At 31.6% G+C, this 57671-nt stretch carries 50 protein-coding genes (1 of these 50 running past the window's edge); 19 read left to right on the top strand and 31 right to left on the bottom strand.

Annotated elements, in window-relative coordinates:
- The 6 genes in view from HY951_03820 to HY951_03795 are tightly spaced (at most 58 nt apart) and all read right to left on the bottom strand, a layout consistent with a single transcriptional unit that may run on beyond the window.
- Positions 1 to 526 carry the 5' portion of a potassium channel protein gene (locus HY951_03820; GenBank protein ID MBI5539160.1) on the bottom strand. Its footprint begins 488 nt before the window's first position, so 526 of the gene's 1014 nt are visible here — the first part of the coding sequence; it begins with the start codon at positions 524 to 526; its stop codon lies off the left edge, out of view.
- Positions 523 to 1800 carry a DUF2851 family protein gene (locus HY951_03815; protein ID MBI5539159.1) on the bottom strand — a complete coding sequence of 426 codons (1278 nt, stop codon included), beginning with the start codon at positions 1798 to 1800 and terminating at the stop codon, positions 523 to 525. The genes HY951_03820 and HY951_03815 overlap by 4 nt, the downstream gene beginning before the upstream one ends.
- Position 1801: 1 nt before the next feature.
- Positions 1802 to 2632: an orotidine-5'-phosphate decarboxylase gene (gene pyrF / locus HY951_03810; protein MBI5539158.1), complete on the bottom strand. Its 831-nt coding sequence runs from the start codon at positions 2630 to 2632 to the stop codon at positions 1802 to 1804.
- A 33-nt stretch (positions 2633 to 2665) separates the two neighbouring features.
- Positions 2666 to 3751, bottom strand: a complete 1086-nt coding sequence (prfA, locus tag HY951_03805; GenBank protein ID MBI5539157.1) for a peptide chain release factor 1 — start codon at positions 3749 to 3751, stop codon at positions 2666 to 2668.
- A 6-nt stretch (positions 3752 to 3757) separates the two neighbouring features.
- Positions 3758 to 4933 carry a phosphoribosylformylglycinamidine cyclo-ligase gene (locus tag HY951_03800; protein MBI5539156.1) on the bottom strand — a complete coding sequence of 392 codons (1176 nt, stop codon included), beginning with the start codon at positions 4931 to 4933 and terminating at the stop codon, positions 3758 to 3760.
- 58 nt (positions 4934 to 4991) lie between these two features.
- A complete protein-coding gene (locus HY951_03795; protein ID MBI5539155.1) occupies positions 4992 to 7079 on the bottom strand; it encodes an OmpA family protein in 2088 nt (695 codons plus the stop codon).
- Between the two features lie 435 nt (positions 7080 to 7514).
- Between HY951_03795 and HY951_03790 the strand changes: the two genes are divergently transcribed.
- From HY951_03790 to HY951_03770, 5 genes are all read left to right on the top strand, one after another.
- Positions 7515 to 7748: a hypothetical protein gene (locus tag HY951_03790; protein ID MBI5539154.1), complete on the top strand. Its 234-nt coding sequence runs from the start codon at positions 7515 to 7517 to the stop codon at positions 7746 to 7748.
- A 62-nt stretch (positions 7749 to 7810) separates the two neighbouring features.
- Positions 7811 to 8734, top strand: a complete 924-nt coding sequence (locus HY951_03785; GenBank protein MBI5539153.1) for a DoxX family protein — start codon at positions 7811 to 7813, stop codon at positions 8732 to 8734.
- Between the two features lie 131 nt (positions 8735 to 8865).
- Positions 8866 to 9741, top strand: coding sequence for a GTPase Era (gene era / locus HY951_03780; GenBank protein MBI5539152.1), 876 nt, complete (start codon positions 8866 to 8868; stop codon positions 9739 to 9741).
- Between the two features lie 2 nt (positions 9742 to 9743).
- Positions 9744 to 11051 (top strand): ribosome biogenesis GTPase Der, encoded by a 1308-nt coding sequence (gene der, locus HY951_03775; GenBank protein MBI5539151.1) that lies wholly within the window; start codon positions 9744 to 9746, stop codon positions 11049 to 11051.
- 47 nt (positions 11052 to 11098) lie between these two features.
- Positions 11099 to 11599 (top strand): hypothetical protein, encoded by a 501-nt coding sequence (locus tag HY951_03770; protein ID MBI5539150.1) that lies wholly within the window; start codon positions 11099 to 11101, stop codon positions 11597 to 11599.
- A gap of 7 nt (positions 11600 to 11606) precedes the next feature.
- Here the strand turns inward: HY951_03770 and HY951_03765 are convergent, their stop codons facing one another.
- The 6 genes from HY951_03765 to HY951_03740 form a co-directional block, all read right to left on the bottom strand.
- On the bottom strand, positions 11607 to 12632 hold the full coding sequence (locus HY951_03765; GenBank protein MBI5539149.1) for a pyruvate carboxyltransferase: 1026 nt from the start codon (positions 12630 to 12632) through the stop codon (positions 11607 to 11609).
- A gap of 79 nt (positions 12633 to 12711) precedes the next feature.
- On the bottom strand, positions 12712 to 13578 hold the full coding sequence (locus HY951_03760) for a hypothetical protein (GenBank protein MBI5539148.1): 867 nt from the start codon (positions 13576 to 13578) through the stop codon (positions 12712 to 12714).
- Positions 13579 to 13668: 90 nt separating this feature from the next.
- Complete coding sequence (locus HY951_03755; protein ID MBI5539147.1) at positions 13669 to 14211, bottom strand: hypothetical protein; 543 nt, start codon at positions 14209 to 14211, stop codon at positions 13669 to 13671.
- On the bottom strand, positions 14208 to 15833 hold the full coding sequence (gene lnt, locus HY951_03750; protein MBI5539146.1) for an apolipoprotein N-acyltransferase: 1626 nt from the start codon (positions 15831 to 15833) through the stop codon (positions 14208 to 14210). The genes HY951_03755 and lnt overlap by 4 nt, the downstream gene beginning before the upstream one ends.
- A complete protein-coding gene (locus HY951_03745) occupies positions 15823 to 16719 on the bottom strand; it encodes a DMT family transporter (GenBank protein ID MBI5539145.1) in 897 nt (298 codons plus the stop codon). The genes lnt and HY951_03745 overlap by 11 nt, the downstream gene beginning before the upstream one ends.
- A 99-nt stretch (positions 16720 to 16818) precedes the next feature.
- Positions 16819 to 18318, bottom strand: coding sequence for a glutamine synthetase (locus HY951_03740; protein MBI5539144.1), 1500 nt, complete (start codon positions 18316 to 18318; stop codon positions 16819 to 16821).
- Between the two features lie 143 nt (positions 18319 to 18461).
- Between HY951_03740 and HY951_03735 the strand changes: the two genes are divergently transcribed.
- The 6 genes from HY951_03735 to HY951_03710 all read left to right on the top strand — a co-directional run bounded on the left by HY951_03735 (position 18462) and on the right by HY951_03710 (position 26448).
- Positions 18462 to 19232 carry a YdcF family protein gene (locus HY951_03735; GenBank protein ID MBI5539143.1) on the top strand — a complete coding sequence of 257 codons (771 nt, stop codon included), beginning with the start codon at positions 18462 to 18464 and terminating at the stop codon, positions 19230 to 19232.
- 9 nt (positions 19233 to 19241) lie between these two features.
- On the top strand, positions 19242 to 21218 hold the full coding sequence (locus HY951_03730; GenBank protein ID MBI5539142.1) for a glycosyltransferase family 39 protein: 1977 nt from the start codon (positions 19242 to 19244) through the stop codon (positions 21216 to 21218).
- A 55-nt stretch (positions 21219 to 21273) separates the two neighbouring features.
- Complete coding sequence (locus HY951_03725; protein MBI5539141.1) at positions 21274 to 23115, top strand: hypothetical protein; 1842 nt, start codon at positions 21274 to 21276, stop codon at positions 23113 to 23115.
- On the top strand, positions 23115 to 24104 hold the full coding sequence (locus tag HY951_03720) for a glycosyltransferase family 9 protein (protein MBI5539140.1): 990 nt from the start codon (positions 23115 to 23117) through the stop codon (positions 24102 to 24104). Before HY951_03725 ends, HY951_03720 begins: the two co-directional genes overlap by 1 nt.
- Before the next feature lies 1 nt (position 24105).
- Positions 24106 to 25347, top strand: coding sequence for a U32 family peptidase (locus HY951_03715; protein ID MBI5539139.1), 1242 nt, complete (start codon positions 24106 to 24108; stop codon positions 25345 to 25347).
- 234 nt (positions 25348 to 25581) lie between these two features.
- Positions 25582 to 26448: a hypothetical protein gene (locus HY951_03710; GenBank protein ID MBI5539138.1), complete on the top strand. Its 867-nt coding sequence runs from the start codon at positions 25582 to 25584 to the stop codon at positions 26446 to 26448.
- Here the strand turns inward: HY951_03710 and HY951_03705 are convergent.
- Positions 26416 to 27336, bottom strand: coding sequence for a CPBP family intramembrane metalloprotease (locus HY951_03705; protein MBI5539137.1), 921 nt, complete (start codon positions 27334 to 27336; stop codon positions 26416 to 26418). The two genes, HY951_03710 and HY951_03705, sit on opposite strands and share 33 nt — an antisense overlap.
- A gap of 103 nt (positions 27337 to 27439) precedes the next feature.
- Here HY951_03705 and HY951_03700 point away from each other — a divergent pair, with 103 nt between their 5' ends.
- Both HY951_03700 and ychF read left to right on the top strand, forming a co-directional pair.
- A complete protein-coding gene (locus HY951_03700) occupies positions 27440 to 28015 on the top strand; it encodes a hypothetical protein (protein ID MBI5539136.1) in 576 nt (191 codons plus the stop codon).
- Positions 28016 to 28095: 80 nt separating this feature from the next.
- A complete protein-coding gene (ychF, locus tag HY951_03695; GenBank protein MBI5539135.1) occupies positions 28096 to 29184 on the top strand; it encodes a redox-regulated ATPase YchF in 1089 nt (362 codons plus the stop codon).
- 79 nt (positions 29185 to 29263) lie between these two features.
- Here the strand turns inward: ychF and HY951_03690 are convergent, their stop codons facing one another.
- The 12 genes from HY951_03690 to HY951_03635 form a co-directional block, all read right to left on the bottom strand.
- Positions 29264 to 29560, bottom strand: a complete 297-nt coding sequence (locus tag HY951_03690) for a 4Fe-4S binding protein (GenBank protein ID MBI5539134.1) — start codon at positions 29558 to 29560, stop codon at positions 29264 to 29266.
- Position 29561: 1 nt separating this feature from the next.
- Complete coding sequence (locus HY951_03685; protein MBI5539133.1) at positions 29562 to 30572, bottom strand: acetyl-CoA synthase subunit gamma; 1011 nt, start codon at positions 30570 to 30572, stop codon at positions 29562 to 29564.
- Between the two features lie 13 nt (positions 30573 to 30585).
- Entirely contained in the window at positions 30586 to 31281 is a 696-nt protein-coding gene (locus tag HY951_03680; GenBank protein MBI5539132.1) for a sulfite exporter TauE/SafE family protein, read from the bottom strand.
- Positions 31282 to 31284: 3 nt separating this feature from the next.
- Complete coding sequence (locus tag HY951_03675; protein MBI5539131.1) at positions 31285 to 31605, bottom strand: hypothetical protein; 321 nt, start codon at positions 31603 to 31605, stop codon at positions 31285 to 31287.
- A 15-nt stretch (positions 31606 to 31620) separates the two neighbouring features.
- Entirely contained in the window at positions 31621 to 31959 is a 339-nt protein-coding gene (locus HY951_03670) for a winged helix-turn-helix transcriptional regulator (protein MBI5539130.1), read from the bottom strand.
- 94 nt (positions 31960 to 32053) lie between these two features.
- On the bottom strand, positions 32054 to 32509 hold the full coding sequence (locus HY951_03665; GenBank protein MBI5539129.1) for a hypothetical protein: 456 nt from the start codon (positions 32507 to 32509) through the stop codon (positions 32054 to 32056).
- Positions 32510 to 32707: 198 nt separating this feature from the next.
- On the bottom strand, positions 32708 to 33163 hold the full coding sequence (locus HY951_03660) for a ferritin family protein (GenBank protein ID MBI5539128.1): 456 nt from the start codon (positions 33161 to 33163) through the stop codon (positions 32708 to 32710).
- Positions 33150 to 36779: a molybdopterin-dependent oxidoreductase gene (locus tag HY951_03655; protein ID MBI5539127.1), complete on the bottom strand. Its 3630-nt coding sequence runs from the start codon at positions 36777 to 36779 to the stop codon at positions 33150 to 33152. The genes HY951_03660 and HY951_03655 overlap by 14 nt, the downstream gene beginning before the upstream one ends.
- Before the next feature lie 13 nt (positions 36780 to 36792).
- A complete protein-coding gene (locus HY951_03650; GenBank protein MBI5539126.1) occupies positions 36793 to 38571 on the bottom strand; it encodes an NADH-quinone oxidoreductase subunit NuoF in 1779 nt (592 codons plus the stop codon).
- A gap of 13 nt (positions 38572 to 38584) precedes the next feature.
- Entirely contained in the window at positions 38585 to 39106 is a 522-nt protein-coding gene (gene nuoE, locus HY951_03645) for an NADH-quinone oxidoreductase subunit NuoE (protein ID MBI5539125.1), read from the bottom strand.
- 145 nt (positions 39107 to 39251) lie between these two features.
- Entirely contained in the window at positions 39252 to 40556 is a 1305-nt protein-coding gene (locus tag HY951_03640) for a hypothetical protein (GenBank protein ID MBI5539124.1), read from the bottom strand.
- Between the two features lie 36 nt (positions 40557 to 40592).
- Positions 40593 to 41819: a PKD domain-containing protein gene (locus HY951_03635; GenBank protein MBI5539123.1), complete on the bottom strand. Its 1227-nt coding sequence runs from the start codon at positions 41817 to 41819 to the stop codon at positions 40593 to 40595.
- A 169-nt stretch (positions 41820 to 41988) separates the two neighbouring features.
- Between HY951_03635 and HY951_03630 the strand changes: the two genes are divergently transcribed.
- From HY951_03630 to HY951_03620, 3 genes are all read left to right on the top strand, one after another.
- Complete coding sequence (locus tag HY951_03630; GenBank protein ID MBI5539122.1) at positions 41989 to 44958, top strand: phosphoenolpyruvate synthase; 2970 nt, start codon at positions 41989 to 41991, stop codon at positions 44956 to 44958.
- A gap of 279 nt (positions 44959 to 45237) precedes the next feature.
- A complete protein-coding gene (gene gdhA, locus HY951_03625) occupies positions 45238 to 46572 on the top strand; it encodes an NADP-specific glutamate dehydrogenase (protein ID MBI5539121.1) in 1335 nt (444 codons plus the stop codon).
- A gap of 294 nt (positions 46573 to 46866) precedes the next feature.
- Positions 46867 to 48030: an ammonium transporter gene (locus tag HY951_03620; GenBank protein MBI5539120.1), complete on the top strand. Its 1164-nt coding sequence runs from the start codon at positions 46867 to 46869 to the stop codon at positions 48028 to 48030.
- 75 nt (positions 48031 to 48105) lie between these two features.
- On the opposite strand, the gene HY951_03615 is transcribed toward HY951_03620, so the two are convergent.
- The 6 genes from HY951_03615 to rsmI all read right to left on the bottom strand — a co-directional run bounded on the left by HY951_03615 (position 48106) and on the right by rsmI (position 52262).
- Entirely contained in the window at positions 48106 to 48879 is a 774-nt protein-coding gene (locus HY951_03615; protein ID MBI5539119.1) for a hypothetical protein, read from the bottom strand.
- Between the two features lie 74 nt (positions 48880 to 48953).
- Positions 48954 to 49250: a 30S ribosomal protein THX gene (locus tag HY951_03610; GenBank protein MBI5539118.1), complete on the bottom strand. Its 297-nt coding sequence runs from the start codon at positions 49248 to 49250 to the stop codon at positions 48954 to 48956.
- Between the two features lie 142 nt (positions 49251 to 49392).
- On the bottom strand, positions 49393 to 49836 hold the full coding sequence (locus HY951_03605) for a hypothetical protein (protein MBI5539117.1): 444 nt from the start codon (positions 49834 to 49836) through the stop codon (positions 49393 to 49395).
- Between the two features lie 160 nt (positions 49837 to 49996).
- Positions 49997 to 50515, bottom strand: coding sequence for a hypothetical protein (locus tag HY951_03600; protein MBI5539116.1), 519 nt, complete (start codon positions 50513 to 50515; stop codon positions 49997 to 49999).
- A 139-nt stretch (positions 50516 to 50654) separates the two neighbouring features.
- Positions 50655 to 51515, bottom strand: a complete 861-nt coding sequence (locus HY951_03595; protein ID MBI5539115.1) for a hypothetical protein — start codon at positions 51513 to 51515, stop codon at positions 50655 to 50657.
- A 39-nt stretch (positions 51516 to 51554) separates the two neighbouring features.
- Positions 51555 to 52262: a 16S rRNA (cytidine(1402)-2'-O)-methyltransferase gene (gene rsmI, locus HY951_03590; protein MBI5539114.1), complete on the bottom strand. Its 708-nt coding sequence runs from the start codon at positions 52260 to 52262 to the stop codon at positions 51555 to 51557.
- Between the two features lie 99 nt (positions 52263 to 52361).
- Between rsmI and HY951_03585 the strand changes: the two genes are divergently transcribed.
- The 3 genes from HY951_03585 to HY951_03575 form a co-directional block, all read left to right on the top strand.
- Complete coding sequence (locus tag HY951_03585; GenBank protein MBI5539113.1) at positions 52362 to 52859, top strand: ferritin family protein; 498 nt, start codon at positions 52362 to 52364, stop codon at positions 52857 to 52859.
- Positions 52860 to 53191: 332 nt separating this feature from the next.
- Positions 53192 to 53767 carry a hypothetical protein gene (locus HY951_03580; protein MBI5539112.1) on the top strand — a complete coding sequence of 192 codons (576 nt, stop codon included), beginning with the start codon at positions 53192 to 53194 and terminating at the stop codon, positions 53765 to 53767.
- 36 nt (positions 53768 to 53803) lie between these two features.
- On the top strand, positions 53804 to 57671 hold a 3868-nt coding region (locus HY951_03575), incomplete at its 3' end, for a SprB repeat-containing protein (GenBank protein ID MBI5539111.1).

The following is a 57671-nucleotide window of genomic DNA, read 5'->3' as shown; positions in this document are numbered from 1 at the left end:
CTGACTCAATATTTGTTTCTCGTAATACATCTTCATTTGTTGCATCACCTTCAATAAACAATATATCAGGATTAATTTTAAGTTGCTCTGTAATTTCAGTAGCTTTTTCAATAACTACTACTTTTTCATTGTGTTCTAACAATTCTCTTATTGTTTCGGTTCCGTTATTTCCGTACCCACAAACAATAATATGCCCGTTTAGTTTTGAGATTTTATTTTTCATTTTAGCAAATAGAAAATAGTTTCTAAAAAAACCTTCAACCATGAATTTGGTAAAGGTAGTAATTACATAACCGAAACAGCCAAAACTTAATATAATAAGTAATGAAGTAAATATTTTTCCACTATCGCTAAGTGGTTTTATTTCACGAAACCCTACAGTACCAACAGTTTCTATAGTCATGTAAAATGCATCAAGAAATCTGTAATTCTCGATAAACATATAACCAAAAATTCCTAAACTAATAATGCCCAGAATTAATCCTAACAAAACATAAATAGATCTGAAACTTATTTGTTTTTTCATATTAATTGCTTTGTTGATCTGATTATTGTTGTTCCAGTCTGGCATTTCAAACACTTACGATTCATACAATAATTATTGTAAAGTTGTATTAATGCCTGAGATTCCAAAGCATTTTTAGCTTTAATATTAAGACCATTCCATTGGTTAATAATTGTATTTTTTTCGGCTGGTAATTGTTCTAAAAATTTTAATGCTCTTTCAGAAATTTCCTCTTTTCCTTTTTCCTTACCATAAATGAAAAGAAAAGGAATAACAGTATTAATTATAAGTATTTGAATAGATTCTTTCCCTAAAGTTTTTTCTTCGTTAGGCGAATGTTTTTCAAATGCATAATGTGTATCCCAATATTCTGATGCTTTTAATGAAAATAAATCTATTAGGGAAGTCAAACTTTTTTGTTCAATAATTTTTGAAAACAATGACGAGGATTGATGAATAAGTGATGCGAATTGTGCAATTCTAATTGTTGGAAAGTTAACAGGTCTAACTCTTAAAAATTTCCATACCGAAGGCTGTAACGGTGTTAATGCAAACTTTGTTTTAAGAAAAGTGTATTCACTGTTTAATGTTCTGATGTAAGAATGTTCTGACTTTTTAGGGAGTAAACCCGACTGTCCAAATAAAATAGCCTCTATTTGAAGTAAATTATTTTTTTGTTTTGCTAAATCTTTTAAATTAACAGACTCTGCAAGCATTAAAAATGGTTGATTATTTACTCTGAATCCAAAGTTTTTTGCAATATTAATATAAAAAACTTCTTCCCAGTTATTTCCCCTTTTTAAAAGATCTTGTTTAATTAAGTCCGTTTTATTTTTTAGCCTTTCAACTGCAAGAGAGGTAAAATACAGACTAAAAAAATTTGTGTCAATATTTTTTATATGTCTTGAACAGGCAATTTTATTAGCCGAACCATAAAGTTTATGGTAATTCTCTAAAGCAATTTTATTATAATTTAATTTAATAGTAGGTAATGGTAAATTGTTTATTGAAATATCAGTATCGTATTCTTCAACAATGTGTAGAATAACATTGTTATATGCTAAATCATTTGAATGTTTATGCTTTTTCCAGTCTGAAGCTCTTAAATGTATTTCTACATTTCCTGCCCATTCAATTCCGTTAATTCTAATTCGTGCATTAAAAAAATCGGGTCCTGCATCTGTATTATATTGACCAGTCGAAATAATGTCAATTTCTTCACCTGTAAAGGCCTTTAGCTTCTCTCGTTCAAAAAGTCCGAATTGCCAAACAAAGTGAAGAAAATCTTCAGTCATATTATATAATCTTATGTTCCTTTAGCAATGTCTCCATTTCAATTTGAACTTTTTGTGCTTCTTCAGAAGCGCGTTCTGCAAATTTCTCAGTTGAATCGGCAAAAATAATTGCACGTGAGGAGTTTACTATTAAACCGCATTTTGAATTCATTCCATATTTTGCAACTTCACTTAAACTTCCGCCTTGTGCGCCAACACCCGGCACTAATAAAAAATGCTCAGGTACTAATTTTCTTACATCAGTTAGCATCTCAGCACGTGTAGCACCAACAACGTACATCATTTGATCAGCAGTAGCCCATTTCTGAGATATTTTAAGAACTTTTTCAAATAGTTTTTCCCCTTCTGGATTAGTCAGAAACTGAAAGTCATTTGCTCCTTTGTTTGATGTTAGCGCTAACAAAATAACAAATTTTCCGGGATATGATAAAAACGGACTCACGCTATCTTCTCCCATATAAGGAGCAACTGTAACAGCATCAAAAGGTAATTTTTCGAAGAATGCCTGTGCATACATTTTTGATGTGTTTCCAATATCTCCACGTTTTGCATCTGCAATAATAAATATCTCAGGATAAAAATCTTTAATGTATTTAACTGTTTTTTCAAGGCTTTGCCATCCGCTAATACCAAGGCTTTCATAAAAAGCAAGATTTGGTTTATAGGCAATGGTATATTTTGCAGTAGCATCAACAATTGCTTTGTTAAATGCATAAACAGGATCATTAGTTTGTTTTAAACAAGCCGGAATTTTATCAAATTCAGAATCAAGTCCAACACACAAAAAGCTTTTTTTATTTACAATTTGTTTAAATATATCTTGTGAAGTCATAAAATGTTTTTTATTATACAATAATCAATTATTCTAAATTTCTGATTCTTTCATTTTTTCAGCATTTTCTGCCATTTGAAGCTTGCTGATTAATTCATCAATATCACCATTAATTACAGCGTCTAAGTTATATAAGGTAAGATTTATTCTGTGATCTGTTACACGATTCTGAGGGTAATTGTATGTTCTGATTTTTGCAGATCTATCACCTGTTGAAACCATGGTTTTTCTTTTGGCAGCAATTTTATCCATGTGTTTTTGATACTCCATATTATAAATTCTGGTACGGAGTTCGCCCATTGCCTTTTCGTTATTTTTAATTTGCGATTTCTCGTCCTGACAGCTTACTACAATACCTGTTGGAATATGTGTAAGTCTAACCGCCGAATAGGTTGTATTTACTGATTGTCCGCCTGGGCCACTTGAGCAAAAAGTTTCTTTTTTAATGTCGTTTTGATTTACAACAATATCAAATTCTTCTGCTTCCGGAAGTACAGCAATTGTTGCAGCCGAAGTATGAACTCTTCCCTGAGTTTCAGTTTGAGGAACGCGTTGTACACGGTGTACACCCGATTCGTATTTTAGAATTCCATAAACACCATCTCCTGTTACTTTACAGATTAACTCTTTGTACCCGCCAACAGTTCCTTCAGAAAAACTTGTAACTTCAACTTTCCATTTTTTATTTTCGCAGTATTTGTTATACATTCTGTACAAATCACCTGCAAAAATTGAAGCCTCATCACCACCAGTTCCTGCTCTAATTTCAAGAATTGCATTTTTGAAATCTTCAGGATCTTTAGGTAGCATCAGTATTTTAATTTCTTCTTCAATTCCTGTAATTTTTAATGTTAATTCTTCAAGTTCGGCTTTTGCCATATCGCGCATCTCTTCATCCTTTTCATTAGCGATAATTTCTTTTGCACTCTGTATATTACTTAATGAGTCAATATATATTTTATATGACTGAATAAGTGGTTCGAGATTACGGTATTCTTTACTTAAAGAAATAAACCTTTTCATATCAGAAATAACTTCAGGATTTGTAAGTTGCTCTCCGATTTCGTTGAATTTTATATTTATTGAAGCTAGTTTATCTAGAATTACATTGTCGTTCATCTTAATTTATTTTAAATAAGTATACTCACCATATTGGCTTGAAATAGTTAGTTTTTTTCCTTCAAATTGTTCACAGTGCCCAATTATTTTTGCATCAATGTTAAATGAGTTTGAAATTGAAATTATGTCGTTTGCAAATTCTTTTTTAGTGTATATTTCTAATCTATGCCCCATGTTAAATACTTTGTACATCTCTTCCCATGGTGTTTCTGATGCAGATTGAATTACAGAAAAGAGTTTTGGTGTGGGGAAAAGATTATTTTTAACTATGTGCAGATTATTAACAAAGTGGAGAACTTTTGTTTGTGCTCCTCCTGTACAATGAACCATTCCATGGATATTACCCTTATGCATCTTAAATATTTCATTTATTAAAGGTGCATATGTTCTAGTTGGAGATAGAACCATTTTGCCCGCGTTTAATGGGTAATCAGGTATTGTTTCTGTAAGGGTATGTTTTCCTGTATAAACTAAATTGCCCGATATTGCTGGGTTATAGCTTTCAGGGTATTTTGATGCAATGTAATTTGAAAAAACATCATGTCTGGCAGAAGTCAAACCATTACTACCCATTCCGCTGTTATACTCAGTTTCGTATGTCGATTTTCCATCAGAAGCAAAACCAATAATTACGTCATCGGGTAAAATGTTATGATTTGAAATGATGTCTGATTTTTTCATTCTGCAAACTACTGTAGAGTCTAATATAATTGTTCTGACCAAATCCCCTACATCTGCTGTTTCACCCCCAGCTGAATAAGCCTCAATGCCTAAGTCGCGAAGATCTGAAAGAACTTCTTCGAAACCATTTATTAAGGCAGAGATAACTTCTCCTGGTATAATGTTTTTATTTCTACCTATTGTTGAAGAAACAATAAATGGCCCTGTAGAACCAATGCATAGCAAATCATCAATATTCATAATAATTGCATCTTGTGCAATGCCTTTCCATACAGATAAATCGCCTGTTTCTTTCCAATAAAGGTATGCTAAAGAAGTTTTTGTGCCGGCACCATCAGCATGCATTGCTATGCAATAATTATTGTCATTTGTTAAATAATCTGGTAGAATTTTACAAAAGGCATTTGGGAAAAGCCCTTTGTCAATATTCTTTATTGCATTATGGACATCTTCCTTGGCTGCTGAAACACCTCGCTCACTATATCTTTCGTTCTGGCTCATTTTATTGTAAAAAAAACGTTCCGGCAGTACCGGAACGTTTCATTTTTATGTAAAGAAGTTATTGATTATTATTTTCTGGTGTATTCTCAGGTGTAGTATTATTTTCAGGTGTCTCGTTTGGTAAGTTTGTTGGAGCAATTACATTTTGTTTTTTTGAAACATAATCTTCACGAAGTACACGGAATTCGGTACGACGATTTGCCTGGTGACAAACTTCCTGTTCCTCAACCGTAGAAAGTTTTTTAATGAATGGCTCAGTTAGAATATCATCGGCTTTTAGAAAACCGGAATAACGTTCAGCTAATTTTTTGTCAACCTTTTTAGGAGTTGTTTCACCATATCCTTTTGCTACTAGTCTGTCAGATTCAATACCTTTTTCAATTAGATAATTAACAACAGATTGAGCGCGTTTTTGTGATAAGTCAAGATTGTATTTATCATCAGATCTAAAGTCGGTATGAGAACCTAACTCTATAACAATATTTGCATTATTGTTTAATGTTTTTACTAATTCATCAAGAGAAACCATCGACTCTGGTCTTAAATCCCATTTTCCTAAATCGTACTCAATATTTTGAAGAACAATAGGTTCTCTGATTGCATCCATACAGATATCAAGTTTGAAATCTTTATTTTCTTCCAAACCTTTGGTTGATTCACCGCCATTACCACTAAGAAATTTTTCTTTAGATGTGAAAATTTGATAATCGGTATTGGGATTTAGTTTAAATTTATATGAGCCATCTGCTTCGCTAACCATTTCTACAGAAGTTCCATCACTACCTTTTAATAATACTTTTGCTCCAATTACTAATTCATCGGTTTTACAATCTTTTATTAAACCTGAAATATTAAATTGAAGTGGAGGAAGATAAAATTGGTAAATATCGTTACCACCTTTTCCACCTTTACGGCTTGAACTAAAAAAACCTCTTTCTGTTTCACCTTCGTATATAATTCCAAAATCATCTGAATTTGAGTTAATGGGTGATTTTAGATTGGAAATTTTATATTTTGAAGTTTTAGCATCCGGATTTGCCTCAAAAATATCAAGTCCTCCCATTCCAATATGGTAATCGCTTGAGAAATACAGTTTTCCGTTATTTCTTATGTATGGAAAAACTTCATTCCCAGGAGTGTTTATTTCTGGTCCAGCATTAATAGCATCACCATTCCAAGGTCCGTTCTTTTTGTCGCGTTTAATCATCCAAATATCACGGGCACCGTATCCGCCAGGTAGATTTGCTGCAAAGTAAAGTGTCATTTCGTCATCAGAAATAGAAGGATGCCCAATAGAAGTACTGTCAACAGCACCATTAATTAAAATTTCAGTTGACTCACCCCATGCAGTTCCCTTACGTGCTGACTGATATAATTTACAACCCAGTATTAATTTTTTATCAACTCTACAACGTGTAAAGTATAATGTATTTCCTTTTAAATTAAGAGAAGAAGCGCCTTCGTCATCAGGAGTATTTATGGTTGTTCCTTCAGCAACTTTTGGCTCACTCCATTTTCCTTTGCGATCTAATGCAGTTTCCCATAAATCCATAAAACCAGCTCCAGTTACAGCATGAATTTGATCTCCGGCTGAACCTGAACGATTGGATGTAAAGTAAAGAATTTTATAGTCTTTTTTAGCATATACGGGACTGAAATCCTGGTCTTTAGAGTTGAAAAAAGCCATGTTTTCTACTGCATATCTGGTTGGTTTTTCAATCCATTTTGAAGCAAGTTCGCATGATTTCACCCCAATTTCTGCACGTTTATCACCTGGAACAAGTTTTCCGAAATTATTGTATTCTACAATTGCTTCTTCAAAAGCACCATTCATTTTTAGTGCATCTGCATAGTATAGTACTGCTAACGGATCTGGATATTTAACTTTAATAGCTTTTTTAAACCAAAGTTCAGCTTCTTTTGATTCGTAAAGTGAACGGTAGCTCAAAGCAATTTTAAAAATTAATTCGGCTTTTTTTACAGGATCAGTATATTTTGAATAAGCAACTTTAAAATGTTCTATTGCAGTCCAAAACTCCTGAAATTCGAAAGCTTCTTCGCCTTTCTGGTAATCTTTGCTTTGTCCAAAAGCAACAGAAACAGAAAAAAGCAAAAAAAGTAAAATCGCTGATCGTTTAAGATTCATAGCTTATAACCGGTTTTTATGTTGATGGCGGTAAAAATAAGTATTTTAGTCGAAATAAAAAAAAACAGACTTAAAAAAGAAGAAAACCAACGTAATTTATTTGTTTTTATAAATTGAAACATAAATATTTTTTTAAATGGTTTTTTTTAATTATTCGTTAAGTAGAATAAATACAGGTACATACAAAAATTTTACATTTTAATGCAATCATTTTAACTTATATTATAGTTTTCAAAAATTTTACCACGTTATTTAAACTTTTAAAAAAAACTTTTAAAAAAGGTTAATAATAGCATAAACATTTGATTACATAAACAAAGCTATATTCATGTGCTTGTGTTTCAATTATTTTTTTTAATATTAGTTTATTATATTAATTTGCAAATAAAAAATATTTCCATATTTTTGCAAATATTAACTTAAAACCTATTTAATATGAAAAAAGTATTTTTATTAGTTGCAGTTGTGGCTGCTTTTTCTTTTGTTTCTTGTAAAAAAGATCGTACATGTACATGTACAAGAACTGTTGCTACCTCTGCTGGTTCAACATCTTCAACTTCAATTATTACTTATAACAAAACTTTGAAAAAAGATGCTAGATTATTCTGTTTAAGTACTACAGAAACTGACAATGGAGTTACAACTACAGAAGATTGCGAATTAAAATAATTAATTTTTAAATTATTTAAGCGTTTCTCATTTGAGGAACGCTTTTTTTTTACCTAAATTTTATGATTAAAAAGGTATTTCTAATTGTTTTATGTTCTGTATTAGGAGTAATATTTGTGTTTTCCGGAATAAGTAAATTATATCCGATAGAACCTTTTGAATATACTTTTGTAGATATAGGGTTATTTAACTGGCAGATAGCACCTTTTATTGCTCGTATATTTATTGGTTTTGAGTTATTTGTTGGCATATTGTTATTTATTAACTTCAAAAAATTTTCATTTAAGTTAGGTGTTTTGACTTTGCTGTTTTTCTGTATTTATCTTGTTTTATTATTATTATTTAGTGGTAATAAAGGCAATTGTGGCTGTTTTGGTACCTACATTTACATGACACCGTTACAGGCATTAATTAAAAATGTAATTATGATTATTGCTTTTATTATTTTGATGAAATTTTATTCAGGATGGAGTTTAAGCAAGAAAGTAAACATTATTATAACATTAGTTATTGCATCATCATTTATAATGCCCTTTATATTAAATCCAGTAGAGCTTAATTATTCTGAAGCATATCTTAACAAAAAAGAAAATAATTTTAAATTAGAGTTAGATTCTTTATATAAGTATGCAACATTAAGCAAACCACCACAAACTCTTTCACAGGATAAACACATAATAATTTTTTTAAGTTTACGGTGTAAATATTGTAAAATTGCAGCAAATAAAATTAGAATTATTCATGAGAGGAATCCCAAAATTCCATTTTATTTTGTGCTAAATGGAGATATTGAAGATCTTGAACCTTTTTTCGAAAAAACCAGCTCTCAGAATATTCCACATTGTTTACTGTTAGGAAAAAGTTTTGTATATCTTGCAGGAACAAATATGCCTGTTATATATTTGGTAAATAATAGTATAGTAGAGAATGAGGTAAATTATATCGATTTGGATCAAGGCGAAATAGAAAAATGGTTAACTCAATAAAATTTGTTATTGGCTGAATAGCATAAACATAACATAGTTTTCTGTTCTTATTTTTTTTTATATCGTTTCAAACTATTAATCTCAATCTTAAATAACTAAGTTAATAACTATCTTTGCAAAAATTTTCTTAAATGCATAAAGCAGGTTTTGTAAATATTATTGGTAAACCCAATGCAGGTAAATCAACTTTAATGAATGCATTGGTTGGCGAGAAACTTAGTATTGTTACTCCAAAAGCACAAACTACCAGACATAGAATCATCTCTATTTTAAACGGTGAAGATTATCAAATTGTATTTTCAGATACGCCTGGTATTATTGATCCGGGATATAAAATGCAGGAATGCATGATGACCTTTGTTGAAGAAGCTTTTAAAGATGCCGATGTTTTAATTTATTTGGTTGATGCCTCAGAAAGACCGGAGAAAGAGCATTTGCCGGTAGATTTATTCACTACTAAAATTCCAATAATACTTGTTATAAATAAAATTGATCAAAGCACACAAGAAAAGATAGAAGAGAATCTGATAAAATGGAAAGCAATATTACCTAATGCAGATCAGCTTGTAATTAGTGCATTAAGAGGGTTTAACATAGAATCTCTAAAAACTTTAATTGTAAATTTATTGCCCGAAAGTCCTCCATATTACGATAAAGATACTTTGACAGATAGAAGTCAGAGGTTTTTTGTAAGTGAGATTATAAGAGAAAAAGCACTTTTAATTTACCATAAAGAAATTCCTTATTGTATAGAGATAGATATTGATGAATTTAAAGAAGAAGAAAATATTTTTAGAATTTCTGCATTAATATATGTTGTTAGAGATTCGCAAAAAGTAATAGTAATTGGTGAGGGTGGAAAAGCAATAAAAAGACTTGGCACTGATGCAAGAAAAGACATTGAGGAATTTTTGGGTAAAAAAGTTTTTTTACAGTTATTTGTTAAAGTTCAGAAGAATTGGAGAGATAATGTTCTTCTCCTCAAAAAATTTGGTTATATAAATTAATTATGTCGGGAATAGTTGCAATAGTAGGGCGTCCAAATGTTGGCAAGTCAACTTTTTTTAATAGATTAGTTGGATACAGACAGGCAATAGTAGATGAAACAAGCGGTGTTACTCGCGATCGTCATTATGGAAAAAGCGAATGGTGTGGAAAACAATTCTCAGTAATTGATACCGGTGGTTATGTAATAAATTCCGACGATGTGTTTGAAGCTGAAATAAGAAAGCAGGTGTTACTTGCAATGAATGAGGCTGATGTAATTCTTTTTTTAGTTGATGTATATGGCGATATTACAGATTTAGATATTGCTGTAACTGATATCTTAAGAAGAAATAAAAAGAGAGTAATGTTAGTTGCCAATAAGGTAGATAATATTGAAAGGATTGCTGATGCTCAGGTTTTTTATAAATTAGGACTAGGAGAAGTTTTTTGTATTTCGGCAATATCCGGAAGTGGAACTGGTGAGTTGTTAGATGAAGTAGTAAAGTATTTACCTGCTAATGAAATTGAACAGGAAGATGTTGAATTACCAAAAATTGCAATTGTTGGTAGACCAAATGCAGGAAAATCATCGTTACTAAACTCGTTAATTGGAGAAGATAGGCACATTGTTACACCAATTGCAGGAACAACCAGAGATTCAATCTACACACGATACAATAAGTTTGGAATGGACTTTCTACTTATTGATACAGCAGGATTAAGAAAAAAAGGTAAGGTATCTGAAGATTTAGAGTTTTATTCGGTAATGAGAGCTGTTAAAACTATTGAGAGTTCAGATATTTGTTTAATAATGATTGATGCAACAAGAGGGATTGAAGCGCAAGATCTTAATATTTTAAGATTAGCTGAAACTAATAATAAAGGAATAGTAATTTTAGTAAATAAGTGGGATTTAGTTGAAAAGGACAATAAAACTACAGATGAATTTACAAAAATTATTAAAGACCGAATTGCTCCTTTTGTTGATATACCAATTATTTTTATTTCTGCAATTACAAAGCAAAGAATTCATAAAGTATTAGAAACAGCAATTGAAGTTTATAATAATAGAAAACTACGAATTACTACACATAAATTAAATGAGATAATGTTAGAAATAATTGCTGCTTATCCTCCTCCAGCAGTTAAAGGTAAATTCGTTAAAATAAAATATGTAACTCAACTCCCAACACCTTTCCCTTGTTTTGCCTTTTATTGTAATTTACCCCAATATGTTAAGGATTCATATAAAAGATATTTAGAAAATAAAATCAGGTCGCTTTATAATTTTTCGGGTGTACCTGTTACCATTTATTTTAGGAAGAAGTAATTGTAAAATTTATTTTTTATTTAATTTTGATGTAGATTTAAATCTGAATGAAAATATTTCTTTACATAATAATAGTATCTTCAGTTGTTTGGGTTTCTTGTAGAAAACCAACTAAATATTCAGAAATCCCTGAAATTAATTTTGTAGGTATTCCGGTTATTGTAACACATGATACACTTAATAATCCTATAAAAAGAGCAGAATTAGCCTTTTATTTGGTTGATGGTGATGGAGATATTGGGTTAAATGAAGGCGACACTTTTCCACCATACGAAATAACCGGGAATTATTATAATAATTTGTTTATTGAAATGTATGAGTTAAAAAACGGGCAATATTCTTTAGTTGATTTAGCTTCCCCTTTTAATTTCAGAACAAAATATTTAGAACCAATAGGAAAAAATAAAACTTTAAAATGTACTATATATGTAGATTTAGATTTTAATATCCCAGTTACCTGGGATTCTGTAAAATTTGACTTTCACATATATGATAGAGCATTACATAAAAGTAATATTTCTTCTACCGGTTTGGTAATTTTGAATTAAAAAATATTTAGTTCAAATGTGGCTTTTTCTTTTCCTTTAACATTTTAGGAATTCTGCCAGTTCTGATACATTCTGAGCGAAGTTTTCTTCCAACAATTCTTTCAACCAATTTGCCTGTTTCAATAATTTTATCAATATCAAGATTGGTTTCAATTCCCATTTCGTCGCACATAACAACTAAATCTTCAGTTGGAACAAGTCCTGTTAACGAAGGATCGGCATAATAATATGCACCGGTACCTGCAACTGGAACTCCATCAACAAAGTTTGCTGGTTGACCGCCAATACCACCCATTGAGCTTTCGTAGTTTGTCATTCCAGCTTGTAGGGCTGCAAGTATATTTGCCAATCCCCATCCACGTGTTGTGTGAAAATGAACAATGTGTTTATCAGGTTTCTGAAATTTATCAAGCAACATCGAGAAATATTTGTAAATTCTATCGGGAGAAGCGCTTCCATCGTGATCTGCATGTTCAACATCGCTTGCTCCAATATCTAACCATCTTTTAGTAAAATCAATTGCTTTTGACATTTCGGTTGGTCCTTCAATAGGGCAACCCCATATAGTACTAACTGTTCCATTTACTTTAATTCCAGCGTCTCTTGCCATTGGAATATATTTCTCGGCCATTTTCCAATAATCTGTAAGTGGCAATCCACTGTTTTTATAATGATGAGATTCACTTGTAGAAACCATTAATAAAATTCTGTCTGGCCCGAAACCATCTTTTTTAGCCTGTATAGCACGCTCTATAGCTTTTTCTCTTATTGTAACACAAGTTAAAGAAACGTCATTTATAAGATGAGATATTTTTTTGCTGGACCTTATTCCTTTCATAAGTTCGTCAGCATCTTTAAATTGCGGCATTCCTGATGGGTTGCCGAAATTTGTAACTTCAATGTGTTTAAACCCAGAAATAATAAGTTGTTCAGCAAGCCATAATTTAGCTTCTGTAGGTATAAATTTTTCTTCGTGTTGAAATCCATCTCTTACAGTTATATCTCCTATTGTAACTTTCTTTGGGTAATTCATAATTTTATTTTTTTTATTTTGGGAGCTAATATACAAAAAAAACGAAAAAAATTAAATCCAAAAATCATTGATTTTGATATTATTCTCTTTCTGGTTCTTTAATCTCCATTTTTTTATCATAAAAAACTTCTCCGTCAACAATCATTTTTATCGAATATTTACCATACTCGAAAGCAGATCCGTCAAACTCGAATTTTATTTTATGAAAACCCGGTGTTACATTTATTTGATTATATAATTCTCTTACAACAATACCTCTGTCATTAAACATTGCTACTTTTACATTTGATTTTTTACTAAATTCAAATTCAAAATATCCACCGATTGTTCTTTTAAATTTTGTGTAATTATAGTTATGTAAATAATCATCGGGAGCAGGAGGGGGTGGCATTTTTTGCCCGGTAACAGAACAAACATATTTTTGCAGTTCAAGAACTTCCTCGTTGTTAAATCCAGCAATATTTTCTACAGGCTTATTATTTGCAATACACCAAACCGCCTCTTGTCCGGTTTGATCGTGATATCCTTTTTTTTCAATGATCATTGTTAAACCTTTTAATGAGGGTCCTGCCATTTTTCCTTCTTTATATATAACATTATTCACTGGTGCGTTGTCACTATGCTCTATACACATTGCAAAAAGTTCAATAGTTTTATCACCTTTTGCTGGAATGGTAACTATCATTTCTTTTGTAACAACTAGATTCTGGTATGAAGAGTCATCTGCAATAAATGTTTGACCATTTTCAATTTTTATTGTTTTTGAAATATTTAAAAGGTTTTTGATTTTTAAAACTAAAGGTTTAAGATAGTGTGTGCTTGAAGAGTTACCGTTTCCAATATATGAAATCATTTTTTGTTTTACTGCATTGTCAAATGGTTCGTTTTGTGCAGTTGCAACATTATATGCCAATACAATAGCTGCAATTAATAAAATAATTTTCATAAGATTGGGATTTGAATAAAATAACGACTAATAAATTGAGAAATTGTACAAAAAATATATAATGAGTTAAAATGGAGTAAATAAATGTGTTCAGTTGACAGAAATAAATCCGTTAAGAAAAATATTCTTTATATTAATATTTGGGTATTCTTCTTTACCTTTTAAATACAGAAACCCAATAAAATTATTGTCAATCCAACCTTTTACACTAATTGTACTTTTTGCATTATCTTCCCATGTGTCAATAATTCCTGTAGAATTAGGATTAAAGTTACTAGTGTGACCTTTTCCATATCCTAATGAGTTTGTAACATTAAACACTGTTTTTAAATAATCCATGTGAGAAATTAAAAGATCTTCGTGTTCAGAAAGTGAACCATCAAAAGTGTTTTTAAATTTTACCGCAATAATACCATATGTAAAATTATCAAATTCTACTGATGCTGTATAAACTAATGAGGAATCATCGGATATGTTTAATTCAAAATTAGCAGGAGTTTCAGGAAAATATGCAAAACAGCCGCTATTCATTATTTCGGTCTTTTTAAAACGGGGTACTACAGTCTGACTATATGATGAAAATGAAAGAAAAAACAATAAAAGAATTCCCAAAATCGAAATAATTATTTTCATGACTTTATCTTGTTAAATTTCCTTCTCAGGCTGCTAAACAGATAAAAAACAAATAACAAGATTGTTAAAATAGCGGCAATACGTCCAATAAAGTCGCCCATTTTCACATAAAAAGTAATAGTATTGTTTTTATATAAAGTATCTTTTATTGCCGCAGGTTCCCACCAGTTTGTTTCCTGTCTTATCTCGCCAAGCTGATTTATAAAACAAGAAATACCAGTGTTTGCAGAACGTGCTATATCTCTACGAGTCTCAATTGCTCTTACACTGCTATATGTTAAATGTTGGCGGTACCCTGGCGAATCACCCCACCATCCGTCATTTGTTATTACAAAAATAAGGTCGGCACCTTTTTTAATGTATTCTGTTACATATTTGCCATAAATGGATTCATAACAAATTATAGGAGCAATTATTGCAATGTTATTATTAGAGTTAAATACGCTTGGTTCTTCCTGTGAGCCAAGTCCACCAGCGGTTCCGCCTAGCTTTATTGATAAATCTTTAATAAAACTAAAAGTACCTGCAAAAGGCATTTTTTCAACACCTAAAACTAATTTAGATTTATGATAAATCTGCATGTTGTTAGTGGTATCGAATTGAAGAGCTGAATTATAAGAATCGTAATACTCGTTTGAGTCTGAAAATTTCCGGGCAGAAACTGAAAGCTTCTCATCGGGTTTAAACATTCTGAATGTTGATGCACCAATTATTATTTTAGAATTTTTGAATTTGTAATTTAGTTTCTTTAATAGTAAAATGTCAGGGTGACTATTTAAATCTTCTTCCCATATTCCTTCGGGAATAGCTGTTTCTGGACCAACTATATAGTCAGTTTTCTCATCTGCAACAGATTCTGCAAGCGAAACAATTTTATCTAGTTGTTGTTTTACAGGCATTCCTCCAAATTTGTCGTTATAAGGATCTATGTTTGGTTGAACAACAACAACATTAACAGGCGTGCCTTTTTCTTTATAATTATTAAATATAACTAAGGAAGCAATTATCGGTAAAATAATAATAGAGGACAACCATATTAGATATTTTATATTCAATTTATTTTTTGGATTTGCCATATATTGAATAATAATTTCGGCAAATAAAACATTAATTAACAATATCCACAACGAACCTCCAAGTGTACCAGTGTATTCATACCACTGTATTATTGAAATGTTTTCAGAAAGACCATTGCCTAATGTTAGCCAGCTCCATGATAATTCCCAGTTAATGTGAAGATATTCAAAACCAATCCAGTAAACAATAAATGCAATATTCCCTAATTTGCGACCTAAAACTCGTTTTGTTGCGTGAAAAACCCAAAAAACTGTAGCCATGAACAATGAATTAAAAATTATTGCCATTAAGACTCCTTCAGGTGAAGCATTCCAAATCCACCATGTAGAAAGGGTATTCCAAATTAAAAAAGTGAGTAATGCTTTTGGGAAAATTCTAAAACTTCTGTATCTTTTAGTTTGTTGAAAGTAATTATCTTCAACAATTAGCAAAGGAATAAAGCCTATAAAAAGTAATAATTGAAATGCTCCCTGCATCCAGCCTGTACTTAATAATAAGCTGCTTAATATTGATAATATCCAGAGCTGGTAATTTTTAAGTTTCATATTGTTTTATTGTTGAAGTTTTATTTACAAGATAAATTCCTGTAAAAATTAGTACTATTGATAACCCTTGGTGCCATGAAAAAGATTCGCCATCAAAAATGCCCCAGCCAATTGCAAAAACAGGAATTATATACGTAACAGATGAAGACAGAATAACTGTGAGCCTTTTTATTAAGGAGTTCATTATTATAAGTGCAAATGCTGTCCCTATTATGCCGAGAATTGCAATATAACCAAATGCAGCCCATGCGCCAGGTTTTGCAAATGCTGATGGTAGATCACAAAATAAGAGATAAACTCCGGTAAATGGACCTACTGTAAAAAAAGATAGTGCTGTAATGCTGATTCCATCAAGGTCTTTCAAATTGTTTTTTATGTGATTGGTGTTAAATCCATAAAAAAGTGTTGCAATAACAATTAGCAGACCATATATATTTTCTCCGTCAATAATGCCTGAAAAGTCTTTTATTACTAATGCTGCTGCTCCAATAAATCCAAGCAATATTCCAATTACATTATACCAAAATACTTTTGTTTTGAAAAATAATACAGCAATTAATAATGCAAAAAGTGGAGTTAATGAATTAAGTATTCCTGCCATTGTGCTGTTAATGTGCATTTGAGCATATGTAAACAGGAATGCAGGAATAGTACTTCCTAATAAACCTGTTATTGTAACAAATAACAAAGTGCGTGGAGTCAATTTATGTAATCTGGTAATTGCAAATGGTAATAAAACTAAAAAAGACAAGAAAATTCTAATTGCGGCAACCTGATTAGCGTTAAATACTTCAAGTCCTCGCTTCATTAAAATAAATGACGATCCCCAGATAAATGCAAGAAATATAAGAGTAAGAATTGAGCTATTATTTTGCCGATCTTTCATATAAGAAATTTAACAAAGATATATAACTCAATTGAAAATTGACAATTGAAATTTGATGAAGCAAAAATAATGAAGTGTACTAAAAGCTACAAAATACAATTATTTCCAATGCAGGTATTTTTCTACAAGTTTTCCAATTTCTTCATTTTTGCCATAAAGCTTTTCGCTTAAACCTAAGTCATTAAATGACTTTAAAGATTTAATTATGCTGTCAATAGTTCCCGAAGGGAATACCCCGAATTTTTCGAAAAATTCTCTTTTCTCATTAAGTTTGTCAGCTGATTGCCAGCAAGAAGCAGGAAGGTTTTTTAAACATTTTGCACGTTCTTTAGCTTCTTCTTTAAAAATATTTACATCTACATAAAGATTTTTTGCAAGGTCTAATGCATTTGGCATTTCAAAACCGTGTCGTGCAGCTGTAACAATACCAGCCAATAAAAGATAAATATCTGCAGATCCGTCAGGTGAACGTAATTCAACAGTTTGTTTTGATGTGAAATTTTTTGTAGTTTTTTCTTCCATTGGATTAGAGTCGGCAACCATATTTGATGCACCTATCCAGCCAAGCGGAACACGAACTAAAACAGATCGGTTTCTGTCGCCCCAGCAAATACATGTAGGAGCTTCCTGATGAGGAACAAGTCTTAAATAAGATGTTGGAACAGAATTTCCGAAAGCAGTTAATGCTTCGGCTAAATCAAGAATACCGGCAATAATTTTATGTGCAGATTCGCTAAGTTTATCGTTTTCAATTAAAACATTTTTTCCTTCTTTTTCTGCAAGCATATGTACGTGCATTCCGCTTCCTGCCTTACCTACAGTAATTTTAGGAGAAAAACTGATTTGTACACCATATTCAAATGCAAGCATTCTTATTATCCATTTTGCAATAATAAGTTGCTCGGCAGTTTCCTCAATATCTACCGGAAGAAACTCAATTTCATGCTGTTCATATGTTAATGTATCAGAAGAAAAATTACCTACTTCTGAATGACCATATTTAATTTTACCACCTGTTTCGGCAATTAATTTCATTGCATGATTGCGGAAATCGTTCCATTTAATAAATGGAGCCGAAGAATGATAACCCTTTTGATCATCAACAGGAAATTCGCTGTTTTTTTCACTTATAATATAAAACTCAAGCTCTCCAAGTGCTTTAAAGTTTAAGCCGGTTTCATTTTTAAAGGTATCGTGTGCTTTTTTCAGAATATATTCTGGTGCACTTTCTAGTGGCTGACCTTGAGCATTATAAAAAGAGCAAAGAATATCAATTGCAGGTATTTCTGAAAAGGGATTTACAAAAGCTGTTCTAAAACGTGGAATAGCATATAAATCACTAGAACCAGCTTCAATAAACGAAAATAAACTCGAACCATCTACTCTTTCACCTGAAGAGAAAATAGTTTCGAGATGTTCATGACTATTAATAATGAAATTAAGTGTTTTTAGTTTACCATCCTCAGATACATATCTGAAATTCACCATTTCAACTTCATTTTCTTCGATATACTTAATAATGTCATTGCGGGTAAATTCGCATTTAGGTTTTTTTAAGTATTTCTCAATTAAGTGTGAATGTAACTCGTATGCTGCCATAACCCAAATATTTTTAAATAGTTACTTAAAAGCTCATTTTTGTTCAATTCTTCGTAAATGTAACCGAAATTATCTTTTTTACAAATGACATTAATTTCTACTTCTTATTATTCTATTTTTGTGTTGAATATTTTAAAAGATTTATGTTTTTTATTTTATCAAAAGTTTTACTTTTTTTGTTTTCACCTGTAGTGTGGGTGCTGATTCTTTTAATATGGGCATTGCTTACCAAAAGGCCTAAGCGACGCAGAAACCTTATTTTAACTTCTTTTTTTGCATTATTTATTTTTTCAAATTCATTTGTTTTGGATGAAGTAATGCGAGTCTGGGAAATGCCACCTTCCAAAATTGAAAAATCCGGAAAAGTTTACGACTATGCAGTTGTTTTGGGTGGAATAATGTCTTATTATGATGTCAAGAATGAGCAGATTGGTTTTAACAGAAGTGTTGACAGACTTATGCAAGCTGTTAAATTATATAGAAAAGGGATAGTAAAAAAGATAGTTTTTACAGGAGGTGATGCCAGTGTATTAAAGGATGGTGGTAATGAGGGAGATATTATTCTTAAATTTATTAAGGAAACTAATATTGTTTCTGAATATGATTTTATTGTTGAAAATGCTTCAAGAAATACACATGAGAATGCAGAATCTATTTCAAAGCTTTTTAAAAATGATAGTTTAAAAGGAAATGTTGTTATTATTACGTCTGCTTTTCATATGAAAAGATCATTAGGCTGTTTTAAAAAAGCAGGAATGAATCCTGATTATTATTTAGCTGATCGGTTTTCTGGTAAAAGAAAATATACATTAGATCATTTAATTGTACCTCATACACAATCATTAGACAGATGGGGAATGATTTTACATGAGATTTGGGGTTATTATATTTATAAAATTATGGGTTATCTTTAAAGAATTAAAATGAAACAATTTTTTAAAAATAATGCGGATAATATTATTCTTGGATTTATTCTTGTAATAGCTTTATTTCTAAGAACATTTAAGCTTACCGAAATCCCATTTATGCACGATGAATTTAGTGCATTGTTTCGCACCCAATTTAATAGCTTTAGCGAACTTATTGAGAAAGGTGTTTTAATTGATACACATCCTCCGTTAATACAGATTGTGCTTTTTTATTTTGTTAAGATTTTTGGTTTTTCTGAAGCATGGCTAAAATTACCATTTATTATTGCAGGAGTTTTTTCGGTATTTCTTGCTTATAAAATTGCAGAAGATTGGTTTGGTAAAACTTCAGCAGTAGCAATAGCTTCATTAATTGCATACTTACAGTATCCTATTTTTTACAGTCAGATTATTCGTCCATATTCAAGTGGTTTGTTTTTTATATTGTTATTTGTTTATTTCTGGAATAAAATAATCTTTTATTCTGATAAAAAAAGATATCCGAATCTGATTGGTTTTGTTGTTGCCGGAGCATTATGTGCATATAATCATCATTTTACTTTTTTGCAGGCAGCAATAATCGGAATTACCGGTATATTCTTTTTAAATCGAAAGAATATTATTTATTATTTTGCAGCTGGTCTTGCTATTGCATTATTGTATATACCGAATATTGGTATATTTAAAGCACAGTTGGAAATGGGTGGGATTGAAGATTGGCTTGCAAAACCTGGATATGATTTTTTAATAAACTATTTCAGTTATATTGTCCATTATTCGTGGATTACAGCTTTAATTATTATTGCAGTTTTTATTTCAGGATTATTTGTTAAACCATTTTTAAATAATAAAAGAAAAAGCTTATTATTTATTTCACTTTTGTGGTTTATTATACCTTTTCTTATCGGCTTTATTTATTCGAGGTATGTAAATGCAGTATTACAGTATTCGGTACTTATTTTTGCTTTTCCTTTTATTTTATTTGGAATTTTTGGCTGGATGAAATCAAATAGCATCAAGCTCAGAGCAATTATTGCTTTTGTTTTGGCAATAGGTTGTATCTCATCACTTGTACATAAACGTAAACATTTTCAAATTTTTTATAATTCACCTTATGAGCAAATTGTTAAACAGGCAAAAATCGAAAGTGATAGCATAGGGCTTAAAAACTGTTTAATAGTGTTTAGTATGACAGCAAAAGACTCTACCCGAACTCCATCAAAAATATTAAAACATTATTCAGAGAAATATATTGATCAGGAAAAAATAAATTATTTAAAAGTTGAAGATGCCGGTGATTATAAAATGTTAGTGCATCAATTAGAAAGCTTTAAAGGTGATTATATTTACTATGGTTATCTTGCCGGAGCTCCTGTTGAAGCATATCCTTTAATTAAGCAATTTTTCCCTTATGTTTATAAAACTTCAAATTTTTATGGCGGAAGCTATGTTATATTTTCTAAAAAGAGAACAAATGAATTAACAAATGATTTATATAAATCTGAAAACTCATTTGAAGGTGCAAATACAAATTGGGGTAATATTAATTCGGCATTATTAGATAGCGTTGCATTAAGTGGAAAGTTTTCTTATAGGTTTGATAGTATTTCAGAATGGGGACCTGGTTTTTCTGATACTTTATTTAAGATAGCAAATAAGCAAATGGATTATATAGATGTAAGTATAAATGTAATGCCATTAAATGATTTTTCAGATGCACAATTGGTGTCATCTATTCAGCAGGATACTATTATTGTAGATTGGCGTTCGTCACAGTTTAGCAATTTTGTTATGACTCCATTAAAGTGGAATACTGTTACACTTTCTATTAAGCTTCCTGATCTGGATTTCAAAAATACTAACCCAGTAATTAATATTTATGTGTGGAATAATAAAAAACAGAACTTTTTAATTGATGATTTTAAAATTAATGTTAGAAAAGGAAATCCGATTTTATATTGGATTGTAAGTGAAGAAGTAAAAACTAAGTAAATATAATTTAAAAACTTAGATTTATATTTTATCTATATTTGTTGCGAAATTTGTAATGAAAATATTTTATAGCATATTATTCTTTTTCTTAATCTGGGTAAACATAAAAGCCCAGAAAGTTGATAGTACATCAAATGTTATAAAAATGTGGTCTATCGAAAATTCATGGAAAGGAATAGAAAAAACTGATCTGGATACTTTTTCTACAAATTTTCAGAATTATTTACCATATCATTCAAATTTTGTTGGAATGCTTGGTAATAGCGGATCTGCTACTTTTCCATTAACATTTAATTTGCCAATAGAAGAAACACCTTTCTTTTATATCCCATATAAAATTTATTATAATTCAGACAGGAATATTTTTTATAACACAAGAAAGCCTTATACCAGAATTAATTTTGCCGCAGGAACTTCAAAAGAAAAAGGAGAACAATATATTACAGCATTTCATACTCAAAATGTTACTCCAAATTTAAATTTTAGCTTCAGGGCTAATGGACATAATTCTAAAGGGTATTATTTGCATCAGGAAAACCGGAACAATAGTTTCAGAATTTCAACAAACTATATTAAAAACAAATATAAACTGCATGCTTATTATAATTTTGAAAAATTTAAATTAACAGAAAATGGTGGAATTTTGCACGATGATTATATAATTGATTCAATATACAAACCAGAAAATTTAAATGTGAATCTGAATAATGCTAAAAATACTATTGCATTTCGTGAGGCATTTGTACATCAGGAAATCTCATTAATAGGTAAGACAGATTCTATTGACTCCGTAAATGTTAAGCATACCAGTTATCTGGAACTTCATCATACCGGACGCTATCAGTGGTTTAAAAAACATTATACAGATATTCCGGATTCAAGTTTCTATAACAATATTTATATAGATAGTACAGCAACAAATGATTCTTCTCAAACAGAAACTTTATACCAGAATTTATCATTGGTTATTACAGAAAACAACCCACTTAAAACAGCTTTTTTGCTTGGTGTTAATTATGATCAAAGAAGTTATTATTTTTATTATTCTGATACACTTTTAAACAGTTTTGGAATACAAGCAAGTGTATTTAAGCATAGTGATTCTTTGTTTTCAGGCTATTTTAATGTCGAACAGTGGTTGTCGGGATATTTAAAAGGTAATTCTAAATACGATGGCATATTATCTTACAAGTTGCGGAATTTAAGAGATGTAATAAAAATATCTTTAAGTGCTGAATATTGGACAAGACATCCCGATTATTATGAAAACAGATATTATTCGAATAATTATTCATGGAATAATAATTTTGCAAATTCTTATTATTCCCAATCAGCCTTAAAATTTGATGACAGTTTGTATAATACAGGTTTTTCTTTAAATTTTAACACTGTTAAAAATTATATTTATTTTGATAGTCTGGCTTTACCAAAGCAACAAAATCATACAATTAAAATAATGTCTGCCGATATCTATAAGAATTTTACAATTGGAAAGCATATTCATTTTAATAATCGTGCAGTTATTCAGCAATCTTCTAACGATAGTATTCTTAGGTTACCAATGTATGTAGGTGTACATTCATTGTTTTATGAATTTTTAATATTTAAAAAGGTATTAAAAGTTCAACTAGGTGCCGAGGTGTACTTTTTTACTAAATATTTTGCTCCAAAATATATTCCTGCTACAAGTCAGTTTGCTATTCAGAATGAAAGACAAACCGGTAATTACCCATTTGTTGATGCATTCGTAAATTTGAATTGGAAACGTGCCAGAATATTCGTAAAGCTTGAGCATGCAAATTATACTTTAGTTAGTTTAGATTATTTTATGACGCCTCATTATCCTGTGCCCGTGAGGAATTTAAAGTTTGGCATCTCTTGGAATTTTTATGACTAATGGTTAAATTTTTAATAATAAGGTTTAGTTCAATTGGGGATATTGTATTAACAACTCCTGTTGTTCGTTGTTTAAAAAAACAAGTTGCAGAATCTGAGATTCATTTCTTAACAAAATCTGCTTTTTCTGGTATCTTATTGTCGAACCCAAATGTTGATAAGGTCTTAACTCTTAAAGAGAAATTTTCTGATACAATTAACGAGATTAAAGAAGAACGTTACGATTATATAATTGATCTTCATAATAATATTCGTACAAAAAGAATTAAAAGTCAGATTGGTATTTTAAGCCTTACTTTTCCAAAATTAAATATAGAAAAATGGCTACTTGTAAATTTTAAAATTAACAAAATGCCTAATAAGCATATTGTTGATCGGTATTTTGAGCCGGTAAAGCTTTTTGAAGTTGAAAATGATGGAAATGGACTTGATTATTTTATCCCAAAACAGGATGAGGTAGAAATAAACATGTTACCGGATTTTGTTCAAAATGGTTATGTGGGATTTGTTATAGGCGCAAAACATTTTACCAAGAAAATGCCAGCAGAAAAAATTTCTGAAATAATTTCGAAACTAAATTACCCTATAGTTATTTTAGGTGGCAAAGAAGATAGTACTGATGCTGATAAAATAATGTCAATTTGCAAAAATAGAAAAGTTTATAATAGTTGCGGAAAATATAATTTAAATCAATCGGCATCTATTGTTAAGCAGGCAAGAGTTATTGTAAGTCATGATACTGGATTAATGCATATTGCTGCAGCATTTCAAAAACCAATTATCTCGATATGGGGAAATACAGTTCCTGAGTTTGGAATGTATCCTTATGTAAAAAAGGAGTTATCAGATATTGTTGAATTAAAAAACATAAAATGTCGTCCTTGTACAAAAATTGGTTTTAAACAATGTCCAAAGAAACATTTTCGCTGTATGAATGAAATTGACAATAATGAAATTGTGAGACTAGTAGAAAAACATTGGAATTCTTAAAATGAGAGAACATTCAAATATAGAGGTAATGTCGCCAGTCGGTTCATATGAAAACCTTATGGCTGCAATTCAGGGAGGAGCAAGTTCGGTATATTTTGGAGTAGGTAATTTGAATATGCGCTCAAAATCTACATTTAACTTTACTGTTGATGATTTGAATAAAATTGTTGCAATTTGTAACGAACATAATGTAAAAAGCTACTTAACAGTTAATACTGTTATTTATGATAACGAAATATCAGAAATGCAGATTTTAATTGATGCAGCAAAACATGCAGGAGTAACAGCCGTTATAGCAAGCGACATGGCTGCCTTAGAATGTGCTAAACAAGCAGGAATCGAAATTCATGCATCAACACAATTAAATATTTCAAATTATCAGGCAGTAAAGTTTTTTTCAAAATACTGCGATGTTATGGTGCTTGCAAGAGAGCTTACTGTTTTGCAAACTGCAGAAATATGTAAAAAAATAGATGAAGAAAATTTATTAGGTCCTTCAGGAAATAAAGTTAGAATTGAAATATTTGTACATGGTGCTTTATGCATGTCTGTTAGTGGTAAATGTTATATTAGCTTGCACGAAAATAATCATTCCGCAAATCGTGGAAGTTGTTTGCAAAATTGTCGGAGAGGATATACTGTTACAGAAAAGGGAAGTGACTATCAACTAGAAATTGATAATGAGTATATAATGTCACCAAAAGATTTGTGTACTATTCATATTCTGGATAAAATATTGGATGCAGGAGTTACGGTTCTTAAAATAGAAGGTCGTGCAAGAGCTCCCGAGTATGTAAAAGTTGTAACAGAATGTTATAACGAAGCAGTTTTATCATGGAAAAATAACGATTTCAATGAAGATAAAATTGAGATATGGACAACCAGGTTAAAATCCGTTTATAACAGAGGGTTTTGGGAAGGTTATTATTTAGGTGCTAAAATAGGAGAGTGGACAAGAAATTATGGATCATCAGCAACAAAGAGAAAAGTGTATATTGGAAAAGTTACAAATTACTTTAAAAATATTAACGTTGTTGAATTACTAATAGAAACAGGGGAAATTACTATTGGTGATAATATTTTGGTAATAGGCCCTTCGTCTGGTGTTGTTGAAATTAAGTTATCTGAAATAAGATTAGAAGATAAATCTTCTGGAACTGCTGCTAAGGGCTCGGTTTGCAGTATTCCTTCATCTGTTGTGTTAAGAAGAAATGATAAAGTCTATAAATGGATGGAAGAATAATATTCTAAAAAAAAGATTAAAAAAAACATCGTATCTAGTTTTATCAATATTAAATAATTTTCATGTAATTACTTGTTATTATTTTTTTTAGTCTTTATAATTGCCTTTATTATAACAATCTAAGTGTGTAATGATATTAACAGTTAAATGTTTATATTTTAGTTGAGAATATACATTACATTGAAATACGATACCCTATCTTCGCATTAACCAAAAATAAATTTTTTTGACTAAATGCCATATAGAAGATTACCAAATACCGATATTGCAAGATTAAAAGCTTTAAAAATGGCTTTAGCTGCAGGTGTTGAGATTCCTCCTTTTAAGCTAGCATTTTCACAGTCAACATTACAAAAGATGCGTAATTTTTACACTTCTTTTGAGCAAATGATGCAGCAACAAAAATCTTCATTTTCTTCACAATCTTCAAAAAGTAAAGAATTAGGTGTTATTACAAGAAAAGCAAAATTATATATTTCTCATTTTTATCAAGTGTTAAATTTTGCTATAATGAGAGGCGAAATAATGCCGGCAGCACGAAAATTTTATGGGTTAAGAGAAAACGATTCAAAATTACCTAATTTAAATAACGAAAAAGATATAGCTTTCTGGGGTGATAAACTAATAAAGGGCGAAGCAGAGCGTATTTCAAATGGAGGCAACCCTATAACAAATCCCACAGCTGCTGTTGTAAGAGTAAGATATGAGCATTTTCTTGAGGCAGTTCGTTATCAGAAAGTATTGCAAAAAACCACAGCATATGCTACTGATAAGATAGCATCAATGCGTTCAGAAGCAGATTTACTGATTTTAACTTGTTGGAATGAGGTTGAAGCAACTTTTGATCTTTTGCCAGAAGATGTACGACGTGATAAAGCTTCAAAATATGGTGTTGTATATGTTTACAGACCTTACGAAAGAGATGAAAAACAATCTGTAGAAGTTACAAATGAAATAGAAACTGATGAGTTTGTTAGCGAAGCTGAAATAATGGCCGAAACTACATTACAGCAGGAAAGAAGAGATTTGTTAGAAACTGATGTTATAGAAGAAGAAAATAAAGAACAGCTACAATACTCTATTTTCTTTACGAATAACTAGCCAAAGCATTAGGCATCCAAGTATTCCTCCTAAAATTCCGTATATCCATGTTCCCGATGTCATACCAAAATCATTAGATTTTTCAGGTATTGTATGATTTGCTATAAAATATGATAACAATACACCAGTAAAGTTATTAATAAAATGTGCTAAAATAGGAATCCATAGGCTGCCTGTTATTTCTAATAAATATCCGAAGAATACTCCAAGAAAAAATCTAGGTAAAAATCCGAAAAACTGTAAGTGTATTGCTGAAAAAATAAATGCAGAAATCCAGATTCCCCAATGCGAACTTTTTGACCACTGTGTGAAAATTCTTTGTAACAATCCTCTGAATAATAACTCTTCACCAATTGCAGGTAATACAGCAATTAAAACAATATTATATAATAGTCCGGTGGTGTCATTTACATTTAAAAAGGCCTCGGTTAGCTTTGCTGCAGATGCCTCAGAACTCCTCATCCATTGTTCTACCCAGCTCATAAATGCAGGTAATTCAAGATAAGAATTTATATAAGCAAGCCAGTTAGAAAATGGAAGAAAGAATATTCCTGCTAATAAAGTTAATGCAAATGTTATTAATGAAGGTTTGCGTTTTAAACGCAAAAATTCAGTTAATGATGGATAACAGAGATAACCTATAATTAATGGGGGGAGTAAAAATATTCCTATACTCTGAATTAGCTGCAAAAATTTTAGTACCTGAATAGTTTGAGGATTAGAAAAATCAGATAAAAGAGCAGGGTTTTGTAGTATATTCCATTTAAAAACAGTTATTGAAATTACTATTCCAATAAAATACAGTAAAAAGAAGCAGGTAACAATTATTAATAATGAAACTGCAAATTTTGCTCCCGGTGATAGACGATATAATATTCCTTTTATCATTTAAAAACTATTTAAAATCAAAGATAAATATTCTTTTTAGTCATTCCATTTAATTAAGTATTTTTACATAATATAATATATCAATTTTAAAAATAATAAAATTATGAATCAGGCCTTTAACCAATCGACTTACATTTTCAGAAAAAAAGTATTTAAACTTTTTGGTGGCTCATTTAAAGTTTTAGACAAAGAAATGAATTTGTTGTTGTATTCTGAACAAAAGGCATTTAAGTTAAAAGAGGATTTTAGAATATATTCCGATCAGACAAAATCAGAAGAGCTAATTAATATTAAAACGCCTAGATTTATTGATTTTTCTGCTACTTATAATGTAAACGATACAAAAACAGGAGAACATGTTGGTTCCTTAAAACGAAAAGGACTTAAGTCATTGCTAAGTGATGAGTGGCTTTATTTATCTCCTGAAGGAACTGAAATTGGAAAACTTAAAGAAACCAGTTTGGGAGGTGCTTTGCTAAGTAGGTTTATTAATTTGGTTCCTCAGAACTATATAATTACAGATATTACTGGTGTTGAGATTGCAAAAATTCAACAGCATTTTAATCCTTTTGTATTAAAATATACTTTGTCTATTACACATCCAAAACCTCCAATAGACAGAAGATTAATTCTTGCAGCAGGAATTATGCTTTGTAGTATTGAAGGAAGACAGCAGTAGAGATTTATAATTGATTTTTTTATTATAGTCTTTTTTCCATTAGCTTTTTCTAAATTTGCATATAATTTAAAACTGTATTTATGGCTTTACAATGTGGAATTATCGGAATAACTGGTTCTGGAAAAACAACTATTTTTAATTGTATCTCAAATAATAAAGCTTCAACTGAATCATTCTCAAATAAACCAAATGTTGGTGTTATTCAGGTTCCCGATAATAGATTGTATGAGTTAGATAAATTAGAACATTCAGAAAAGATTGTTCATGCAACAGTTGCTATTGTTGATATTCCCGGTTTAGTTAGAGGTGCGGGAAATAACGAAAGTTCAGGTAATAGGTTATTGACAGAAATAAGAAATACAGATGCGTTATTACACGTTGTTAGATGTTTTGACGATCCTACAATTCCGCATCCTGACATTACAGTAAATCCTATTAGAGATATAGAAAATATTGAGCTTGAACTTCAGGCTCGTGATTTGGAATCAGTAGAAAAAAAGATTTTACGACTTGAGAAAAATTTAAAAGCCGGGGATAAAGATGCAAAACGAGGAATTGAAATAATGCAGCTTTATAAAGAGCATCTGGAATCTTTTAAACCAGCACGAACAATAGATTTGCCAGAGCATGATAAACGACATGCTGATGATGTTTTTCTTTTATCGGCAAAGAAAGTTATTTATGTTGCTAATGTTGACTCTGCATCAGCTGTAAATGGTAATAGTTTTTCAAAAGCAATGGCTGAATATCTTTCAGAACAAAGTGCCGAAGTATTAATAATTGCAGGTAAGTTAGAATCTGAAATTGCTGAATTGGAAAGTGATGATGATCGTAAAATGTTTTTGGAAGATGCCGGATTATTAGAGCCCGGTGTTAACAAGCTGGTTCGTGCAGCTTACGAGTCATTAAATTTACTTACATTTTTTACAGTAGGAGTAAAAGAAATTCGTGCGTGGACTATTAAAAAGGGTATGACTGCACCAAATGCAGCAGGAGTAATTCATAGCGATTTAGAGCGTGGATTTATTCGTGCCGAGGTAATGAAATATATAGATTATACAACACTTAAAACCGAACAGGCTTGTAAAGAAAAAGGTAAATTATTTATAGAAGGCAAAAATTATATTGTTGAAGATGGTGATATTTTGAATATCAGATTTAACGTATAAATTGTTAAAATAATTTATCACACTGAGGTTCTCGAAGGGTGACGGTCAGTCTTCGAGAGCCTCAGACTGACAGCGTATATTAGCAGCATGAAGAACCTTCTCCGCAACTACAGTCAGGTTCGGTTCCTTTAATAAAACCAATTATAATGCCTGCGGCACATCCTACACCTGTTTGAACTTTAATGGCATTTTCTGGGCAATTTTTCTGACAAGCTCCACATTCCATACATAAATCTTTATCAAGAATTTTTGATTTTTTGTTCTTAATCTCAAAAACATTATGAGGGCAAACAATAGCACACATCGAGCAACCAGTGCATTTTTCCGCATCAAGCTCAAGTGTTGTGACGTTTTTTATATATGTTAGTCCTGTCATGCTATATAAATCTAAGAATTATCCATGTAATTAATCCTATAACAAATAACCCTATTTGTATTGGGATTGCAATTCTCATTTCCTTTTTAACTCCTGAAAGTGAGGTGAAGGTTGATGATCCGGTGAAGTTCATTGCTGTAAATGAAGAAATAGCCATATTCATAAATAGCCAGGAAACTATTTCAGGGATATTGTTACCATTAATTTTAAAAACTGAAATTATTGTAGTGAATATAAGACCTAATGTTAACCCTTTAAACGAGAAATTTCTAATAGGAATGTATGGCAAAAGTATTGGTGTAATTAATGTGCCAATTAAATATGCTCCTCCTAGATTTATTAAAATAATGTGAAGATAATTCCATCCATCATCAACAGAGAAGCCATTCTTGGTCAAACAACTTAAAATAAAAAGAGATGAGAAAAGTACAATCCAGTATTTAAGATGAGCAACTATTTCTACAGGAGTTAGGACTAATCTGTCTTTAAAATTAAAAAAGACAGTTCTCATTTTTATGTCTGCTTTATAATTATTGTTTACAAAAGTTTTAATATCTGAAGCTTTTACAGGTCCGTATTTTATGTTAAAACCTGTTTCTTTTTTTACTTCATGGGCAGAAACCCCAACAGCACCAAGTTGTGGAACAATAATTCTTTTATGTGAAACAATATTCACTAAATTAAATTCATTTATTTTTGAAACAAGTTCATTTGTTCCGAAAGTGCCTTTTCCTGCCGCACACCATACATTTATTCCGTTAGTGTTTAAAACAAGTATCCATGAGTTCAGACCGTCAAGATTTTTTCTTAAGTGGTCAAAGCTTAGTTTATAATTTGAGGTAACAAAAATTTCTGAGTTTTTATCAGGTTTTCCGACTGCATATAAACCTGGAACAATTTTAAAATTATGTCTGTTAAACGACCATCTGGCTTTTATTGCTCCAATATAATCTTTTATCTCAAGCTTTGTTGAAACAACCGGGATACTCTTTTCGAGTTCTATATGCGAAATAATAAAGTGCAAACTAGAAAGTATAAATCAAATAAAATCCAGATAAAATCATAATTACCCCAGCAATATATGTGATAATTTTACTGGCATTTTTCATTTTGTTTGAAATCTTGCCAAAACCCATTTGTATTCCTGCAATTGCAATTGTAAAAGGCAGGCTGTATCCAATCGCATAGGCAATTAAAATCAAAGTTCCCCATAATATGCTTGCTTTAACAAATGATGCTCCTAAAACAATCGGTAAAATAGGATTGCAACATACGTTGCATACTAAAGATAATCCACCTGTGAAAATTCCTAATACTAATCCTGGGAGAAATCCTTTTTTTGTGCTTTTAATATTGAGTTGAGGTATTTTTATCGGAACTAATCCTAAAGATAAAAGACCAAAAAGAATTAAAAGAATCGCAACAGCTATTTTCCAGAAAGCACCTACTGCTTCAACAACAGCAGAACCAATATAACCCATTATTGCGCCAATAATTGCAAGTGAAATTACACTTCCTAACAAAAAAGCAATGCTAAATAATATTTGACTTTTCTTGCTTGAGTTTATTGAATAACTTGCAGAATAGCCCGTAACTGAGCCAATTATTGCATAGTTGCAGCAAGAAGTAAAAGTGCTTATAATCCCCAATAAAAAAACTGCAAAAAGCATTGAGAAAGAACCAGCACCCGAATTGAGTGCTGTGTTAATCCACTCAGTCATTATTTATTTTTTTGCACAACATGGAGATACTGAAGTTGTATCTATTGTTGCTGTTTTACCTGCACAACATGCAGGAACTGATGATGTGTCCTGTACATTTTTACTTGGACAACATGAAGCAGTACTATCTTTTGAACAAGCAGCATCACTTTTGCATGCATGAGGACAGAACATTTTATAAGAAATTAGCAATCCTGCAGCAAGAATAACAACGATGAAAATAATAGTTGTCCACATGCGTTTTTTTGAACTTTTAGGTTGGCAACAATCGTTATTATTTCCTGTGCCACATCCACAATCTTTTTGATCTTTATTTTCTTCCATGATTATTTTATTTATTTAACAACATTTATTGAATTTCTTATTATTTGTTATTTCGGTAAGTACTTTATTTAATAAACCGAAATGTTTTTTAATGGTAGATGAATTCAGGCAATAACAAATTTTTACTCCGTCAATTTCGCCCTGAATTAAATTTGCTTTTTTTAATTCCTGCAAATGTTGAGAAACTGTTGTTCTGCTTAAAGGTATTTCTTTTGTAATATCACCCGAAATACAACTTGTGCAGGTTGAAAGATGTTGAAGAATTGCTAACCTTGCCGGATGAGAAAGTGCTTTGCATATTACAGCAATTTCCTGCAATTCAGAACTAAAAGCATGATTTTTTGAATAAGTCATCTAACAAAAATATATGTTGTAAACATACGACATATATTTTGAATAAAAAAGCCTCAAATTTTATCTTTGAGACTTTAAAAAATTATTATAAAAACTAAGCTTTAGCTTTAAATGCCTGAATAGTTCCAACAATCATAAATGCTAACATTACAACCTGATATAAAATCCAGCCAGGTGCAACTTCATCAAAGGAAATACCTGAAGGAGATGAAATCATTAATCCGTCCCACAAAATCATAATTCCTGTTAATGAAAGTCCGATAATTGAAAAAACTTTCATAGTAGTTTTTTTAATTTTAATTAAGGATAAAACAAATAGCACTGTATAAATAAGGAAGAAACCCATTGTTACAAATCCAGCTTCCATGGTTTTTTCATCATCTTCATTACTGTACTGATAAGAATCGTAGCTTGAGGATCCATATGGGTCGTAACTATTGTAATCATAGCTACTCCATCTTGCAGTTTGAACCTCCTCTGCATAATATATTTCAACTCCTGCAAAGGCTATAGTAAGAACTAATAACGTTAGGTAAAATGCTCGCATCATAGTAATTAAGTTTTAGGTTAATAATTTAAAAATTAGTTTATTTTTTTACGGTAAGTTGTAAAAAAGGTTTTAAGAATTAGTTTGTTTTGTAATTCTGTTCTCTGCCGCGGCGGAGAAGTGAAACGTAATGAAGATTCTAACCTAGAATTTAGATTCTTCGTCCGCCGCGGCGGATGCTCAGAATGACAAAATGAGAAACTAGTTTTCCCTTAAAATTACTTCGTCGTATTCAATCTCAAACATCATTTTATGTTTGGATTCTTCTTGTGCTAATTGAAGAAATAATTCCTGTAAATCTTTGTTTGTAGTTCTGGCTGCAAGGTTAGTATAAAGTTTGAATGCAGATTTTTCACGTTTCATTGCTAAAATTAAAGCATCCTGATAACTCATATTTTCAGATGGCTTTACATGGTCAACGTAATCTGCTAGCTTAAGGTCAATAATTACCTCTTTATTAATAGTAAATATTTTGTCTTCTTTTACTTTAGTAAGTTTTGCTTTATGTCCAATTTCTTCGATAGCAAACTTTTCAAAAGTTTCTCGCATATCTGCATTTTGAGATTTTGCAGCCAATTCACGATAAAAATCTACAGCTTGTTGTTCGTTTTTTATTGCAAAATCAAGAATATCGTCAACGTTGTTAAACTCCCTCATAAACTTCTTTTTTAATGGTGAATGAATTTTCAAAATAAGTTTCAAATTTCATAACTAAATTGTCACAACCATAATCGAATAAACGATTTTGATTATCTGCTGAAGTATGTTGAAATTCAAATGAACTTATATTATTTGTTTTTGCGATTGTTTTCAGCATTTCTGTATTTACATCTTCACCACACTGAACATCAGAAATGTTAAGCCTTTTAGCAAGTTCCAACAACTGAGTTAAGTTGCACTCTGTTATCTGGTTTGAATAAGTGCCGCCAAATTGCTGAATTACTTTTTGAGTATTGGTATAGCTTCCACCTGTTTCAAACTGGAATGATGACGGTAAAATTAGCGAAGCTTGTTTTGCAGTTTCTGTCATGAAATAATCCTGAACTACTACAAAATCAGCATTGTTAAACCAGTTGTTTGTGGTGTTTTTGTCTACTGTGCAACCTATAGGATCTTCACCAAAAATGAAAAGATTTTTAATTTTACCGGAATTTAATTTATCTAACAGGTCATTTGTTAGGGAAGCAGTTTCGAAATTCAATATGCCTTCAGAATTATTCTTTTCTTTTAGTGAAATAATACCCATTGAAGTTTTTCCTAGTTTGCCTGTAATCATTGCAAAATTTCTGATTTCAACAGAAGTATTTGCAGAAACTTCTTTTTCTGAGAAAACAAGAATTGCATTTGCGGTCATGTTATAATCATCAGCAAAAGTTTTTATTATACTTGCTGAAACACCTGATTTTGACACTAACTCATCAAAACTTTCAGCTAAAGCAGTTTTTTTGTAATCTTCGAAACCGTTTGTTTGTGAGGAAATAAATAAATTATTCTGTTTGCCTTCTGTTAATAAATAATGGTTTACAGCTTTTATGAAATGATAATATGAAGCAATGTGCATTGTTTTGTCAACTTTATGCTCCATTGATGAATGTTGTTTTGTAGTTATTGCATCAATTTTAATTTTACTCAGGAATTTTTTATTCTGAATCATAAAACCAGCAACAGCATTATCAGTATTTATTTCTGAACCAAATAAGAAAACCTTTTCTGCACCAGTAATTTGTTCAAAAGGTGTATTTGCAAGGCTATTATTTATATATCCATCTCCTCTTCCTAAATAATGGAATGATCCAATATTCTCGGTTTTTAAACCATCTGTTGCAAATTTATTAACAAGAAAAATTTCTTCATTTGAAAGTCTTGCTCCGGCAAAAACTGCAGTTTCTTGTGCTTTTATTGATTTAGCGTTATTTGTTATAATATTATATGCTTCTTCAAAAGAAATTTCTTTGAAAGTTCCATTTTCTTTTAATAAAGGCTTAGTTATTCTTGTTTTATTGTTAATAGAGTTATAACCAAATTTTGGGAAACGGCATAAATTCCCATCTTTATTTACCATTCCGTTACTACCAGTTACGCGCCAAATGAAATCACCTTTTTGATGATATTCTATTTCGCATCCTACAGAACAATAGTTACAAATTGATTGTATTGAAGATGTTTGAACAGGACCTGGTTTAAATAAAACATTTTCTGTAATTGCTGCAGTAGGACAAGTAGAGATACACATCCCGCATGATTCACAATTTGTATCGCCTAAGCGTTTTTGCATACTAGGAGCAACGTATGTGTCAAATCCGCGATTAATTAAACCTAGTGCATTTGCTCCAACAACTTCACGACAAATTCTTACACAACGTGCACATAAAATGCATTTATTATTGTCAATTTCAATAAAAGGATGATCGAATTTAACTTCGTAATCCTTGAATGAACCTTTATATTTTTCTTGTGTTGCGTTATAATCAGTTGCGTATTTTTTTAGATCGCAATCGTAGTATTCAACACAACCACATTCAAGACAGCGATTGGCTTCCTGATGCGCAACATCTTCGTTTTCGTATCCTAATTCAACTTCTTTAAAATTAATTCTGTCAGTTGAATCTATTGTTGGCATTTCGTGTCTTAATTGTTTTTCAAAATGACCTTTGTAATTTTCTTTCTGTTGTTTCTTGAAATTGTCTTTTTTACTAATGAATTCGTAGTTCTCCGGAGTAAGTTCCTGACCTTTTAAATATTGGTCGCAACTACGTGCAGCTTTTCTTGCCTGTGCAATTGCCTCAATTACTGTTGCCGGACCGGTTACCCCATCGCCAGCTGCGAAAACTGAACTAATACCGGTTTGTAAAGTTTTAGGATTTGCGTCTAAATCCCCCCATTTATTTATTTTTAACTGACCATCAGTAGCAAATTCGTTAATGTCATTAATAAAATTCACTATTGTTTTTTGTCCGATTGCAGCTAAGATATAATCAATTTCAACTTCAAAATCAGAGTTCTCTACAACAACAGGGCGGCGTCTTCCAGATGCATCAGGTTCACCTAATTCCATTTTCAGGCAAGTAATAGATTTTACTTTTCCATCTGCTGTTTTATTTACTTTTTTAGGAGCAGTTAAAAATAAATATTCAACACCTTCCAGTTTTGATTCGTGAATTTCTATTGGATTTGCAGGCATTTCCTTTTCGGTACGACGATAAATAACATAAACTTTATCGGCATTACAACGAAGTGAAGTACGACAACAATCCATTGCAGTATTTCCACCACCAATAACTGCTATAGTTTTTCCTTTAAAATTATATTGCTGACCGGTAATTTCCATGTTGCGCAAAAACTCGATTCCGCTAAAAACATTTTCAGCATCGTCGCCTTCGCAACCAATAGGAGTTCCACCTTGCGAGCCTATTGTTAGGATAGTTGCCTGATATTTTTCTTTAATTTCTTTATATGAAAAATTACCACCAAGATTTTTATTGTAATAAATGTTAGCACCTAATTCAGTGATAGCAGCGACTTCTTTATCAATAATTTCATTTGGAAGTCTGTACTCAGGAATACCATAACGAAGCCATCCGCCGGATTTTGGATTAGCTTCAAAAATATCACATGAATGTCCCTGTAATTGTAAAAACCATGCAGCAGATAAACCACCAGGACCTGCACCAATAATCGCAACTTTTTTTCCGGTTGCTGGTTTTATTTCAGGAATATATCTGTTTGGTGATTCTAAATCAATATCAGAAGCAAAACGTTTTAAATAATCTATTCCTACAGCAGCACCTTCATCAAGTAAATTACGACGACAAGCAACCTCGCACGGGCGAACACATATACGTCCACAAATAGCAGGAAGTGGATTTACTTTTTTTATTAATTCAACAGCTTCGCTGTATAATCCTTTTTCTATTAATGAAATGTATCCTTGAACATCAACACCGGCAGGGCAAGTTTGCTTGCAAGGAGCAGTGCAGTCTGCATAATGGTTACTAACTAATAAGTCAAGTGCAGATTTACGTGCTTTAACAACTTTATCACTGTTAGTTGTTATTTTCATTCCTTCAGTAATTTTAGTAGAGCAGGAGGGTTGCATTCCGCGCATTCCTTCTACTTCAACAACACATACATAACAAGAGGAATAAGGTTCAATTCTTGGATCGTTGCACAATGTTGGAATTTCAATTCCATTTCGCTTTGCTAACTCCAAGATTGATTCTCCTGTGTTTCCTGTTATGTTTTTACCATTAAGGATTATATTCAATGAGCTCATAATATTTTCTTATTTACGATAACTTAATTGCTTCAAATTTACATTTGTTAAAACAAACTCCACATTTAATACAGGTTTCCTGATTAATAAGATGTTTTTGTTTACGTTCACCAGTAATTGCGTTAACTGGACAGTTTTTAGCACAAACAGTACATCCGGTACATTTATCTTCAACAACTGTATATGTTAGTAATTTTTTACAACCGTGTGCTGGGCATTTCTTGCTATGAATATGTGCTTCGTATTCATTTCTGAAATATTTTATTGTTGTAAGAACGGGATTTGGAGCTGTTTGACCTAAACCACAAAGTGAATTATCTTTAATTTGAACTGATAATTCTTCAAGCATTTCAATATCACCTTCACGACCTTCACCTTCTGTGATTCTTGTTAATATTTCTAACATGCGCTTTGTTCCGATACGGCAGAATGTACATTTTCCGCAAGATTCCTTTTGAGTAAAATCAAGGAAAAACCTTGCCATGTCTACCATACATGTGGTTTCGTCCATTACAACCATACCGCCCGAACCCATAATGGCACCTGTTGCAGTAACTGAGTCGTAATCTACAATTGTGTCAGTTAAATGTTCGGGAATACAGCCACCAGATGGTCCGCCTAACTGAACAGCTTTAAATTTTTTATTCTCCTGAATACCACCACCAAGTTTAAAAATAACATCGTTTATTGTTATTCCCATTGGAACTTCAACTAAGCCACCACGATTAATTTTTCCAGTAAGAGCAAAAACTTTTGTTCCTTTTGATTTTTCTGTTCCATAAATGTTGTATGAATTAGCACCATTTAAAATTATAGAAGGAACATTAGCAAATGTTTCTACGTTGTTAATATTTGTTGGTTTTTTCCAAAGTCCTGATGCGGCAGGGAAAGGAGGTCTGCGACGAGGCATTCCGCGCTCACCTTCAATTGAGGCCATTAATGCAGTTTCTTCGCCACACACAAAAGCTCCGGCACCTTCTTTAACATGAATGTCGAAATTAAAACCTTGTTTCCCGTATATGTTTTTTCCTAAATATCCTTTTTCTCTTGCCTGAGCAAGCGCTATGTTTAAGCGAATAATTGCAAGTGGGTATTCTGCTCTGCAATAAATAACACCCTCTGTTCCACCAATTGCATAAGCGGCAATTGTCATTCCTTCAAGAACAGCATGTGGATCGCCTTCTAAAACTGATCTATCCATGAATGCACCAGGGTCACCTTCGTCGGCATTGCAGATAATATATTTTTCGTCAGATTTGTTATTAAATGCAAATTTCCATTTCATTCCGGTTGAAAAACCGCCACCACCGCGACCCCTTAAGCCGGAATCGATGATAGATTGAATTACTGTTTCCTGTGAAATGTTTTCGGTTAATATTTTTTTTATGGCATTATATCCATTTTGAGTTTCGTAATCGCCAATACTTTCAGGAACAATAACGCCACAATTACGTAAAGCGATTTTTACCTGTCCTTTCCAGAAAGTGTCATCCTTTGTTTCAAACAGGTCGGTTTTAACAACGTACTCTTTAATTGGTTCGGAGAGCTTAATATGTTTTTCAAATATTTCAACTGCTCTTTTTTCGTCAATTTCGCCATATAAAAAAGAATTGCCATCATCAATAATTTCAACTAATGGTTCACGAAAACACATTCCAATGCAACCTGTTTTTACAAGTTCGAAATCGAGTTTTTCTGATTCTTTCAGAGCATAAATTTTGTCGTAAACTTTGGAAGCACCTGCAGCAATTCCGCAACTTGCCATTCCAATTAATACTTTCATCTTTCCCATTATCGGAATATGTTTAATTTTTTTCTTTTAGTTGAATTTCTTTAACAATGTTTACAGAAGATTTTCCTGATAGCTTTCCATATGTGTCATTGCCTATCATCATAACGGGAGCTAGCGAGCAACAACCAAGGCATGCAACAGACTCAAGAGTAAATAAATTATCGGGAGTTGTTTCACCATCGTTTATTTTTAAAGCCTCTATTAAGGAGTCTGTAATAATATTTGCATTTTGAACGTGGCAAGCCGTACCATGACATACTTTAATGATATGTTTTCCCACGGGGTTAAGTCTAAACTGTGCATAAAAAGTAGCAACCCCAAACATATCACTTAATTGAAGTCCTGTTTTTTCTGAAATATATTCTAATGCAATTTTTGGAACAAAGCCATAAAGATTTTGTGTTGCCTGAAGTATTGGAATTAAATTACCCTTTTTGTTTTTGTATTTTTCTATAACAGGCTCCAGCTTTTCAATGTCAATATGAACTGAGTTTGCTTTTGGATCGCATTCATTTGCAATACGTTTAATGCGCATAACTAAATATTTTATTTTAAAATTTGAAAGCCTAAAATTACAATAATCTCTTAATTTACATATATTAATTTGATGAAAATGTTAAATAAAATAATGCTTCGCTTTTACTGTAGTTAAGTTAATGTAATACAGCTAGTAAAAAGCTTTAAAATTTATAAGAGAGGATACCAAGAATTAAATGTTGATGTTGATTAAAAGAAGTAGTTTTTAAACTGTTTTTATAAAAGTCAAAAGGGACTGATTTTTTAATATAATTATATCGAAAAGAGAGTTGAAATTTATTATATGGAATTATTATAGATAAGCCTGTCCTGAAATTAATCACTTCATTAATATTATAAACTACCATTGCATTTTTTTCAATATAATTTTCTAGTTCTCCAAAAGTAACAAAGCCTTCAAACCATAAATGTTTTGAAGTTTTAAAACCAAGGTTTTGCTCTCCAATAAAATTTAATTTATTTTTTGTATGTTGAACTACTAATGTAGTAATTGTATAAAAATTTAAGTTTCCCAAAGGTGCAGAACTAATTGATAATCCGATTTGATTCTGAGTATTGTTATTTAAGTGTGAGTAAGTGCCAAAAAGGTTAATTCCAAAATTATTATATTTTTTATCAAAAGCTAAAGAAAATGCAAAATCGTTTAATGTAATTCCTTTACGCTCCTGAATAACTTTGTTCTTTGTTGTGTCGAATTTTGAAAATAAAGTTTTGTAATCAACAAGTATATAGTGAATAGCCGGAATTATTATTGTTCCGTTTGATAACCTGTATTTTAAATTTGTATAAATCTGGTTTTGATATAAATTATAATTGTCTTTAAGAATTTCATTCCCAATTAGTATTTGTTTGGTGTTATATATTTTTAAATTACTGTATGATGTTGTTACAATAATATATTTATTAATATTATATTTAATTCCAAGACTATTGTATAATATGTTATTTGTTAAATTTGATTCTGTCCAATCAACATTCTCTTTCATTTGAAGTAGTTTGTTGTTTTCTGAGTCTTTAATAAAGCTACTTCCGGATTCAAAATATATTTCACGAAAAAAAGTTGGTTTAATTTTATCAGAAAAAATCTGGGAATGTTTTTTTAATAAAAAGTTTGCATCGTTTTCACGATCCAGGTATGTGTAACAATAGTAAAGGCTTTCTAAAACAAAATTGTCTGAACCGTTAAAAATCATTGCTTTTTCAAATTGTTTAGATGCTTTTAAATAATTTTTCTTTTCAAAATAGGCTGCACCAATTCTTGATCGTAAATAAAAATAATCGATATTGTTTTGAAGAGCAATGTTACCAATGTAAATAAGACTATCCCATTGTTTTGTAAGATAGTAGTCGTATGTTTTTTTCTCTATATAATTGTAGTCAAAATTAACCTGAGAAAAAATTTGATTCCCTGAAAAGATAATTAAAAACAAAATGAAAAACTTATTCATGTTTACGTGTATTCTTAAATAATCATTTTGTTAATATTATTGCCATTGTAATTCAATCTCAATATTAATATTGTTTTGAATTAAATTAATTACTGTTGGGTAAGTTGTATAATTAGCTGGATTAAACTGAACAAATCCAACTGGATTTTCAATGTAATTTGGAGCAAATCCTTTTCTATCCCATAAAGAAATTTGATAATTTTGATTTAAAACAGGAAGTTGAAAATTAGGGGAAAGTATCCAAGAAACAGGAAGTGATGATTGAAATAGTCCGGTAATTATTTGTGGTAATCCATTTAAATATAAAATGGAAGGAGGAGAGTTGGTTAATTTATAAAATAGGTTTACAAATATTGGAGGTGTTGGTGGAAAATTCATTTGCTTAACTGTTATTTTTTTAATAAAGACAGTGGTTGGAGCTGTATTAAGAACATGAATATATTGTGTTTTTGTAATAGAATTAGAACCTTGTGCATTAGATGATGTTAATGTTACGTTATAGTTTCCGGGAATATTGTACTGGATGTTAATAGGATTTTGTATTGTAGAGTTTACAGTAGTTGCACCGTTAAATGTCCAGTTCCAATTTGTGGGATTATTTATAGTTAGATCTGTAAAGTTTACAAACTGGCCGACTGTAATATTTGTTGTATTGGCAATAAAATCAGGATTAGGCGCAGAACCAAGTGAATTAACAGTAATATGTTTTTTCTTTTCAATGTAAGCAGAACCACATGCGTTTACTGCAGTTAATGTAACGTCAAATAACCCCGGAGTTAAATATGTATGCGAAGGGTTTTGTAGATTTGAAGTTGTTCCATCACCAAAATTCCAGAACCAAGCTGATGGCAAAACACCTGATAATGCATTACCTGTAAACAGAACATTTCCGTTTACATTTATAATTGTATCGCTTGCAGAAAAACTTATAACAGGAGATGAAACAATGTAAATTGCTTTTATCTGTTCGTGCATTCCTCCGTTTCCATAAGCAGTTAATTCAACATTATAAATACCTTCATGTTGAAAAAGATGTTTTGGATTTTTTTCATAAACAACAGGAGAGCCGTCGTCAAAATTCCATCTGTAAATTTCTGCATCTAATGAAAGGTTTTGAAAATTTACCTCAGATGGGATGTTACATTCTTGAGTATATGTATAACTATAAGCTGCAACCGGAATTGGCTCATCATCACGTTTACAGGAAAAAATGGATATGAAAAGTCCAATTCCTAAAAATATTAGCGGTATTAATTTTTTCATAATTTCTCAGACGCAAAATAAAAAAAATAGTTGCAAATTAAGTTTACAAAAGATGAGATTTTTTTAATTTATATTAAACTGTCATTAAGTGAGTGAGATAGTAGAATGTAATAGAAAAAATAAAAAAATCAGATTAACATTGATTATTTTTGTAAAAACAGAAATTAAAATGTCAAAATATCGTCAGATTATTGAATCACAAAAATACACTTTTGCAGATACTGCATTTGAGAGATTAATGCAGCATCGTATCTATAAAGTGTTACTTGTATGTAATGCATATGATGCGTTTATGCTCGAGGAAGATGGTAGAATTGATGAAAGAATATTTACTGAATATTTTTCTCAGAGTTTAAGATACCCACCAGTATTTATTCAGGCTCATACTGTTTTACAGGCTTTTAGAATTTTGGAACAGGAGCAGGTGGATTTAGTTATAACAATGCTTACTGTTGAAGGAATAGATGCATTTAAACTTGCAGAGAGAATAAAAACAATTTATCCCGATAAACCTATTGTTGTACTTACTCCATTTTCGAGAGAGGTGTCGTTATGGTTAGAACGCGAAGATATTAATTCAATTGATTATGTATTTTGCTGGCTGGGAAATGCCGATATTCTTTTGGCAATAATAAAATTGATAGAGGACAGAATGAATCTGAAACACGATGTTGAAGAGGAAGGTGTTCAGGCAATATTATTAATTGAGGATTCTGTCAGGTATTATTCGTCGTATCTTCCAAATATTTATAAAATATTTTTTCAGCAATCAAAAAGGTCGATTAATGAAGGGTTTAATGAACATCAGAAAATGATGCTTATGCGTGGTCGACCAAAAATATTACTTGCAACAAATTACAATGATGCTGCTTTGTTATACGATAAATATAAAGAAAACCTTATAGGTGTTATTTCTGACATGAGCTATAAGGTAGATGGTGTTAAACAACCTGATGCTGGGGTTAAGTTTTATAACAAAGTTCACTCGGATGATCAGTTTATGCCGTTTCTATTGCAATCAAATGATGCTGCAAATGCTTTAGTTGCAAAGAGTCTAGGAGTTGAGTTTATTAATAAATATTCAAAAACATTATTAACCGAACTTAAAAATTATATTACACATAGTCTTGCTTTTGGTGATTTTGTTTTCAGGCATCATATTACGGGTGAGGAAATTTGCAGAGCAGCAGATTTAAAAACTTTGCAAGAGAAAGTGCTTACTATTCCTGATGAGACTCTAGAATTTCACGTTAAGCGAAATCATTTCTCGAAATGGATGAATGCCCGGTCGCTTTTTCCATTGGCAAGAATGTTTAAATATGTTACTTATAATGATTTTGAAAATATAAGTGAAGTCAGAAGTTTTATTTATGAAGTTATTAAAATTTACAGGCAATATCGTGGAAAGGGTGTAATTGCAAAATTTAGTCGAAAGAACTTTGATGAATACCTTAACTTTTCTAGAATTGGTGATGGCTCTGTTGGCGGAAAGGCACGTGGATTGGCATTTATTGATATGATACTTAAAAAGTATGAACTGTCCGATAAATGGGAGGGAATTAGGGTAAATATTCCAAGAACAGTGGTATTAAGCAGTGAAGTTTTTGATGAATTTATTGAGTCTAACCAGTTAGGTAAGGAATCGAAAGAAAACGAAACAGATGAAGCTGTATTAAATTCATTTTTAAAACCAGATTTACCGAATAGAATAATAAGTGAGCTAAATACTTTTATTTCTTTAACAAATGGCCCAATTGCAGTAAGATCATCAAGTAAATTAGAAGATTCGCATTACCAGCCTTTCGCAGGGATATATGCTACTTATATGGTGCCTAATGTTAGGAGCAATCCTAAACTTACACTTAAGTTTCTTGCACAGGCAATAAAAAGTGTATATGCTTCTGTTTATTATAAGGGAAGCAGAGCATATATGACAGCGACATCAAACATGATTGACGAAGAAAAAATGGGAATTATTTTGCAGGAAGTTTGCGGGCAGAAATACGATAAAATATTTTACCCAGTAATTTCCGGTGTTGCCCGTTCAATAAATTTTTACCCTATCGCTCCCGAGAAGCCAGAGGATGGAATTGTAAGTATGGCATTTGGTTTAGGTAAATATATTGTTGAGGGTGAACAATCATTGAGATTTTCACCAGAGTATCCTAAAAAAATATTGCAGCTTTCTACACCTGAGATGGCATTACGCGACACCCAAAAATATTTTTATGCACTTCAATTATCCGAGGATAGCTTTGTGCCATCTATTGATGATGGTGTTAATCTTGTTAAAATTCCAATAAAAGAAGTTGAAAATGAATCTTCTTTTTCATATGCAGGTTCAACATATGATTTTAATAACAATATTATTAGAGATGGTGTAGTTGAAGGAGGTAAAAAAATAATAACTTTTGCAAACATTTTGCAGCATAATGTGTTTCCGTTTACTCAGGTACTTTCAGAATTGCTTAAAATTTGTCAGAAAGAAATGGGTAATCCTGTGGAGATTGAATTTGCAGTTGATGCTGATGTTCCTTACAAACAACCTAAAATATTTAATGTCCTTCAGATTAGACCAATAGTAGAAAACAAAGAAATTATTACATTAGATCTAAGTAATATTCCTGATAATAATGTAATATTAAAGAGTAACTCAGCATTAGGAAATGGTATAATAAATAATGTATTTGATATTGTTTATGTAAAACCTGAAAGCTTTAACCCTGCTAAGAGTATTGAGATTGCTCAGGAAATTGAAAAAATAAACGAGAAATTTATTGAAAATGGTAAGAACTATATTTTAATTGGTCCGGGTAGATGGGGTTCAAGCGATCCATGGTTAGGTATTCCGGTTAAATGGCATCAAATATCATCGGCTAGATTAATAGTAGAGTCAGGTTTGAAGAATTATAGAATAGATCCTAGTCAGGGTACTCACTTTTTTCAAAATCTTACTTCTTTTAGAGTAGGTTATTTTACAATAAACCCATATATTAATGAAGGTTATTACGATGTGGATTTTCTTTCGGAGCAAAAAGCAATTTTTGAGAATGAATTTATACGACACGTAAAATTTGATGAACAGTTACTGATAAAAATTGACGGAAAAAACAACCTTGGAATAATTTTTAAACCGTAATTTAAATATGCAACACCTGTAAATAATTACATAATTGATTATGTATAAACGAGAAGGTGTTTGCTCTAACTGTTTTTAAAACTGCTATTAAGCATTAATTATCTTTCAAATAAAATAATAACTTTGCCAGCAAAATTTTAAAATCTGTATTTTTTTAGTGTTTAATTATTCATGTTTACTAACACTGATTTAATTCATTTTTTAATTTTTTTAATCTGTCTTATTTTGAACTTAAATTTTTAGAATCTTTTTTATTAACTTTTTTAAAACAATTTTGTGATGAAAGTTGAACAAATAATGAAAGACCTCGAAAAGAAACACCCAGGTGAGGTGGAGTATTTGCAGGCTGTAAGAGAAGTTCTTGAATCTGTGGAAGAGTTGTATAACAAAAATCCACAATTTGAATCGGCTAAAATTATTGAAAGAATAGTTGAGCCAGATCGTATCTTAACATTTAAAGTGCCCTGGGTGGACGATAAAGGTGAAGTGCATGTAAATCTTGGATACAGAATCCAGTTTAATAATGCAATTGGACCTTACAAAGGTGGTCTTCGTTTTCATCCATCAGTTAATTTAAGTATTTTAAAATTCTTAGGTTTCGAACAAATTTTCAAGAATTCACTTACAACACTTCCTATGGGTGGTGGAAAAGGTGGTTCTGATTTCGATCCAAAAGGAAAATCTAATTCTGAAGTAATGCGTTTTTGCCAAAGCTTCATGTTAGAATTAAAAAATATTATCGGACCAGAAACTGATGTTCCTGCTGGTGATATTGGTGTTGGTGGTCGCGAAATTGGTTTCCTTTACGGAATGTATCGCAAATTAGCTCGTGAAAATACTGGTGTTTTAACCGGAAAAGGCTTAGGTTGGGGTGGTTCATTAATCCGTCCAGAAGCTACAGGTTACGGTGATGTATATTTTGCTCAGGAAATGTTAAAAACAAGAAATACCGATTTTAAAGGTAAAATAGTTGCTATTTCTGGTTTTGGTAACGTTGCTTGGGGTGCAGCTTTAAAAGTTACTGAATTAGGTGGTAAGGTTGTAACAATATCTGGTCCTGATGGTTATATTTATGACAAAAACGGAATTAGTGGTGAGAAAATTGACTTTATGTTAGATCTTCGCGCTTCAAATAACGACGTTGTAAAACCTTATGCAGATAAATTTGGTGCAGAATTCCATGCTGGAAAACGCCCATGGGAAGTTAAATGTGATGTTGCATTACCATGTGCTACACAAAACGAATTGAACGAAGCTGATGCTAAAGCTCTTGTTGCTAATGGTTGTATTTGTGTTGGCGAAGGTGCTAACATGCCTTCAACTCCAGAAGCTATCGAAGTATTTGCTAAAGCAAAAATTTTATTCTCACCTGGTAAAGCATCTAACGCTGGTGGTGTTGCTACTTCAGGATTAGAAATGTGTCAGAATTCAATGAAATTAGCTTGGTCAGCTGAAGAGGTTGACAAACGCTTACATGATATTATGAAATCTATACATGAACAATGTGTATTACACGGAAAAGAAGCTGATGGTTATGTTAATTATGTAAAAGGTGCTAACATTGCTGGTTTCTTAAAAGTTGCTAATGCTATGCTTGATCAAGGATTATATTAATATAATTACTACTAAAATTAGAAACTCCGAGTCGAAAGATTCGGAGTTTTTTTATTTCTTTTTATTTTTTCTTAACTGTTCTGTTATTAAACAAATTTTTATTTTTTATCATTAAAATAATGGTCTCGTAACAATCAGTTACGTAGGTCTATTTGCGTTTTTAAAGTGAGTGAAGATATTTTTATATGTCAAATATCAGTACGTGTAATTATAGTTCATTAGTTAAGTAACATTTGTTTTTTTTTTGGAGACTGGTTAAAATAATATTCATTTGTGGCTAATTTTTTTTGTAAAATGAAAATCAAAAACATTATTCTGTTATCAATAGCTTTTATTTTCTTTTGTTCAATAAATGCTTTTTCTCAGGAAACATCTTCGGTTAATATTACTTCTTTTTTAGATGAGGTACAGTATAATCGTGCTATAAATATTATGGCAATGTTGCTAATTGGTTTTGGATTTTTAATGGTGTTTGTGCGTAAATATGGACGCTCGGCACTTACTGCAACATTTCTATTGGTTAGTACTTCTTTGCCGCTTTACTTTTTAATAAAGAGCACTGGTATTGCAGGTATCGAATCAGAAGAAATGACAAAACTTATTTTGGCTGAGTTTGGAGCTGCCAGTTTATTAATAGCTGCAGGTGCAGTTTTAGGCAGATTAAAAATGCCACAGTATATATTGTTAGGGTTTCTCTTTATTCCATTTTATATGTTAAATGAATGGATAGTTTTGGATAATGGATTTAATTTTATTCCTAAAGGAACTGTAATTGATACCGGTGGTTCAATTGTTATTCATGCATTTGGAGCAATTTTCGGATTAGGAGTAGCTTTAACCATGACAACAAAGCAGGAATTTCAAAAAACAATTGAGGCTGATGCAACAAGTGATAGATATTCTATGTTAGGAAGTATGATGTTATGGATATTCTGGCCAAGCTTCTGTGCTGCTTTAGTAACACCCGAGGAAATGCCTCATACTGTTGTAAATGTAATTTTTGCACTTTGTGGTTCAACACTTGCCACATATTTATTTTCTGTTGCACTTCGAAAAAAAATAAGTATAGCAGATATTGCTAATGCGGCACTTGCAGGCGGTGTTGCTATTGGATCTACTTGTGTTATAGCATCACATACAATGGCTGTAATTATTGGAATTTTGGCTGGTGGGCTTTCTACATTTGGATTTGCTGTGATACAATCAAAGCAGCAAAAGTGGATGAGAATTATTGATACCTGTGGAGTAACTAACCTGCATGGATTACCTGGTTTATTTGGGGGTTTAGCTGCTTTACCATTAATTAGCGATATAAATATTTCCAGTCAGTTGTTAGGAATAGGAATTACAATAGCTGTTGCTTTTGTTGCCGGAATAATAACCGGTAAAATACTTCCTGTATTTGGTCGTAAGAAAGAAGCTTATGAAGATGCAGAGGAGTTTCTGGATGCGGAATAAACAAAGTGCCTTAATGTGCTAATTTGAAAGCCTTAAAGTTAACTCAAGGCATTCTTTAGTCACTTTAAGTATTTATTATTGATGTACGAATTTATAGTTTATTGTTCCTTTCTGCGATGTAGGAGCTTTTAAATCGATTGCAAATCGTGATAATAATGCCGATCTTTTAGCCGCATCAGCTAAACAGTCCTCGTTTAATGATGTTTGAGAAGAGACAATGACAGCGGAACTTACAATCCCCTTTTGATTAACTGTAATTTCAATAATTACTTCTCCGCTACCTAGGCATTGATATGCAGGAACTGGTAAACGTGTTGCCTTTCTACCGTTAAGGTTATATGTAATAATCGCTTTTCCTGCGTATGTGTTGTTACTTTTATTATTGTTGTTTGTGTTAGTTGTTACGGTTTGATTCTCCTTACTTTCATCTTTTACTTCATAGCCTTCTTCTTTACTATAGTCTTTTGCAAGCCATCTTTTATCGGCATAATCATTTGCTTTAAAATTATCCTGAGATTTACCATTATTTACAATTTTTTCTACTTCTTTATAATAGTCATCAAAACTTTTATTTTGATCTGATGCATTTGCAGAAACATTTTTGATGTCAGAATTATTTTCATCCTGATTTAGTAAATTATTAAGTTCGGGTGTAGGGATTATTTGGGGTAAATCTTCAGGAGCTAATTCAACAGACATATTATCCTGTGTCGAAAATTCTGGTTTAGAAATCTCAATTAGGATTAATATAAACATGAAAAATGCATGAGCCAGCAGGGTGCCAATTATAGCCATCCTGTATTTTTTAATAAAATTATCTAATTGTATTTGAGTTTTTTCCCAGCTCACAACTAATATTAGTTTTAAATGTAAACGTAAAAAAAATTATTAAATTAAAAGTCCCGGAAATTTCCGGGACAATTTTACTCTTTTTCTTTTTTCTTTTTAGCTTTTGTTTCAGCTTTTGGTTCGGATGTTTCTTTTACCTTAGCTTTTACTTTTGTTTTTTCCTTTTCTTGCACTTTTTCCTGTTTTTTTGCAGTAATTAATTTTTCTGCTTTTTCAGGTTGTGCTTCGAATTTTACTTCTTTTTTCTTTTCAAGCTTAATTTCTTTAACGTTGTTAGTTACTATTGTTTTGTGTTTTTTGCGTGGTCTTCTTACACCAAAAGAACCATGCTGTATTTTCCCTTTACGGGATTTGCGATCACCTTTTCCCATAACAAATTGTATTTGGTTAATGATAAGTATAAGTCAAAACTAAACAAAACTTTACAAAAAAAATAATTTTTACTAATTATTTTGATAAAAAGAAAAAAGCTCAACAAAAGTTGAGCTTTAATAGTATAGAATAAAATATATATTATTTTTTATCTTTTGAATTTTCTCTTTTTGCAGCTTGCTTTTTAGCAGCTAAATCGACTTTTATTTGTTCGTACTGGTCCTTATTATATGTTTTTCCGTCTATAATAAGATTGTTACAAGGTAAAGATTTTAAAAGAGCAGACATGCTTTCTTCTTGATTATCAATAAAAGTTAATGTTGCTTTACGCGCTTCAGCTGGAGTTGATGTGCTGAAAATTTCAAGACTTTTAACATTTTTATTTGCTAATACTGCTGTTTTAAAGTCCTGTACTTCTTTATCAGAATTTAATCCGGATATTGTAAAGTTTGAAGTGTAAGTTCCTTTTGTGTCAAAAACTATTTTTCCTCTAACTGAAGTAAAGTTTAAATTAATATCATTTTGCGAAAATAAGGAAAAAGAGATTCCTAAAAAAAGTGTAATTAGCGCAAATAAATTTTTCATAAGTTGTTGTTTTTTAGTTTTCAATTGACAAATTTATAAATAATTTGAATTTATGCAATTAAAATTAACAATATTTCAATATTTAGAAATTTGATTTTATTCTAAGACTTAAAAATTAAGTTTTGGTTGCCTTTGGTTTGCCGGAGTTTTAAAATTTATTTTATTGTTTTTTGAAATTAGATGAAACGATACATTTTGGCGTATCCCATTTTCCTACAATGTCTTCATCAGATATTACCTCATTATTACATTTCAAAAATTTGCTAAGTTTATTTTTTTTAATAATAAACAATTTACCCGAAATAATCTGATCTATAATAATATGAGTGAGTTCTTCCTGTTTTAAAGTTAAATTGTCTTTACCTATTTGAATGCCTACATCGTTATTTAAAAAGTCCATATCACATGATTGTTTATCGGGTAAATCCCCATCTTCTAATCTGCGTTTTTTGAAATCTTTATAGTTGCCTTTTTCATGAGATTTTCCAAGTGATTGAGCTTTTCGCCATCCATATTCCTGAGTTATTCTTGCCATCCAGTATGCATGTCTGAATGCGTCGAGTTGCCCTCCGTTTAAGTCTCCGTCTAATGTAGTGTCATTTATTAACTGAACTGCCTGTCTTATAGCCTCGAGGCTTATATTATATGTGTCTTTTGCAATAAATGGATGAAAAATCACCCACCTTTTTTCGGGACAGGAAAGTTTAATAAAGCGTTTAAAGTTAGATTGAGAATAAAGGGTTAATGAATTAAAAAAAGTAAAAAAAGCCACCAGAAAAATACCGATGGCTTTTTTAAAAATATTATTAATATTTGAATTACTCAACAACAATTACAAGGTATTTTGAAGTACTCCAAAAATCTGCCGAATTTGAAATTACAAGTTTTTCAACTTTTTTATCTGTTCCTTCAAATTTATATGATGATGATGGATGAGAAGTTACCAAATGAGCTTTTTTACAATTTAAAGGAATTGAGCTGAGTTTTGTGATATCTACTTTTGTAAAGTAATCTTTATTAAAGCCATCCATTAGTTTTTCCATACGACCAATTCCAATAAAACCACCTTCTTTTGTAATTACTTGATGTTCGCTAAGTTCTTTGCGTGTACCGTAAACATACCAAGCAGTATTTAACTCATCAGTTTTTGCAGAAATAACATTTTCTTTATTAATATTTTCATTTGTTAAACTATCAATATTTGAAGTTAAAATTTCAACCTTAATATTCATTTTTTCAAGTTGATCTTTTAAACTTGCAATTTCTTGTTCACCTAGTTCAACTTGTTTTTGAAGATTTTCTATCATTTTTTCAAGTTCAACCATTCTTCCATCAGATTTTTTAAGTTTTCTTTTTAACTGGGCAATGGTTTCTTTATTTTTTTGCATTAAATCGTAAATAAGCTGCATGTCGCTATTAATCTGATCTTTTGATGACTGATTTACTTCAGTTCCAGACATGTTTACTGTAACTAATTTTTCAGCTTCTTTTATTTTATCAAGATTACTTTGAATATCATTAAAATCTGCTAAGTACTGATTTATTTTTCCAGCATCGGTATTAGCAAGGCCGGCAAGACTGTCGCGTTCAAGTTGAAGTTTTAAGTATTCTGGATCTTCCTTAATGTTTGTACAGGCAAATGCAAAAGTAATAATTAAAAAGAAAAGTAATTTTTTCATGTGTTATTATTTTTTAATGGTGCAAAATTAATTCATTTTTTAATCTATTGTTTCATTATCAGAATTATTTAAAATCTCTTCATGCGATTTTATAACAATTACAATTTCACCTTTTACGCCTTTTTGCGTGTAGTATTCTATTAGTTCTTTTAATGTTGCAATTTTATTTTCTTCATATATTTTTGATAACTCACGACTTACGCAAGCTTTTCTATTTTCGCTAAAAACCTCCGACATTTCTTTTAATGCTTTAATAAGTCTGTAAGGAGATTCATAAAAAATAATAGTTCTTTCTTCATTAACTAAAGCATTTAATCTTTTTTTCCTTCCTTTTTTTTGTGGAAGAAAACCTTCAAATATAAATCTGTCGCTGGGAAACCCACTATTAACAAGTGCAGGAACAAATGCTGTTGCACCAGGCAAGCATTCAACAGTTATTTTGTTTTTTAAACATTCACGAACAAGTAAAAATCCTGGGTCACTTATGCACGGTGTTCCGGCGTCGCTAACAAGTGCAAGACTTAATCCTGAGGAGATTTGGTCAATAATGTACTGTAATGATTTGTGTTCGTTAAATTTATGGTAACTGATTACCTTCTTTTGTATTTCAAAATGTTTTAGAAGGTTGTAAGTCTGACGTGTATCTTCTGCTAAAATATAATCAACCTCATTTAAAATGCGCAATGCCCTAAGAGTAATGTCTTCTAAATTACCAATTGGAGTGGGAACAACATATAACTTGCTCATATTTTAATTCAAGAAAAAATGATGATTATTAAATTTATTTTAAGAAATATCTTTAGCTTTATACCGCAAAACAAAGCTAATAATTAAAATATATAAATCATGGAAAATTCAAAAACATTAGAAATTTTAAAAATGGCAATACTTATGGAAAAGCGTGGTCATGCGTTTTATTCACAAGTAGCTAGCCAAACAAAAAGTTCAGAAATTAGAAATATCTTTGAGATTATGGCAAAAGAAGAAATTCTTCATGAAAAATTTCTTTCAGATCAATATAGAGAATTGCAAAAAAGCCAAAAACTTGCCGATATCGCTTTACCAAATGCCGATGGGTTTGCGAACATTATTCTATCAGAAAAAGTAAAAAAAGAAATTTCTGCTGCTGGATACGAAGCGGCGGCAATTTCGGCAGCTATTGATATGGAGAGTAATGCAATAAAAGTATATTCTGAAAGGGCTGCGATTGCAACTGATAAAAATGAGAAGGAATTATTTAACTGGTTAGCAAATTGGGAAAAAACTCATCATAAAATTCTTATTGAGTTAGATAATGAATTAAAAGAATCTGTTTGGTATGATAATCAGTTCTGGCCATTTTAGTTAAAATTTAACTAATAAATTAAAAAAGGGGGGGACAGCCCCCTTTTATTTTTTCTAAACTTTATAATGTGCAGTAGAATAGAGGCATACTATGTTGATAATTTTAGCGTAAGGGACATTCAGCAAGTTGTTATTAACAATTTCTTAAAAATGTTCAAATGTTTAGTTAAAAAATGGCAACCTTAGTTTTTGTTTTTCGTCTAAAAATAAATTGTTAAAAGGCATTATTATTAAACTATTTTTGTTAAGTATGTGAAATTCATTATTTCACACCTAAATTGATTTAGGTGTGAAATTTTTATTTGCATTTTTTTAAAGAAAAAAAGAATAAAATGAAAAAATATAAACCTGAAAATATGAAAAGATTGTTTGCTTTAATCATTGGATTATGGATTACATCATATGGGATTGCTCAAACAGAACGATATGAATTTGCTGATGTAAAGCCAATTAATGGAAATCAGAATGTTGTATTCTTTTATATCACCGGAGTTGGTGGTGATGAACAAGCGAATGCAGTACTTTCCGAATTACAGGATGACAATATGGTTGGAGATTGCTGGATTATTCCTGCCAAAGATAACTCATACAGAATAAAGGCTTTTATTAACAGAAATGTAAATGCTGATTATATAAGAAAAATTTTACTTAGCCAGGGGGTAGATTATGATGTTACTAAGGTGGGTGTTAGGTTAATAACTGAGTTAAAGAATGAATCATCGGGAAAAAAATATGAAGATGGTAGAGTATCTGAGCATTCTCCAGTCTTTATTTCGACAGGAAATGCAGATTATGATAATTCTGTTTATGATAAAGCAAAGCAAGAATGGATAAAGAATTATCCAGAAGAGTACAATAATGTGTACGGTATTACTACAGAATCAAAAAACAATATTGAAAAAAAATAATATAGAATTTAAATGAAAAAGCTCAAAAATATCAATATGAGAACCAAATATTTTTTAATAGTTATTTCCTTATTTTTTAGTTTGTTAAATTCGGAAGTTGTTTTTTCTCAATCAAATACTCCTTGTGGAGCACCTGTCCTTGCTGTAAATGCAGGTTGTGTTAATACTTTAGGAACAACAGTAGGACAAACCTATCAAACAAATGCTGCAAATGGTGGAACACCAACTTGTGCTTCTCCTGGAGCTCCTGATGTTTGGTACCAATTTGTTGCACCTGCCAGTGGTAGTGTTACAATAACTACTGACGTTGCCGGTATTACAGATGGTGGAATGTCATTAAATAGTGGTCCTTGTGGATCTCCAACTCAAATTGTATGTGATGATGATGGTGGCCCTGGATTAATGCCAATGATAACACAAACAGGTCTTACTCCTGGAGTTTCTTATTGGATTAGATTTTGGGCGTATGGTGGAACAAATACTGGGACATTTAATATTTGTATTACTCCTGGACCAACACCTGCAACAAATAATGAATGCGCAACTGCAACAGCACTTACAGTAAATCCTGATTATTTGTGTGGTACCGTAACTCCTGGTACTGTTCTGGGTGCAACTGCTTCAGCTAATGCTACTGCACCATGTTTTGGAACAGCAGATGATGATGTTTGGTATTCTTTTGTTGCAACAAGTACTAGCCATAGGGTGTCTTTGACTAATGTTGCCGGATCTACTACAGATATGTATCATGCAGTATATAGTGGAACTTGCGGTTCGCTAACAAATATTGCATGTAACGATGCTGATCAAACAGATTTGGTTGGGTTAACAATTGGAGCTACTTATTATGTAAGAGTCTATACCTGGACTTCTACTACAGGCCAAACTAGTACTTTTAATGTTTGTATAGGCACAGCTCCACCTCCACCTACATGCCCCGGTGGTCTAGGAACTTATACTTCTATAGCTTCTTTGCCCTATACTCATAACGGACAAACCACCTGTGGTGATGTGGATAATATAACAAGTGCAAATATAATTACCTGTGGAAGTACTTCTTATAATACAGGAGAAGATTATGTTTATGTTTTTACTCCAGCAACTACAGGTTCAATTACAATTGGTGTTACATCAACAGGAACATATATGGGATTGCAATTATTTGATGGTTGTCCTTTCTCAACTGGCACTTGTAGTTGGTCTGCACAAAGTTCAGCTGGTAACCAGTCTGGTTGTGCTGGTGTTGTTGCTGGTCATACATATTATTTAATTATTGACTCTTGGGCATCGCCTGCTTGTAATCCATATAGTTTAAGTATTTCAGCTGTAACTGTTGGTGGTTTGGCAAATGATAATTGTGCAGGCGCAACCCCACTTCCAGTAAATGCAACGTGCACATATACTAACTCTACAAATGCCTGTGCTACTCCAACAGCTGGTGTTCCAGCTCCTGGTTGTGGTAATTATTTAGGTGGTGATGTTTGGTTTTCTGCAGTTGTTCCAGCAAGTGGAAATATTCAGTTTGATGGACAAGCAGGAGGAATGCTAGATGGAGCAATGGCACTATATACAGGAACTTGCGCTTCTCTTTCGTTAGCCGCTTGTGATGATAATAGTAGTACAAATGCTTCAATGCCACATATTGTTAGATCCGGTCTTACTCCTGGCTCAACTGTTTATATTAGATTTTGGGAATATGGAAATGATGCTCCCGGAACTTTTGGCATTTGTGCGCAAACTTATGTGCCACCAATCCCAAATAATCAGGATTGTCTTGGTGCTATTCCTATTTGTCAGAATACATATAGTACTGCAATTGCATATTCCGGAACCGGTAATATTTTAGGTGAGATTTCATCTGGAATTTCTTGTTTGGGTGCTGGTGAGAAAAATGATGTTTGGTATGTCTTTACTGTACTATCATCAGGAAATTTAGATTTTACAATTAACCCAAATACAAATACTGATGATTATGACTGGGCAGTGTATAATTTAACAACAAATAATTGTCAGGATATTGCTTCGAATGCGTCACTTGAAGTTAGTTGTAATTTTAGTGGAAGCACAACTGTTTATAATAGTGCTGCTTGTACAACAACAACAAATAGTGAGCAAGGGAATACGGGTCCTAATGGTTATTTTGTTGGTTGTAATATTTTAAATGAAGACGTAGTGCCTGTTACTGCAGGTCAAACATATGTAATTAATGTTAGTCAGTATTCAACTTCAGTAGACGGCTATACAATTGATTTTTCTGCATCTACTGCTTCAATTTTTGATAATGTACCTCCTTCATTTAGTTCAGTAAATACTCCCATACCTTGTGGGGCAACTTCTATAACCGTAAATTTTAGCGAAAATGTATCCTGTAGTACTGCAAGTACAGCTGACTTTACATTAACAGGTCCTGGTGGTCCATATACAATTACTGCAATTTCTTCAGCAAATTGTTCTGCAGGTGCTACATATGATAATACATTTACAATGAATGTAAGTCCTGCAATTACAACAAGCGGAACATTTACAATTGCACTTCTTCCTGTAGCTGTAGCCGGATCGGTTTCAGATATTTGTGGGAATACAGCGCCAGCAGCATCTTTTAACTTTACAATTAATAATATATCAGCAACTACCAACCAGACTAATGTTTTATGTCCGGGAGCAACTACTGGGCAGGCTTCAGCTACAGGCAGTGGTGGTACTGCACCTTATTCATATTTGTGGTCAACAGGTGGTGCTACTCAAACTATAACAAATTTACCTGCAGGAACTTATACTGTAACAACAACAGATGCTGGCGGTTGTAAATATATTTCTACTGTAACAATTACTCAACCTGCTGCAATTGTTTTAACTCCTAGTATGACTCAGGCAACTTGTGGATCTAATAATGGAACAGCTACTATTACAGTAACTTCGGGTGGAACAGGTCCATGGGATTATGCTTGGTCTAATGGCTCAAATACAAATAATACTGCATCTACAACAAATACAATTTCTTCTTTAGCTGCAAATACATATACTGTTACTGTTAATGATAATAATAACTGTACAGCCACAGGATCTGTAAATGTTACATCCACCGGCGGTGTAACTTCTACTTTCTCACAAACAGCAAATCGTTGTTTAACAGGAAATACTTTTAATTTTACTAATACTGGTTCATCAGGTGGTGGTTATACCTATTCATGGACATTCCCAGGAGGAACTCCTGCAAGTTCAACTACTAATAATCAAAATAATGTTACTTGGGCTGCAGCTGGAACATATACAATAACACATTCAGTAACTGGACCTGGTCCATGTACATCTACAACTACTAGCACAATTACAGTTTATCCTCAACCAACTGTTACATTTACACAAACAAATATTACTTGTAGTGGTTTATGTAATGGAACTGCAACTGCAAGTCCATCTGGTGTTGGATATTCCTATGTGTGGAATGACCCAGCACCTGTACAAACAACACAAACAGCGAATGCGCTTTGTGCTGGTCCGTATAATGTTACTGTTACCGATCCAAATGGATGTACTGGTGTAAATACTGTAACTATAACATCTCCTGCTGCTATGGTATTAAATGCAACCAGAACAAATGTGACTTGTAATGGTCTCTGTAATGGTACTGCTAATGTTGCAGTTACTTCAGGTGGAACAGGTCCTTTTACATATGCATGGGGAGCTGGCTCGACACCAAATGCAGCCTCAACATCAAGTTTATGTGCCGGCACATTTACAGTTACAGTTACCGATGCAAACCTTTGTACTGCGACTGCCAGTGTAGTCGTAACACAGCCTACTTTATTAACATCTTCAATAACAGCTCAGACAAACGTATCCTGTAATGGTGGCTCCAATGGTAGCGCAACTGTAACTGCTGCAGGCGGAACCGCTCCATATA

The sequence above is a fragment of the Bacteroidia bacterium genome, assembly GCA_016218155.1.
GTDB lineage: Bacteria > Bacteroidota > Bacteroidia > Bacteroidales > GWA2-32-17 > GWA2-32-17.
Note: the sequence above shows the minus strand (reverse complement) of the source record. Positions and strands in the feature narration are given on the sequence as shown.

What these genes read in the sequence shown, in the direction of transcription:
- HY951_03655 (MBI5539127.1), bottom strand. Translation starts at nt 36,779, where the DNA reads ATGAGCTCATTGAATATAATCCTTAATGGTAAAAACATAACAGGAAAC.
- HY951_03585 (MBI5539113.1), top strand. Translation starts at nt 52,362, where the DNA reads ATGGAAAATTCAAAAACATTAGAAATTTTAAAAATGGCAATACTTATG.
- prfA (MBI5539157.1), bottom strand. Translation starts at nt 3,751, where the DNA reads ATGAACGACAATGTAATTCTAGATAAACTAGCTTCAATAAATATAAAA.
- gdhA (MBI5539121.1), top strand. Translation starts at nt 45,238, where the DNA reads ATGAAAGTTGAACAAATAATGAAAGACCTCGAAAAGAAACACCCAGGT.
- HY951_03800 (MBI5539156.1), bottom strand. Translation starts at nt 4,933, where the DNA reads ATGAGCCAGAACGAAAGATATAGTGAGCGAGGTGTTTCAGCAGCCAAG.
- HY951_03700 (MBI5539136.1), top strand. Translation starts at nt 27,440, where the DNA reads ATGAATCAGGCCTTTAACCAATCGACTTACATTTTCAGAAAAAAAGTA.
- rsmI (MBI5539114.1), bottom strand. Translation starts at nt 52,262, where the DNA reads ATGAGCAAGTTATATGTTGTTCCCACTCCAATTGGTAATTTAGAAGAC.
- HY951_03710 (MBI5539138.1), top strand. Translation starts at nt 25,582, where the DNA reads ATGCCATATAGAAGATTACCAAATACCGATATTGCAAGATTAAAAGCT.
- HY951_03690 (MBI5539134.1), bottom strand. Translation starts at nt 29,560, where the DNA reads ATGACAGGACTAACATATATAAAAAACGTCACAACACTTGAGCTTGAT.
- HY951_03790 (MBI5539154.1), top strand. Translation starts at nt 7,515, where the DNA reads ATGAAAAAAGTATTTTTATTAGTTGCAGTTGTGGCTGCTTTTTCTTTT.
- HY951_03670 (MBI5539130.1), bottom strand. Translation starts at nt 31,959, where the DNA reads ATGACTTATTCAAAAAATCATGCTTTTAGTTCTGAATTGCAGGAAATT.
- HY951_03650 (MBI5539126.1), bottom strand. Translation starts at nt 38,571, where the DNA reads ATGGGAAAGATGAAAGTATTAATTGGAATGGCAAGTTGCGGAATTGCT.
- HY951_03785 (MBI5539153.1), top strand. Translation starts at nt 7,811, where the DNA reads ATGATTAAAAAGGTATTTCTAATTGTTTTATGTTCTGTATTAGGAGTA.
- HY951_03755 (MBI5539147.1), bottom strand. Translation starts at nt 14,211, where the DNA reads ATGAAAATAATTATTTCGATTTTGGGAATTCTTTTATTGTTTTTTCTT.
- HY951_03640 (MBI5539124.1), bottom strand. Translation starts at nt 40,556, where the DNA reads ATGAATAAGTTTTTCATTTTGTTTTTAATTATCTTTTCAGGGAATCAA.
- HY951_03815 (MBI5539159.1), bottom strand. Translation starts at nt 1,800, where the DNA reads ATGACTGAAGATTTTCTTCACTTTGTTTGGCAATTCGGACTTTTTGAA.
- HY951_03635 (MBI5539123.1), bottom strand. Translation starts at nt 41,819, where the DNA reads ATGAAAAAATTAATACCGCTAATATTTTTAGGAATTGGACTTTTCATA.
- HY951_03705 (MBI5539137.1), bottom strand. Translation starts at nt 27,336, where the DNA reads ATGATAAAAGGAATATTATATCGTCTATCACCGGGAGCAAAATTTGCA.
- HY951_03595 (MBI5539115.1), bottom strand. Translation starts at nt 51,515, where the DNA reads ATGAAAAAATTACTTTTCTTTTTAATTATTACTTTTGCATTTGCCTGT.
- HY951_03610 (MBI5539118.1), bottom strand. Translation starts at nt 49,250, where the DNA reads ATGGGAAAAGGTGATCGCAAATCCCGTAAAGGGAAAATACAGCATGGT.
- HY951_03735 (MBI5539143.1), top strand. Translation starts at nt 18,462, where the DNA reads ATGTTTTTTATTTTATCAAAAGTTTTACTTTTTTTGTTTTCACCTGTA.
- HY951_03660 (MBI5539128.1), bottom strand. Translation starts at nt 33,163, where the DNA reads ATGAGGGAGTTTAACAACGTTGACGATATTCTTGATTTTGCAATAAAA.
- HY951_03620 (MBI5539120.1), top strand. Translation starts at nt 46,867, where the DNA reads ATGAAAATCAAAAACATTATTCTGTTATCAATAGCTTTTATTTTCTTT.
- HY951_03745 (MBI5539145.1), bottom strand. Translation starts at nt 16,719, where the DNA reads ATGAAAGATCGGCAAAATAATAGCTCAATTCTTACTCTTATATTTCTT.
- HY951_03680 (MBI5539132.1), bottom strand. Translation starts at nt 31,281, where the DNA reads ATGACTGAGTGGATTAACACAGCACTCAATTCGGGTGCTGGTTCTTTC.
- lnt (MBI5539146.1), bottom strand. Translation starts at nt 15,833, where the DNA reads ATGAAACTTAAAAATTACCAGCTCTGGATATTATCAATATTAAGCAGC.
- der (MBI5539151.1), top strand. Translation starts at nt 9,744, where the DNA reads ATGTCGGGAATAGTTGCAATAGTAGGGCGTCCAAATGTTGGCAAGTCA.
- HY951_03795 (MBI5539155.1), bottom strand. Translation starts at nt 7,079, where the DNA reads ATGAATCTTAAACGATCAGCGATTTTACTTTTTTTGCTTTTTTCTGTT.
- HY951_03725 (MBI5539141.1), top strand. Translation starts at nt 21,274, where the DNA reads ATGAAAATATTTTATAGCATATTATTCTTTTTCTTAATCTGGGTAAAC.
- HY951_03665 (MBI5539129.1), bottom strand. Translation starts at nt 32,509, where the DNA reads ATGATGCGAGCATTTTACCTAACGTTATTAGTTCTTACTATAGCCTTT.
- ychF (MBI5539135.1), top strand. Translation starts at nt 28,096, where the DNA reads ATGGCTTTACAATGTGGAATTATCGGAATAACTGGTTCTGGAAAAACA.
- HY951_03760 (MBI5539148.1), bottom strand. Translation starts at nt 13,578, where the DNA reads ATGAAAATTATTTTATTAATTGCAGCTATTGTATTGGCATATAATGTT.
- HY951_03580 (MBI5539112.1), top strand. Translation starts at nt 53,192, where the DNA reads ATGAAAAAATATAAACCTGAAAATATGAAAAGATTGTTTGCTTTAATC.
- HY951_03720 (MBI5539140.1), top strand. Translation starts at nt 23,115, where the DNA reads ATGGTTAAATTTTTAATAATAAGGTTTAGTTCAATTGGGGATATTGTA.
- pyrF (MBI5539158.1), bottom strand. Translation starts at nt 2,632, where the DNA reads ATGACTTCACAAGATATATTTAAACAAATTGTAAATAAAAAAAGCTTT.
- era (MBI5539152.1), top strand. Translation starts at nt 8,866, where the DNA reads ATGCATAAAGCAGGTTTTGTAAATATTATTGGTAAACCCAATGCAGGT.
- HY951_03770 (MBI5539150.1), top strand. Translation starts at nt 11,099, where the DNA reads ATGAAAATATTTCTTTACATAATAATAGTATCTTCAGTTGTTTGGGTT.
- HY951_03630 (MBI5539122.1), top strand. Translation starts at nt 41,989, where the DNA reads ATGTCAAAATATCGTCAGATTATTGAATCACAAAAATACACTTTTGCA.
- HY951_03715 (MBI5539139.1), top strand. Translation starts at nt 24,106, where the DNA reads ATGAGAGAACATTCAAATATAGAGGTAATGTCGCCAGTCGGTTCATAT.
- HY951_03730 (MBI5539142.1), top strand. Translation starts at nt 19,242, where the DNA reads ATGAAACAATTTTTTAAAAATAATGCGGATAATATTATTCTTGGATTT.
- HY951_03675 (MBI5539131.1), bottom strand. Translation starts at nt 31,605, where the DNA reads ATGGAAGAAAATAAAGATCAAAAAGATTGTGGATGTGGCACAGGAAAT.
- HY951_03740 (MBI5539144.1), bottom strand. Translation starts at nt 18,318, where the DNA reads ATGGCAGCATACGAGTTACATTCACACTTAATTGAGAAATACTTAAAA.
- HY951_03605 (MBI5539117.1), bottom strand. Translation starts at nt 49,836, where the DNA reads ATGAAAAATTTATTTGCGCTAATTACACTTTTTTTAGGAATCTCTTTT.
- HY951_03765 (MBI5539149.1), bottom strand. Translation starts at nt 12,632, where the DNA reads ATGAATTACCCAAAGAAAGTTACAATAGGAGATATAACTGTAAGAGAT.
- nuoE (MBI5539125.1), bottom strand. Translation starts at nt 39,106, where the DNA reads ATGCGCATTAAACGTATTGCAAATGAATGCGATCCAAAAGCAAACTCA.